The organism is Paraburkholderia sp. SIMBA_027 (assembly GCF_046535315.1).
In the GTDB taxonomy this organism is placed as follows: Bacteria; Pseudomonadota; Gammaproteobacteria; order Burkholderiales; family Burkholderiaceae; genus Paraburkholderia; species Paraburkholderia tropica.
In genome coordinates this window covers 1-57,671 of record NZ_JAWRWY010000024.1, presented here as the reverse complement: position 1 = coordinate 57,671, position 57,671 = coordinate 1, and the positions used below count along the sequence as shown (strand labels likewise).

Here is a 57,671-nt window from a genome sequence, read left to right as displayed (position 1 = left end):
GGTCTTTAGCTCACGTAGCGTCGGGACGTATTCGTCGAGCCATTGCTCTTTCATGTCATCTCCAATGCAATGGAGCGGATATCGTGAATCGAAGGTTGATCGCCAATCCGTGAATTGGATCGATGCGGCACGGAGACGGACAAAACGTCGATAACGCCACTCAAGAAATTGCATGTACAAAGGCCAGCATTCGATTGTGTCCTGCTGGTGTAAGCGATACCAGAAAGGAAATCCGCTGAGAACACGATTGTCAAAGTTCGCACGCAACCAAACGGCGCATGCCCGTATTACGCACGAGCGATGTGACAACCATTGGAATTCGCCAAAGAGGCGATGATCAGCCGAAGGACGGCGGTGCTCGTGGTCGGCCGGATGGGAATGCAACGTGCGGTGTAAAGCGCAGGGTCAGAGGCAACAGTGCTGAGCTTTGAGTGACTGCAATCAGATGCAGGGCGACCGCTGGAATAGACGGCATCGCGGGATGTGAGGCCAACAACCCGCAGTAGTCGCACGCGTCGAGCGACAGGCCTTCACCGGCGTGTCGAGCGGCAACGCCCGCGCTTGCGGAGCACAACTCGCCCACCGGTTGTCCCTCGCGATGCGCTACGACAAGCTGACTCACAATCGGCGCGAGAACGAGAAGACACATGGAGATCAAGCCAAGCCATGCAGTCGTAAAGGTTCGGGGGTGAGCATTCATATCAGTTGGCGCGCAGCAACAACGAGGAAAAATCGAGATTCATGACACAACCATTCGTCATTGCACGACGGCGTTCCTCAAGGCACATCGATCATGTTCCATGAGCGTGATGTATCTGGCGGAATGCGACAGGACCATGGCCTTTTTCCCGATGCTATTGAATGTACGTAGTACAGCGAATGATCGTGCACAGGCAAACCAGACCATGGCACACCACGCATGAATATCGTCGAATAGCGGGGAATTGAAGCGTGAGGGGACGCTTCAGGAGAGTGAAGGTGGCGCGCGCGGGTATCCCGCGAGGTACGCGATCCAGGAAAGCACCGCCCGCCGTGCTGGCGTCGCGAGAATAGCGGTGAGCTGCGGAAACTTGCTCGTCATCGCCATGACAAGCGGCGGCGGCGCCGACGTAGCCAGCAAATTGCAATAACCACAGGCCGACAGATCCCCAGCGTCGTGAGGCTGAGAAGCCGCCGCATGTCCGCTAGCCGAGCAGACTATTGGAGAGGGTGTTTGTCCGCGCTCGGCCGCACTGAACTGGCTAATGAGCGGCGCAAAGACGATCAGGCACATGGCTAGCAACGCTAACCAGGTACCAGATTGTTTTCGAACGCGGGCAAACTCAGTCATGCGCGCATAGTAGCTCACTTGCGTGAAATGACGATAGCAAATCTGCACCATAAAAGTAGATCCTCCGTACCCTGACGCGTTTCTGCGGCGAAATGTCTCGGCTTGGTCACTCACGCGCAGTCCCTGTCGTTGACAAAGGCTCGGTCACCAGTGTCGGCCCTGAATAGATAAAGCCCATACGATCCGCTCGACCTCTCCGGCCCCCGCAGTTTGCCTTCACATCTCGTAATGGACGGGCCGCCGCCTCACGCGAGGGGATGGAACAGGCTGACTTCGTCTGGGGCGATCAGCCCGAGCGGGAGGGTGCGCCGTGGACCAGTGCTCGTTGAGGCAACGGCTTGTTCAAGGCCGAACTGATTCATCGCTGCACCCGGAAAATGCGGGAGTCCGTTGAACTGGCAACGCTGGAGTGGCTGGCCTGGTTCAATCATCATCGATTGACGGAACCCCTCGGCTATATCCCGCCCGCCGAAGCTGAGGCAAACTACTATTGGCAACTTGAAACAGCTGCCGCTGAGTCCACAATAACTTATACAAACCAGCCTCCACGATTCCCGGGACGGTTCAATGCCAGCTTCACCGCCTCCTCACGAAACTCTCTCGTGTAGACCGCTTTGGGAATTCGATTCATTCATGCCTCCGTTTCACGATTTTACGAAACGTTGGCTTCCACTTTTTTCAGCCGACCTCAAACCTCTGACTTGCTTTCCGGCGACAACCCCGGCCTTCCCATCTGTGCCATTCGTCAACCCTCCCTCATTCGATATTGATAGGAAGGTGTTGCAACGATCTATTGAACCTACCATCCCCTTTTTTAGCTTCCCTTACTTTATGGGGTAACTGCTCCTTCTGGAACACACAGTGTCAAACACGGAAGATAGACACCGCTGCTCGGAGGCCTTCCGCCTGATCGGCCATGGACTGCGCCGCAGCTGTTGCCTGCTCGACCAAGGCCGCATTCTGCTGGGTTACCTCGTCCATCTGAGTCACAGCCACGTTGACCTGTTCGATTCCGGTGCTCTGCTCCGCGGACGCAGAGGCGATTTCACCCATGATGTCGGTGACGCGCTTTACTGAACGGACAATCTCGTCCATGGTTGTGCCAGCGCCAGCAACAAGCTGCGAACCGACCGCAACATGCGACACCGATGTCTCGATCAGCTCCTTGATCTCCTTGGCCGCTACCGCGCTGCGCTGCGCCAATGTGCGCACTTCCCCTGCGACGACAGCAAAGCCACGTCCCTGCTCTCCGGCACGTGCCGCTTCGACCGCCGCGTTAAGTGCCAGAATGTTTGTCTGGAAGGCGATGCCCTCGATGACTGAGATGATTTCGGCAACCTTACGGGAACTCGAAGTTATGTTTTCCATGGTGTCAACTACCTGCTTAACCACTTCGCCGCCAGACAAAGCGGTCTGCGAAGCCGTCACCGCAAGGGTGCTTCCCTGGCGGGCATTGTCGGTATTCTGTTTCACCGCCGAGGTCAGTTCTTCCATGCTGGCAGCCGTCTCTTCCAGCGACGCTGCTTGCTCTTCGGTGCGTTGAGAGAGATCAACATTGCCCTGTGCGACCTCGCCGGCGGCAACGGATATGGACTCGGCAGAGCTCTTGATCCCTTGAACGATAGACGTGAGCCTTGCGCGCATTACCTCTAAAGACGCCATGAGGCTGATTGAGTCACCGGGCGTAACAGGCAGATTTACCATCAGGTTCCCGTGGGCGATCTCCGCCGCCACAGACTGGGCAAGCGCTGGCTCACCGCCAAGCTCACGAAGGATGCTGCGGGTAATTAGAATTGCGGTCGCAGCTGCCAGAAACAGGGAGCAGGCTACGATTGCCGCGATCAGCACGCGAACGCTCGAGTATGTGGCAACAGCTTCCTTTTGAGCCTGTTGGTTGAGCTGGTCCTCGAAATCCGCCAGTTCTACCGCACGTGCCAGCCATACCCGTTGGGGTGGTCTAGCATTCTGCAACAGCTCTCTGGTAGCTCCAGCGGTATCATTCGACAAACCTAGCTGCGCTGCTTTGCGCAGTGGAGGCAGCGCAGCCGCCTCGTCTTGCCTTAGCTGCGCGATGAGACTCTTTTCCCGCTCAGTAGTGCTTGGTTCATTCTCAAACATCTGAGAGAGTCTCTGGTATGCGCTTGCGTAGATCTGTTCCTGTCTGCTGATGCGCTGAGCTTCCTTCGCTACATCCCGCGCATCCGTAAGCAGAGCCATGTTTCGAACGGCAATCGCACGATCCTGTATCGACGACCGCAGCTCGTTAGCCAGCCTCGCTTCGCTGTTATTCACCTGTGCGATCGCGTCCAGTTGTGCATTCAACTGCGAAAGCCCGTAAAAGGCGGACACAGCCACTGCCAACAGGAACGCTGCCAACAACCCGAACCCAGTCATCAGACGCGTGGATACTTTCATTTTTCTCATTGAGGTTTCCAGACAGTATCAGCAACACTTCCATTATGTTTACGGCCTCTTTGCACTAAAACTGAAGTGGCGGGTGCACTTGATGAGGTTTTGCCGCATTAACGCGGTCAAGTAGAATCCGTCGACCGCAACGCATGACATGCATGATGGCAAAGGGCTCATTTGGATCAGTAAGCGGAGATTGAAAGTAGTCGTACTCAATGTCATTGCCTTACTACAGCCAACGGCAGGGTAAAAATCCTGATTGCTTCGTCCAGCATATCGGCCTGTACCGAAAGACTCTGTGCGGTTGCGGCCCCCTGCTCGACCAGCGCTGCGTTTTGCTGGGTTGCACCATCAAGACTTAACACCGAGTCGTTGATGCTATCAATACCCTGCGATTGCTCCGTGCTCGCGAGGGTTACTTCGTTCATGATCGCCTGCATTCTCGTCATGACATCTAGAATTACCGTCATCTGATTCGCGGCGCGAGCAACACTTTCGCTTCCCTCGCGCGCTGCAAGCACATTCGATTCGACGATCGCCTTGATTTCCTTCGCTGCGGTGGCACAACGCTGCGCAAGCCCCCGAACCTCACCCGCAACGACTGCAAAACCCCGCCCGGATTCACCGGCACGGGCGGCCTCAACAGCAGCATTCAGCGCAAGAATATTCGTCTGGAACGCGATGCTATCAATCGTCGTCACAATTTCCGTAATCTCGCCTGATGAACGCGAAATGGCATGCATGGTCTGCTCCGTCTGCTGAATTGCATCGTAGCCACCCTGCGTGGTCGTCTGCGCATTTCCGACGATCTGGTTAGCGTGTTGCGCCGATTGCGTATTACTCTTCACGCCTGCGGTCAGTTGCTCGAGCGACGCAGCGGTCTCCTCCAGCGAGGCCGCCTGCAGTTCGGTACGGTTTGAAAGGTCCATGTTGCCGCTCGCAATTTCCCTGGTGGCGAGTTTCAAATGATCAATTTGCCTGCGCACATCGGAAACGATCGCCGTGAGGCTCACCTTAAGTTGGGTGAGTCCGCGTAGAACCTGACCGACCGCGCCGCTCCCCTGCTTAAGCATCGGTACATCAAGATCGCCAGCAGCCAGCCGTCCCGCAATCTGCGCAACCGCGTTCAGTTCCTGCTCTCGCCGGTGAACAAGACGCCAGTTGGCAATGCCACCCAAGCCCATGCCCGCCATTACGGCGACACAAAGTCCAGTTGTGATGCGCTCCCCAGAGCACAAACCGGTGAGTAACGGGACGCTCGTTCCAGCGATGCTATACAGCAACGATCGCTTGTCGTCACGCAGGAAACGCATTCCGTCGAGCAGCCCTACCAGGCCACGGCGGCGGATCTCCCCCTGGCGAAGAACGCGATCAGTTGCACGGCCAGCGCGCCAATCGGCGTAGAGTGCTTCGGCATGACGCACTTCATCGCGCGATGGCTTGCTCCGCACGCTGAGGTAGCCGACTGTGGCGCCTCGCTCAACAATCGGCGTGACGTTCGCCCGCACCCAATAGAAGTCGCCATTCTTCCGGCGGTTTTTTACCAGACCAGACCAGGAACGGCCTGCCTTGATCGTCGCCCACATATCGGCAAAAGCAGCAGGCGGCATGTCTGGATGACGAATCAGATTGTGTGGTTGTCCAACCAGTTCATCACGCGTGTACCCCGATACTTCGATAAATGCGGGATTGCAGTACTGAATAAGGCTGCTCAGGTCAGTCGCAGAAACAAGCATCTCCCCATCAGAAAACACATACTCAGAGTTCGTTATCGGGAGGTTAGAACGCATCGGGCAGCCCTCAATGTACTTATTTCTGGATTACAGTCGTTCCACTTTGTGTAGTTCACAAACAGATCTGGCACGGAGCAAAAAAGATGAATATCACGGGCCTGTTATCGGGTGGCTAGCCGGGAAATTAAGGTGCCAACTAACGAAGATCGCCAATCGTTGATAAATGTCAAACATACTGCAATTAATTATTCAACAAGAATCACTATTATTGACTATTATCATGATCTTGCGGCTCAGCTCATCGGTGCTGGTGTTCAACATGCGCACGGGATGTGCGACGAGCGCACGGGTAGAAATTGCGCAACACGACGAGGGTCGTAAACACATCTCTGGCATCAAAAGCAAGAAGCGGGACCATACAATTGGAAGGTGGCTTCTGTCTTGCGCTGCAGGCATTCCCGTGAAAAGCACGAGAGCAATCGTCAAGACTGGTGTACGCGGGGCAGGCGGCTTGATCAGGCGGCCAGCGCTTGAGGAGCCAGTGTGCTCTCGATCACCGGAGTGCCGTCCTTGAAGGGAATTCCCTTCAGGAGCGGTTCGATCTTGTCGACGCCGCGGATCTTCCTCCACGTCTGCTCGGCCGCTTCGATCAGCTTGAACGCCATCGCGAGGAAGGTCGAGCGCGACATACAGTTGCGCGTGCGGCTCGTGCGATGGCGCACCGTCGCGAACGTCGATTCAATCGGATTCGAGGTCCGCACGTGCTGCCAGTGTTCGGCCGGGAAGTCGTAGAACGCGAGCAGTGCGTCGCGGTCTTTCGTGAGCTTCTCGATGGCCTTTGGGTACTTTGCCGCGTACGTGTATCGACGAACTGGTTGAACGCGGCGATTGCGTCGGCTCTTGTCGCGGCATTCCAGATCTCGGCGAGCGCAATTTTGGCCTCGCCGTGCTGCGATTTGGGCATGACGTTGAGAATATTGCCGATCTTGTGGAACCAGCAGCGCTGGTGCCGTGTCTGCGGGAACACCTCTTCAAGCGCTGCCCACAGCCCCATCGCGCCATCGCCGACGGCAAGCAGCGGTGGCGCCTGCAGACCTCGTTTCTTCAGGTCGAGCAGCAGCTCTTTCCAGGATTCCTTCGATTCGCGATAACCGTCGTTGAGCGCCACGCGCTCCTTGTCGCCGTCCGGTTTCACGCCGATGATCACGAGCAGGCACTGCCCATCCGAATCCTCTGTGCGGGCTTGAGTATGAATGCCGTCGGCCCACCAGTAAACCCAGCGCGAGGCGGACAGGTCGCGCTTGTTCCACTTCTCGTACTCTTCTTACCAGACGGCCTTCAGGCGGCTCACGACGCTCGCTGACAGCCCTTTAGCCTGCTCGCCGAGCAGCTCGGACAGTGCGTCGCCCATGTCGCCGGTTGAGACGCCTCGTAGGTACAGCCACGGCTGCGAAGATGACACGCGCGGCGACTTGCGCACATAGGGCGGCACGATCGTCGAATTGAACTTGATGCCGGAGCCCGAACGATCGCGGACCTTCGGCACCTGAACAGGCACCGGGCCGACTGCCGTGACGATCTCGCGCTCTGGCAGGTAGCCGTTGCGCACGACCGCGCGCCGGCCATTGATCGTCTTCACATTCGAATACTGCTCGAGCATTGCCGCCAGTTCCGCCTCGATTGCCTGCTGGATGATCCGCCGCGCCCCTTGCTGGATCAGATCGTCCAAGCCGGGCGTACCCTTGATGTCTGCTTCTGCTGTTTGACTGCCGCTCGTATCCTGCGTATGTTTCGCCATGGTGGTGGAGTTCGATTGCGGAAGTGTTACCGTGAGAAGCAACATTCTCCGTCAATCGCCACCGCCTTCTCCTGCCTCATCCCGACGCCGCATACACCACTTTCAACGATAGCTCCTGAGCGCATCGTCACTGGATCGATCAGCCATCCGGCCCAATGCCGGCAATTCTCATCGGAGTCCAAACCAACTGGCGCCACCGACGCCTAATGACCCCGACAAAATGCTATCTGCAGTGAGTTTGACACAGACCTACTTGCAGCTTGCCAGAAATGCCTGGCCCGCAGCAGTAATCATGATGCCGGAGCCCATGTCCGATCGATAACCGGCAAAGCCCGCACTGATCAACTCTCGCGCGACCGACCAGCCAAGCGCCGGCGCATCTCTTCCCTCTCTTACTTCGGCGAGGCGTTGCAACGCCCAGATTGCCGATGGGGAGATGCCTCTTTCGTTTGACGTTTCCCTGTCGATCACGGCTTCTCCAAAGAATGGCTTGGACCGATTGCTCACGGCGAGTTCAGGCCGGGCCTAAGGCAATTGGACTCGCACGACGGCTTTCACGAGATCAACACCCCGCTTGCCGCGATGATCCGCCCGCAGCATGGCACCTTCGCTGACGCTAGCGGGACGCCAATCCTCCATACGACTAACTACACGTCCGCTCGCGATCTCCCCACGCCGGAGTCAGGACATGTAACCTCGCAGGCTCCGAAAAATGCCCGCAATTCCCTTTCCCAGGTATTGACCTGCAGATCGACGTAGACACCCGCAAGTCGCTTCATTTCCGGGTTGAGGTACACCGCTTCAAGCGAGCGAGGCCATATACCCTGCGCAAAACACTGGTCGTCCGCATCGAGCAATAGCCACGGATGCCCCCTGAACCGTGTGCTGGCAACGGAAACCGCGTCCAGCACATGCCGGGCCGACTCCCTCGGATAGACGAATGCCAGGTGAATGCCGACGGCAGCGAGCTGCTCGCCGACGTCATGAAACCGGTAGACCATCTGGAAACCGCGCTCTCCACCACGACCGACGCCCACTACGACCAGCCCCCGCCATCCGGCAATTTCCCGCAGACGCACACGACTCCGGTCAGGTCGCAACAGCATCCCATCTGGATCGAGCATAGCGGCATCCTCAACGAATCCCCCCACGGTCGCCGGAAGGTGACGACCCGCATCGAGACACAAGTGCAATATAATGTAAATAATATGATAATGCAATTTGCACATCATGATGGCCGCAATCCGCAGCGAGACGCCGCTGCCACGTTCATGGTGGACACGCGCCGCCCGGCGAATGCGACGACTGCCCCGTATGCTCTCGATTCTCAATAGAACACCGGCAAGGAGGAAGTATGGGATGTACGCGTAGACTCCGCCATGAGCAACGCAGGAACGAGGGAGACGCCTTTGGCTTCCCGGGGAAAACCGCCCCCAGGAATGGACCGGGCACGTACGTGGTTGCGTTGATCAAGCATCTGCGCACAAGGTTCGGCGAAGCCCCCTTGCGAGGATATACACGTCGCTGGTGGCGACCATGAGCGACTACAGCACCCATGCACTCAGCTTCATGTCAGGGCTCGCTTCGCAGGAAGACGGACTGGCATATGCTGCATTGTCCAGCCGGACACCGCAGCGTTTCACGCCCTTGTTGACCACCCGATAAGTCGAGCATGAACGACGACCAGACATCCCGCGACACCTTAGCCGAGTTCCTCTCGACACCCATGAATGGTACGCGACCATTCGTGCTGGAAACGCGAAACGCCGTGTCCCTGCATTTCGACCACTTTTCCACGCAGAGCTGCATGTCGCGACGTGCGCCAGACAGGCTCACGCTCGGCTATACGCGCACCATGATGGGATTCCTGCTACTGCAACCGGCTCCGAGACACATCTGTATGATCGGGCTGGGCGGGGGCTCGCTGGCGAAGTACTGCCACAAGCACCTCCCTGAAGTGAACATCATCGCGGTGGAGATCGATCCTGCAGTGATTGCGCTGCGCGATGTGTTCCGGATTCCGATAGACGACACCCGCTTCCGGGTCGTATGCGCCAATGGTGCGGACTACGTCCAGAACGACGACTACTCAGCCGATATCATTCTGGTTGACGCATATGTATCGGGTGGAATCGCCCCCCAGTGCACAGAAATGACGTTCCTCACGGCATGTCGCGAACGGTTGACGCCGACAGGCGTTCTCGCGATCAATTTCACCGATGACGACCCCGCACTTGACCTTTACGTCGAGCGTCTGAACTCCGTGTTCGGAACATCATACGCATTGGTACGGTGCGAGGACGACAGTAATTTTGTAGCCTTCGGCTGGAAAGACCAAGGCTCGATGCCATCCCCGCGCGTACTGCTGGATCGGGCTTTCAGGTACGCATGGGCAGATGATCTGAGACTGGCCGCGACAGCCAGACGCCTGATGGCCGGCCTGAGTCTTGACCCGAAGCAACTCGTCTGGCGAGAAAACGGGCACGCGCATTGGGAGCCGGGCGCCTGAGTTCATCGCCTGCCCGGTCAGTCTCAATCAGTCGTGCTACGGCCGACCCGTTTTCCGAGCGCGTTCTTCGTCTTGTAGGTGACGCCGTGAGTTTCGAGATATTCGCGGATCAACTGCCGGACAACCTGAGATGAGGTTAGATCTTGTGCGGCACACAGCTTTTCTAATGCGTTCTTCTTGTCGGGATCGATCAGGATGGTCAGGCGGGCGGTTTTCTTTTCCATTGCGGCAGGAAATGGCATGTATGGTAATCGGATTATAATATATCCTGGCTGAAAGCGATGTCCATGCTGGCAGGAGCGCATCCCTGCGCGCCACGATCAACGTGCGGCACCTCGCCACTGCACCCGCGCACCGCTTCCTCGTTCGGCAACAGCCAAGCCCGGCTTTCTAGCGCGGCATCCGGATGCGGTGCGTCGTGGTTTTGCCCGCCTCGCCGACAGCTGGTTTGTGGGCAGCGATATTGACGCGCAAGTCGACTGGCAGCGTGACAACGAGCCGCTGCCAGCGGGCTACGCGATCATGCGCGGTCTCGTGTAGCGACAGGCTTTGATGACTTCCAATAGTAAGCACCCGACCGAGGCCGTCTTGATGCTATGACGGTAGTCGGCAAATATGGCGTCCGCGAAATAGATAGCGGACAATTCTGACGATGTGATGATGGCTGCGCCGAAGCGGCCGAACTTCTCAAACGAGTTCAGGCGTGAGATTGTCGCGAAGACGCTGCAGCCTGGCGCTTCTGTCTCACGCATTGCGCGCGAACACGGCCTGAACGACAACATGGTGTTTAGAGAATGAAAGGGACTATTATCGATCTGCGCGTTGTTCGCAAGTGGATTCAATGTAACTTAGAATCTGTTTCGAAATTATTTAAACAATGGTTCGAGACGCGCCCAGAAAATTAAGGCGCAAGCCAAAGACACAAAGGCCTCGTGAACATGAGCACAGCGTTCGTAGCGAATTTTGAGTCTTCGAATCGAATGGAGCCAGGCAATCGAACGTTCTGCTGCGCAATGTGTTTTGCCCATCTGCTACCGTGCGGAGCGCCGATTTTTGCGAGCATCGGCGTGATGCCTCTATCGCGCAAGCGTTGATGATGGAGTTCGGAACTGTAGCCCCGGTCGCTTTGTACTATTTTCGGCTTGTACAGTGGGCGTCCCCGCTTGCCTCGGATGTGCTGGATGGCATCGACCAGCGCATCGAGCTGGGTAATGTCGTGACGAATCGCCTCGGTCAGGATGACAGCGAGCGGGATGCCTTGCGCGTCAACGATGCGGCTGTGCTTGCTGCCGAGCTTGCGACGGTTCGTGGGATTCGGACCGGTTCGCCCCCCCCAGGACGGGACCAGTCGTCGCCAGCAAGCCGTGCCTGAGCTGCCTCCCATTTCTTGCTGGAGCAGATCCATGCAATACCCGAGTGCAACACGAACACAATGCGTGCCAGCACCGCGCAGTCGGGTGTCGGTTTGCAGCCGGCATACTGGCTATTGCGTGGCGCTCGCGCAGGCAGACGCAGTTCGATGAGTGACCACAACTCGCCGTCGATTAGTTTTTAGGCATCGCGTCCTGTCAGGCAATACAAGGCGTGAAGTTAGCACCAACTCGGAAAAGTGAAAAGAGCAGAGATTTAATTTCGCAACAGCTTCTTAGTCCGAGCACGACTCAACTCGCCCACTGTGGCAGTAATGGTGTCGGCGGCTAATCACGTCAAATAAATGACAACAAACCCACTTCAGCCTAAATCATCCTGAGCATGTTTCCTCCCGTACAGACTCCCATTAACTTCGGTAAGCGAAAAGCATTCGTCGCATTCTCCGCTGCCGACGAAACGTATCTCGAACGACTGCACGCATCGCTCGACGATCTGGCTCCCGGATTCGTGGATTCGTTCTATGAGCACCTGCGGGCTTTTGTGGAAACACGGGACCTGCTTGTCGACGATGAGACGGTCAATCGTCTGAAGCAAAGCCAGCGTGCCTATTTCTCGACGCTAACCGCGGGCCAGTATGACGATGGCTATCTGGAACACCGTCTGCGCGTTGGACTTGCACACGCCAAGGTTGGCCTGTCGCCGGAATGGTATCTAGGGGCATACAGTCATTACCTCGTTGGACTGCTGCCCGAGATCGCCCGACGTATCGGACAAAATGAGCCGGTCTTTCTGCCAACGGTCCAGGCCCTCCTGAAAATCATCCTGCTTGATGTGGGGCTCGCTATCGACAGTTACATCATTCACCGGGACGAACTGATCGCGAGCCTGCGCGACTTCGAAACGGCCTTCGCATACCTGCCATTCGGCACCCTGGTCGTCTCCCGAGACCTGAGGGTGGTGTTCGCGAACCGGGCATGCAAGATGTTGTTCGATATCGAACCGGATCGCCTGCAAGGCGTGCCCCTCGACCAGGTCATGGATATCGAAGCGCTGCAAAAACTGGTGAATCGAGCGTTGTTCGAGCCGAAAGTGCGCGCGGAGACGGCGCTGCGCTTGTGCGACATCCCCCCTCAGCTAGCTATTCCCGTCGCCGTGACCGTCAGCAAACTACAGTCGGGCGTCAATGAGAGTGACGAGCGGATGCTGATTGTGGTGGAAGATCTGCGCAAACAAACCCGACTTGAGAGAGACCTGCTCAACGCTCAGGCGGTCGCCGGCATCGGAAACTGGCATATCAACTTTCTGAGCGGCAAGGTAACTCTGTCTCCAGAGGCTTACCGGATCTTTGAATGGCCGCAAGATGAACCATTCGACCACGCATCGTTCCTTAGATGTGTGCATCCGGAGGATCGAGCGAAGGTTGACGCGGCGTGGAACGCGGCGCTGACCGGGGAGCCATTGAAGATCGAGCATCGCGTCAATGTCGATTGGACGGTGAGGTGGGTGGAGACGCGAGGCAAGATCGATCGCGATTCCAGCGGCCAGCCTATTCGCGGCATCGGCACGGTCTATGACATCACCGAGCGCAAGCTGGCCGAGAACGATATCGAGCGACTGGCTTTTTACGACACTCTGACTGGCTTGCCAAACCGTTCCCAGGCCATGACCAGACTTCAGCACATGCTCGAATACGTGCGCGGGAAGCAGCAGCGCGCCGCAGTGCTGTTTATTGATCTCGACCGAATGAAGGAAATCAACGACACGCAGGGCCATGCCACCGGAGACGAGATTCTGCGCGAGGTCGGCGCAAGACTCGGCGCTGTGCTGGGCGATGGTGAAATTCTCGCCCGCCTCGGCGGGGACGAGTTCATCGCGATTCTCGGGCCGACCAGCCCTGCCGCTGCGACTGAAACCGCCGCGCGGCTGTTGCATGCGACCGAGCATCCGATTGAGGTCAACGGCATGTCATTCACGATCGGGATGAGCATCGGCATCGCCGTTTATCCGAAGGATGGCGACACGGCGGATGATCTGCTCAGGCACGCAGACACTGCCATGTACTGCGTAAAAGCACAAGGTGGAGGGGCGTCGCTCTTTTACGATGCACAAATGAGCGACAAGGTGGAACGCGCTGTGACGCTGGGCAGGCGGCTTGAGGCGGCGATCAAGGAGGGCCGGTTGCAGCTGTATTACCAGCCCAAAGTTTGCATGACGACCGGGCTCCTGTCGGGTGTCGAGGCGCTCGCGCGCTGGGTCGATGAGGAGTTGGGAGCGGTCAGTCCTGGCGAATTCATTCCGGTCGCGGAGGAGCGCGGCCTGATCCCCGCTTTGGGCGACTGGGTGCTCAGTGAAGCAAGCCGCCAGGTCTACCGGTGGCGGCAGGCTGGATTCGATTTCCGGCACCGCGTGGCCGTCAACATTTCGACACGTCAGCTCGACGACGAGGATTTCGTCAGGCGGGCAGTCGCTAAGGTCCGGGGCGCGGGTGTCGATCCCTCGTGCATCGAACTCGAGATTACCGAGACGGTCATGATGCGCGATCCAAAGAAAGCCCGCGAACTGGCCGACGCGCTGGTCGAGGCGGGATTCTCCCTGTCGATCGATGACTTCGGCACCGGCTACTCGTCACTCGCGCAACTGAAACACTTTCCGGTGGAGAAGCTCAAGATCGACCAATCATTTGTTCGCGACATGCCAAGCGACCCGGATAGCCTGACGATTGTCACCACCATCATCAGCATGGCCAAAGCGTTGCGCCTTCTTACCATCGCTGAAGGGGTGGAGACCGCCGCCCACGCGGAAGAGCTGCTTCGCCTTGGGTGCGACGAAGCGCAAGGCTATTACTTCGGGCGACCGATGAGCGCGCAGGACTTGACCGATCGCTGGATCAACCGTGCGACCTGACCTTGGTACTTCAGTGGTTGTCCTTGGCCGCCTCGCTCGCCGACGCGCAAATATGGCCGCGCGCGCCTTTTGTTTCGGCGGTGAATTCCCCCATCTCACTTTCGAGCCGGGTCAGATCGCGCAGGATCCGGCGCGAATTACTGAGTAGCGCTTCACCGGCGCTCGTCAGCGTCACGCCGCGGCGATGCCTCTCAAGCAGCGGCACGCCCAGCGCGAGTTCGAGATCAGCAAGGCGCTTGCTGACCGCCGACGGCGCCAGGTGCTCGCGTTCGGCGGCTTTCGCGATACTCGCCTCCTCCACGACGGCGATGAAGAGCCGTAGCGTCACGAGGTCGAGCCGCGAGAGAAGCTGGCTGCGAAATGGTGACGCATGGCCAGTCTCCTGGCCGCCGTTGTCAGGCTGGTTCCTAGGCATATTCTTCGCGACGTCCAGGTGATGAAGTGCATGCACGTGGCAGATGAGGGCCCTAGATTTTATGCGGCCAATATTCCGGCTTGTCGCAGTGAACAGGCTTCGCGCGTATTTCTTTCGATCGCGTTCCTTCTTCACTTAAGGGCCTTTCTGCCTTCCGTCGCGTCGGCAGTGGCCTACGTTTCGTCAAGTTCGGGGCGCGATGCTTTCGCCAGAAGGGGCAGACGTTGCGTCGGCCCCTCTACGCCGCGTGCTGGCCAAGCACTCAAATCTGATCTGATCACACTATAGAGGGTGCTGGAAGAGACCGGTCGGAGACGAGCGCCGTGGCTCAAGGGTAGTCGTGCAATGCCACGGACCGCTAGCCGCTTGCCATCATGGAAATCCGCGCGCTCAGAACGGCGTGGCAATTTGCGCCTGGATGACAAGGCTGTTGCGCGTGCGGTTGCGCACGGCGGTTTCGGTATAGGCGTTGAGCCACAACGCCCGGTTGCCGCTCATCTGCCAGAAAAAGCCCGGGCCGATGCCCAGCACCTGTTCGCGTCCGGCCACGGACGTGCCGTTGATCCGGTTGTCCGCAAGCTGGCGGAAAAAGTAGCCGTTGATGCCCACGTGCAATGCGGGCGTAAGCGCGTAGGACGTCGTGAAATTGATCCAGGCTGCCTGGCCGGCTTGCGTGTCGCTGACGGGCTGGTTGTCGAACGCGAGCGGGTAGCTAGCCGCGGGGTCGTGATTCTTGAAGTTGTACAGGTAATGCAGCCGCCAGCTGATTTCGACCTTGGGGAGCGGAAACAGCGAGGCCGCCCAGTACGGATTCAGGGAGAAATAACCGGAACTCTGGTTGAGGTCTGCGTTGCGCTTGTACTGCCCCGTCGGCGCGATCACGTCGAACTCGAAGCGCTGCACGAACAGAGGCTGCCCCGAAGAACCCATAATAGGCGCGTACTGAAGCTGTGGTCCGAACGTCACGTCTCCCAGCGCCGTGCCACCGCCTGACAAGCTCGCCCCAGGCTGATCGAAACTGCCATGCAGCCATGTGAGCGGCACGATCACATTGAAGCCCAATGTCCCACCCGCCAGTTGCCACGGAGATGCGTATGCCAGGTGATTGACCCACGTGAACGAATCGACACGCGGATGACGGAACGCGCTATTCGTGCTGCCGTCCGCATTCTTGATCGAATCCGCCGTCGCATAACGCACTTCGCTGAGATAAGACCAGCCGGGGGGGCCAGAAAATCCGTCGAAGAAACTGGTGGAACCGAGATTGAGACCCTGAGGCTCCGAAACCGTTGGCGCACGTCCCACAGCGGTCTGAGCGAATGCTGGAGCAGCACTCGCGAGGCAGGCGACCAGCAATACCCGCCGCCCGGCTGTTGCGATACGCTTAGTTATACCAATCATCATGTTTGTCTCCAAATCTGCTGGCCGACGCCGGCTGTTGTTGTAATGAACGGATCGGGGATACTGCGTTGTTGCCTACCGCAGCGGGCCGTTGCTCTGCGCCCGCCGCGGCATCTATCTGGTTCGCGCTACAGCGCGGGTTCGACCGGACGAATAACGTTGGCGGACACCGCCTGGCCCGGCGCGGAAAACTGCACCATTTCGGCGCCCAGGTATTCGAGGATGTCGAGGTCCGCCACGCCGTTGACGACGTGGAACGTGGTGGGCAACTGCTCGAATGTAGCGCGATGCCAGTTCACCGAGCCGCCCGCGGCTTTCCACTTCCTGAAGTTGGCGCCGCCGAACTTGATCGGCGACGTATCGCCGGCCGCGCCCGATTGGGGCTGCGAGGTCGTGGTATAAGCCACATCGCACCCGCCGCTACCGAAGCTGCCCGTGCGCGGCATGTACTTGTAGAAGAGCGCCGCCCCGCCCGGCCCCGGCAACTTCGGCTCCTCATGCACTTCAACCAGGCCGTGAAGCGCGATATCAAAGAACCTGAAGTCGAACCACGATGCCGATCCTCCGGCTGTGCCGCGCGCGTGATCGATTTCGAGCGCCGGGATATCCGCAAACAGCTTCGGGAATCCGAGTTCTTCGCGGCCCGTCATGATCGCGTCGGGAATGCCTTCCCAGAGCACGGGGCAGAACGCGCCGTCGATGGTTTCCATCCTGCCGTGGTAGGTCGCGGGAATCTCGATCATGGCGATCCCATACCCGCGGCCAGCCAGCCAGTACAGGTTGCTGAAGAACGCGAGCGACGCATGGACTTCGGGCTCGCCTCGCAGCTCAAAGCCGGGCGGCAGGATGCGCTCCAGCTGCTCGCGGTGAGTGCGGTATTTGACGGTCATCCACGTGGCGTTCATGGTTCCCGCTTCCTCGGGCGTCCACAGCGTGCCATCGGCTTTTTGACGCGGACCCGGCGCGGGTCCGAACACGGCAGGCATGCGATAGCGCACGCCCGGTTTGAATTCGACGGTCATGATCGAATGTTCCTGGTTGGGTTGAAGGGTTCAGAATGGGTAGTGGCGCGGCGTGTTCTGCACCGTGAGCCAGCGCAGTTCGGTGAATTCTTGTACGCCCGCGCGGCCGCCGAAGCGGCCCAGTCCGCTCGACTTGACGCCGCCGAACGGCATCTGCGGTTCGTCATGGACGGTGGGACCGTTGATGTGGCAGATGCCAGAGTCGATGCGCCGCGCGACGTCGAAGACGCGGCCCACGTCGCGGCCGAATACCGCGGCCGAAAGGGCGTACTCGTTGTCGTTGGCGCGGACAACCGCCTCTTCCACACCGGTCACGCGCACGATCGGCTTCACGGGGCCGAACGATTCCTCACGGTAGACGTTCATTGCAGGCGTTACGTGGTCGAGCAACGTGGCGGGCATGAGCGTGTTCGACGCCTTGCCGCCGCACAGCAGCGTTGCGCCTTTCGCGAGCGCGTCGTCGATCAGTGCGTTGCAGCGCTCCACCGTCGCCATGTCGACCACCGACCCCAGCACGACAGGCGCATCGCCACGCGGGTCGCCCATGGGAAGCGAGCGGACCTTGTTCGCAAGACGCTGCACGAAGTCGTCGGCAATCGCGGCATCCACAATGATGCGTTCGGTCGACATGCAGATTTGCCCCGAGTTGGCGAAGGCGCCGAAGGCAGCGGCGTTCACGGCGTCGTCGAGATCGGCGTCGTCCAGTACCACGAGCGGCGCCTTGCCGCCCAGTTCCAGCACGGCGGGCTTCAAGTACCGCGCGCAGGTGGATGCCACGATGCGCCCCACCCGCGTCGAGCCCGTGAAGTTCACGCGGCGCACGGCGGAGTGGGCGATCATCGTTTCCACCACAGCGGCGGCGTCCGTTGCCGCGTGGGTGACGAAGTTCACGACACCCGCCGGCAAACCAGCATCGCGGAAGCTCTCTGCAATCAGGCGGTGCGTGTAAGGACACAGCTCCGAGGCCTTGAGCACGACGGTATTGCCGCACGCCAGCGGCACGGCCACGGCGCGCACTCCCAGAATCACGGGCGCATTCCAGGGCGCCATGCCGAGCACGACGCCCGCGGGCTGACGGACGGCGAGCGCAAGGCAGCCGGGCACGTCGGACGGAATCGCCTCGCCGCTCACCTGGGTCGTGAGCGACGCGGCTTCGCGCAGCGTGGTCGCGGCGACCTGCACGTTGAATCCCGCCCACGCGGCCGTGGCGCCGGTTTCGGCGCACATGGCCTCGGCGAACTGTTGCGCTCTCGCCTCCAGCGCATCCGCTGCCGCGTTGAGTCGCGCCCGCCGTGCGCCTGGGCCGAGCGCAGACCACGCAGGAAACGCCGCGGCGGCAGCGTCGACTACTGCATGGGCGTCGCTCGCGGTAGCCGCCGCAGCATGCGAGACTGCCATGCCCGAAAGCGGATTGCGCCGCTCGAAGGTCGCGCCGGACGAGGCCGGCACGTCCTTTCCGCCTACGAGCAGGTTGACTTCATAAGCCATATGGATGGACCTCCTGTTTGCTGCGAAAGGTGCCCAGCGCCGTACTCATGCGGGTTCGGCCGCGACGGTGTTCTCGATGTGGCCAAGGCCCTCGATCTCCACCTTCACCACGTCGCCCGGCTGGAGGAATTTGCCGAGCGCAATGCCGACGTTCGCGCAGGTGCCGGTCGCGATCAGGTCGCCGGGCTCGAGCGTCATCACTTGCGAAAGCTCGTGAATCTGTTCCCAGATGTCGTAGATCATTCCGCCCGTGCTCGCGCTCTGGCGCAGTTCGCCGTTCACCCACAGCTTCATTTGCAGCGCGTGCGGGTCGGCAACGTCGTTGGCCGTGGTGATCCACGGGCCGATAGGCCCGTGCGTGTCGAACGACTTGCCGAGCGTGAACGTCGGACTCTTGAACTGCCAGTCGCGCGCGGTCACGTCGTTCGCGACGAAGTAGCCGCCCACCACGGACGGCGCGTCCTCCACGCTGACGTAGCGGCAGCGCTTGCCGATTACCACGCCCATTTCGGCCTCGTAGTCCATCTTGTCCGACACGCGCGGTTTCAGAATGGGATCGAACGGCCCCGTGATGCAGCTCACCTGCTTGTTGAACCACAGTTGATGGGGCGGCACGGTAATGCCGGCGCGCGCCGCTTCGTCGGCGTGGTCCTGATAGTTCATGCCGATGGCGAGGTATTTCTGCGCATCGGGAATGGGCGCTTCGAGCTTCACGCGCGCAAGCGGGACGCCGTCTTTCACGTCGCTAAGCGTCTCTTCGAGGCGGCTCAGCAAGGCGGGACCGGCGGCCAGCACGTCGCGGATCGAAGCGGGTGCCGAAGGATCAAGCGCCTTCAAGGCAACGACGCGATCGCCGTCAACGGCGCCGATGGTGGTCACACCGTCATAGGTGTAGCGAGCAAGTTTCATACAGAGCGCTCCTGCGCAAAAAATGGAAAGGGGTTCAGGCGAAGAATTCGGGCGTAAGCGGCGGCGCCCATTGGCGGAGTTCGTCCGGCGACATGGGCGCGTGCCCGGCCGGCGTGCTGTCGTTGACCAGATCGCCGTCGGTCCAGTGCTCGATCTTGTTGCCGAACGGGTCGCGCCAGTAGTCAAAGATCTGGCTGCCCTGCACGTGGCGGCCCACGCCCCACGAGTGCGCGTAGCCGCGCGCCTTCAGGTGCTCGCCGCCCAGCACGACGTCGTCGACGTCCAGTACTTCGAACGCAGCGTGATCGAAACGCGAGCGGCCGTCCTGCGCCGAGATCAGGGCAACCGTGTGGTGGTCGGTCCACTGCTCGCCCAGCCCGCAGTGCATGAAGGCGGCAATGGTGTTCTGCTCGCTGCCGGCCCAGTACGTGTCCGATTCGCGAAAGCCCAATACGTCGCGGTAGAAGGCCAGCATGGCGGGAAAGTCGCGCACCTGAAGCGCGACATGGCCCAGCCGCAGCACACCGCTGGGCTGCGGCTGCAGGCGTACTACCGTGCCCAGACGCTGGCGCGCGCCGCCGCAGTTCATCGCGACCGGGTCGCGCAGCGGCAACGGCGCGTGCCGCTCGGCGCCGTGCAGCACGTCCACAAGGAAGCCGTCCGGGTCACGAAAACGCACGCGGCGCCCGCCGCCCGGCTCCGGGTTGTCTTCCACCTGAACGCCCAGATGCGCGGCGAGACGCTCGAGGTCCGCCGCATCGGTCGCATGCAGGCCGAAACCCACGGTGGCGTTATAGGGGCCGAGTTCGCTCACATGCACGTGGTGCGCGGTGTCCGCGGCCCGCATGTACAACGCGTGCTCGCTGCGAGCCGCGCGGTGCAGGCCGAAGTCGAGCAGAAAGGTTTCCATGCGATCGAGGTCGGTGACCTGATACCGCACGAAGGCAATGTCTTGCACTGTCATCACGAAAGCGTCTCCTTGTGTTGTGCCAGTCGTTGCGCGAGTCGTCGCAGGCGAGCGTGACATCACGGCCTGCGGAATCCACAAATCCAACAATAAAATATTAACTTCAAAATAATCGATAAAACATAGGGAATTCCATAATCTTGACGAGCGTGGATGGCAGAAGCGAAAATTGCGGCAAGCTCCCCACATGTACGAACGCTTGCTCATGGACACGACCCTCACCTCTCCAGGCGCAAAAAGCCTGACGTCGCTCGCGGTGGAACGCCTGCGCGGCGACATCCTTGCCGGGCAACTTCGCCCTGCGGAACGGCTGCGTATCCAGGCGCTCAGTGAGCGGTACGGCATCGGCGCTTCGGCCATTCGAGAAGCTCTGTCGCGCCTGGTCACCGACAGCCTCGTGGAGTCGGAAGACCAGCGCGGCTTCTGCGTCATGCCTGTCTCGCGCGAAGACCTCACGGACCTCACGCAAACGCGTGTCGAAGTGGAAGGCAGCGCGTTGCGACTTGCGCTCAGGCACGGCGGCATAGACTGGGAGTCCGGCATGCTGTCGGCATTTCACCGGTTGCAGCGCACGCCTGAGCCCAGCTCGCCCGAGCTGCACGCGGCGTGGGCGGCCGTGCACCGGCAGTTCCACGAGGCGCTCATCGCGGGATGCGCATCACCTTGGATGCTGCGGCTGTGCCGGCTGCTGTACGACCAGTCGGAGCGCTATCGCAACCTGGCCGAGCAGTACACGACAGCTAAGAACCGCGACGCGGCGACGGAGCATCGCGAGTTGATGGAAGCCGCCATGGCACGCGACGCCGACCGCGCGGTCCAGCTGCTCGCCGGACACTTCTGGGAAACCACCGGCATCATCCTGAAGGCCGTGTTCAACGACGACGCAACCTCCCGCACAGCCAAACGCGGCCCCGGCCGCAAACCGCGCAGCGGTCGCGACGAAACATAACGGGCGCCGCGCATGAGCCCGCCCCGCTGACGCCGCGGGGCCAGCCCGCGCCCTTTCCAGATCACGATGCAGATGCTGCGCACGACGCGGCAGGGGCGGACTTTGCCGTAGCAAACTGCTCACGAACAAAAGGAGACAACGCAATGCAATCTCATACCCCGCCGGTCCGCGACCGGGCGTCCGAGTTCAAGGCGGTCAGCCTGCTGGCGCTGGGCCTCGGCATGGTCGGACTCGACCGCTTCATCATCAACCCGCTGTTCCCCGTGATGCAAAAGGAACTCGGGCTCGGCTACCAGGACCTCGGCCTGATTTCCGCCGCGCTAGCGCTGACGTGGGGCGTGGCGTCGATCGTCAGCGGACGCCTTGCGGACCGCGTGGGTCCGCGCCGCGTGTTGATCGCCGCGATGGCCATCTTCTCGCTGCTCGTGGCGACCACCGGCTTTGCAACGGGCCTCGGCAGCCTGCTCGTCATCCGCTCGGTCATGGGCCTCGCCGAAGGCGCCTACGTGCCCGCCAGCATCGTGGCAACCGTGAACGCTTCGAAGCCCTCGCGCGTGGGGCTCAACATCGGCCTGCAACAAATGGCCCAGCCGCTCGTCGGGCTGGGACTCGGCCCCATCGTGGCCGTCGGGCTGCTCAAGGTGCTGCCCAACTGGCATTACGTGTTCGCCGCGGTGGCGGTGCCCGGCCTGCTGCTCGCTGCCGTGATGGCGAAGGTGCTGCGCGACCCGGCCCGTGTCGCCGGCGCACCGCGCGACGAGGCACACGAGTGGCGCGCCGTCGCCCTGCACGGTGCGGTGCGCGTGAACACGGCGGCCATGCTCTGCTATCTCACCTGCGTGATTACGCTCTCCGCGTTCATGCCCAATTACCTCACCGACTACCTCCGGCTGAATCTGGACCAGATGGGCATGGTGCTGACGGGCCAGGGCTTGGGCAGCCTGGTCGGCATGGTGGTCATTCCCGCGCTGTCCGACCGGTTCGGGCGCAAGCCGATGTTGATCGCGGCGCTGCTCGCGGAACTCGTGGCGCTCTGGGTGCTGCGCACGATCGGCGCGGAGCCGGTCAAGCTGTTCGCGGCCTTGTTCGTCATCACGTTCATGAATTCGGGTGCCATCGCGATCACGGTGGGGCCGCTCACCAGCGCCGCGGTTCCCGCCCGCCTCGCCGCATCGGCGACGGGCCTCGTGGTGGGCGTCGGTGAAATTGTGGGCGGTGCGCTGGCGCCCGCCGCGGCGGGCGCACTGGCTCACGCCATGGGCATCGCCATGATTCCGGTCATTGCGCTCGTCGCAACCGCCGCGGGCGCCGCCATCGTGGCGCTCGGCGTGCGCGAGCCCGGCCCGTCCGCACACATCGAGGAGCATCCGGCCAACACGCTGCCCTGAAGCGGCAACGACGGCGAGATAACGACGAGACAACGGCAAGGCACCGCCCTCACCCCATTCACGACCTTCCATTGGAGACACGAAGTGACATCCGTATCGCAGCACCCTGACGACGGCGCGTCGGAAAACCTCGCCGATGTGGCGATCGTCGGCTACGGCCCGGTTGGCCAGGCGCTGGCCTTGAAGCTCGCGCGGGGCGGGCACCGCGTCGTCGTGATCGAACGCTGGCCGCAGCTGTACGGCCTGCCGCGCGCGGTCGGGCTCGATCACGAGGCGATGCGCATCCTGCAGTCTCTCGACATCATCGACGAATTCGAACCCAGCACGTGCCTGAGCCACGTCTACGAATGGCGCAACGGCAAAGGCGAACTGCTGGTCGCCTTCCCTGGCCTCGAGCAGATAGCGGTGTCCGGCTGGCCGCGGCAATTCGGGTTCAGCCAGCCCGCGCTCGAACGTCTGCTCGACGAGCGCATCGGCCGCGCTTACCCGGATCGCGTCACGGTGCATCGCAACCTCACTGTCGTGCTCGCCACCGAGCATCCCGACAAGGTGGTGCTCGAAACACGGCCCACCGGAGAGATCGACGGCGAGCCCCTCCACATCGCCGCGCGATACGTCGTGGGATGCGACGGCGCCGGCAGCTTCGTGCGGGGCGCAATGGGTGCCTCGCTCGTGGACCTGGGCTTCGTTGCGGACTGGCTCGTGGTCGACGTGCAGCCGCGCGACCCGTCGCAATGGAGCGCGGACGTGATCCAGTTGTGCGATCCGCAGGGCCCGACGACGATGGTGCCCGGCGGCCCCGGACGCCGCCGATTCGAATTCATGATGCTCGAGGGCGAACACAAGGACGAGCAGAACAACCCGCAGGCCGCCTGGGCCCGGCTGGAACGGTGGGGCTGGACGCCTGCCAATGCGATCCTGGAACGCCACGCCGTCTATACGTTCCGCGCCGCCGTGGCCGACCGGTGGCGGCGCGAGCGGCTGATGATCGCCGGTGACGCCGCCCACCTCACGCCGCCCTTCGCTGCGCAAGGGCTCTGCGCCGGCCTGCGCGACGTGATCGCGCTCGCGTGGCGGCTCGACGCCGTGTTGCGCGGCGAGGCCGAAGAAACGCTGCTCGAAAGCTACGGGCCGGAACGGCAGGCACATGCCACCGCGCTCATCGAGTTCGCCGTGATGCTCGGCAAGATCATCTGCGTGCTGGACCCGGCCAAAGCGGAAGAACGCGACCAGCAACTACGCGACGACGCCAGCCGCGGCGAACAGAAGTGGCCGGCGCCGCGCCTCGGTCGCTCGCCGCTCGTGCGCGAAGACGACCCGGGCGCCGGATGGCTCGGCGTGCAGGGACGCGTGCAGCTTGGCGACCGGAGCGGCCGACTCGACGACCTGATCGGCTCGGGCTTTGTGCTGATCGGGCACGGGCACGATCCGTCGAACGCACTCACCGCCGAGCAGCGTCGCTTTCTCGCGGGCATCGGCGCAACGGCGATCGGCATCGGCGGATCGTGCGCGGCACGCGACGTCGACGGAACCTACGCACGCTGGTTCGAGCAGCTGGGCACCTCCGCCGTGCTCGTGCGGCCGGACTTCTATGTGTTCGGCAGCGCAGACGCTCCAGTGCTCGTCGGCGACCTCATGACCGCCTGGAAGCGCAGCGTGTCGGCGTTCACTGCGGAGGCCGCATGAAGCCGGTCGCGACACCCCCGCATGCCGTGCTCGAGCGGCACGGCATGCGCGTCCGGCGGCTCGTTGCCGACGATCTTGCCGGCCTCGCCAATCTGCTGGACGACGAGCTGGTCTACGTGCACTCCACGGGTCTCGTACAGGGCAAAGCCGAGCTGATCGACTTCTTCATGCAGACACTGCACGTGCTGGACATCCGGACTCGCATCGCGCACTTCGCGGAGGGCGGCGACATGGCGTGCGTCGGCCTGTTTCAGCGCATGCACGGGCAACTGCAAACGGACCCGCCACGCGAGCTATACACGTACAGCTACGTGAGTGAGGTGTGGCGCCTATGCGGCGGCGACTGGCGGCTGCGGCATTTCCAGTCCACGGCGGTCAGCGAGGAAGCGTCTCAGCTTTGATTCGACGGAGCGCGGCCCGTTCGTCGTTGAGCCGCGCTTTTCCGCATGCCAGGCACGCACGGCATGCTCGCCACGTGCTCCACGACCGCGCGGTCGAACGCAAAGCCGGTGCGTTGCGCACCAGCGCTCCTGCACGAACACGGCCCTATTCGATCCGCGCGACCTCGTCGAAGGAAAGACGCGGCCCTCGCGGACGATACCCCGCCGGGTCCGCCACGCCCAGGTTGAAGAGGAAATTCGTCGTCCACGTCGTATCGCGGAAGAACACCTCGTCCACCCTGGCGCGGTCGAAGCCGCTCATCGGCCCCACCGCCAAACCCGCCAGCCGCGCGGCGATCATCAGATACGCGCCTTGCAGGCTCGCATTGCGCAACGCGGTATCGGCTGCCAGCCCGGCATTGGCCGCGTACATGCCGGCAACGCTGGGCACCGCAGGAAACTGCGTGGCGAGCTGCTCGTGGAATTGCCGGTCCATCGCGACGATGACCGTGACGGGTGCGGCCATGGTCTTCTCAACGTTGCCGGGAGTGAGCGCATCCTTGAGTCGCGCCTTCGCGGCGGCGCTGCGCACGAACACGAGCCGCATCGGCTGGCAGTTCATCGACGTCGGGCCGAACTTTGCCGCCTCGTACAGCGCCTTGAGCGCATCATCGTCGATAGCCTCGCCGGTGAACCGGTTGGCGGTTCGCGCGTGCAGGAAGGGTTGCTCGAAAACAGCGGGATCGATCTGGTAGGTCATGGGAATAGGTTTGGACGGTTAAAGATTGAAGAGACTGCTTGCGTTGGCGTACCGGAAGTCACGTGGCCACAGCGGGCCACGGACGATCACGGGTGACGGGGCGGCGCGATCTTGTTGATGCTGTTCCAGTGCTCGGCCAGCTTCCCGTCGCGCAGGCGAAACGCGTCAAACACGAAGTAGTCGTAGAACTCGCCGGGCTTTGCGGGCTCGGGCTGCGGCACGTAGCCCGCAATGACCACCACGTCGCCCTCGGCCACGAGCAGCGTGGGCGGCGGCGAAAGCTCGTCTTTCACAGGCAACGGGGGCGCATCGCCAAAGAGCCCGCGCAGATAGCGCTCGAGGCCATCCGGCCCGTCGGGAATGTGCCGGCAGTGCTGCTTGTAGTCGGCGGTGACGAAGTCTTTCGCCGCGGCGGGATTGCGCGCCTCCAGCACGTGGCGGAAGAAGTCGACGACGACCTGGCGGTTCTTCTGTTCGAGGGTGGGTTCAGCGGTGGTGCTCATGATGGGAGTGCCTCATCGGAAGGGTAAAAAGTTGAATGGCGTGCTTCACGGTCTGGAAAGACCCGTCATGCGGCCAAGGTCGACGACCAGAAACATGCCGACCATCCAGCCGCTGCGAATCGGCGTGGTAGACACCGAAGCCAGCACGGCGGTGTTGGGATGCAGGAAATACTGCGCAAAGCCCTGGACCAGCACGCCAGGTACAAGGCCGAACTGGCCGTGCACGTCGAACGTGAAGGTGTTGCGGGCCACTCCTTCGTTGACGACCGGCACGGCGCCGCCGGTGGACGCGTTCAGCATGCCGGTGAAGGCTGCCCGAGCCTGCTGCTCGTATAGCGCCCGCTCGCTGCTCAGGCGGATGTAACGCACAGTGGAGCCGACCATCGCCGCGGGGTTGTTGCGCAGAAAGCCACCGTACTCCCCGCCGCCATAAGCTTCGATCGGATAGCTCTGGCCCGGGCCTGGTGTGATGAACGCGCCGCCGTACAGGGCAACGTTGCGCGGCACCGGGCCGGAGGCTTCGTCCGCGCGCCACACCACTTTTCTCGCCTGTCCGTAGAAACCCCATGTGCCGCGCCCGTGCGTGAGCGGTGTTCCCGACGTATTGAGCGCCTGGCTGGACCCGTCCACGTTGTACAGCGCGTCCTGATACGGCGATGTGCGGTGATAGATACCGGCCTCGGCCTTCAGCGGATACCTTGTTTCGGAGAATTCCGTTTCGTGCAGCACGTTGACGATGCCGGTCCAGCCCGTCCTCGTTCTCGTGCTCCAGTCCCAGCCGGTAGTGTTCTGCCAGATGTCGGTGTTGTCTTCGATCACGCCCAGCCCGAGCCGCGTGTTGCGCGACAGCGCATAGGCCATGCGGGCGCCCCATACCGACTTCGTCACGCCGGGCGCATCGAGCGTGTTGGCCATCGTCGAGCTTACGCAGCCGCTGCACATCGTCGTTACCATGAAGTCGTCGTTCAGGTTCATGCGGCCATACTCGATATGAAGCCGCTTGTCGAACAGATCGTGCGACAGCGTGAATTTCACGAGGTCCGTGCTTTCGGTTTCCACCGGAAAGGGCGTGAAGGCGGAGCCGGTCTGAAACAGGTAGGTCTTCGTGTTGTGCGAAGGCCGGTTCAACGACTCCGTGAAGTTGAGCTGCGTGTCGGGAATGCCGATCAGCTTGTCGAGATCCACGTTGGCCTTCATGAACAGCGCGCCATAGTTCGCCGACTTGCCGGGCGAAATACCCGTGGACGGGTTGGCGAAGTAAGCGTTCGTGAAGAGCAAGCCGAGGCTCACGCCGCGCTCCTCGAGCACGTCGCCCGCGTGAGCGAGCGGCCCCAGCCTCGTCGCAGGCCCTTCACCGGGCTGCACGGAAGGAACGGGCAAGCCCACGCCGGGCGGGTTCTGGCTCGTCTCGGTTTGCGCCTGTAGCGACGAAGAAGACGCCGGCGCCGTCGTGGTGGCGCGGAGCGGCGCGCCGCCGGCGAGCGCCGCACTGGCGGCATTGGCCGCACTAGCCACACTGACTGCGCTAGCCGCCCCTGCGGCCTGCGCGACGCTCGCGTTCGCGGCGGCCGCGCTGGAATCCGACGATTGCGCGCAGGAGCCCTGGGCAGCGAGCAATAGCGAGCCCGCTGCAATCACATTGAATGCAGTTGTCATGTCGATGTCCCGATGCGGGTAGGTGTTTTAGTTGTTTCCCGTTTCGGCACCGACGAACGTGGGCCGGCGCGCTGTCTCGCGCGCCCTGGGCGGCGCGGCGAGCGAGACGGCCAGGGTCGCGACCACCGAGAGCGAAATGCACACGGCGAACACCGGCGAATAGCTGCCGGTACGGTCGAATACCGCGCCGGCGGCTCCAACCAGGAACGCACCCGACACCGTGCCGACGGCCATCATCAGACCCAGCAGTTGCGGAAACACGTTCGCGCCGAAGTAGTTGCCAAGCAGGGCCATCAGGCAGACCTGCGAGGCGCCGTAACCGAGCCCCACGGGCACGGCGAACATCCACAACCCCGCGTCGCCCTGCGGATGAACGGCAAGAATCAGCCCTGAGGTGAGCAGCGCGGTGGCCACTGCGCCGATACGCTGAATGGGAAAGCGGTCGCCCAGCACGCCGGCCAGCACATTGCCCGCGAGCGAAGCCGACACCATGATGGAAACGGCAAGCGCAGCACTGGCCGACGAATAGCCGCTGTCGCGCAGATGCACGACGCCGTGGGCCATCATGAGCATCCAGTCGAAGCCGACCACGCACATGTAAAGCATGATGAGCCAGTAGGACCGCTCGCCCAGCGCTTCACGCCATGTCGAAAACGCCGGCGCCGTGAGCCCGGACGCGGCAGGAAAAGGCGCAACGACAGCGCCTTCGCCGGCCGGTTCGTCGCGCCGGATGGCGAACGCCGCGATCAGGAACGCGAGGAGCGCGAAACCGAACATCACATACCAGCCCGCACGCCATTCGCCGCCGTCCAGAACAATGGCCTTCTCGAGGAAGGGAGCGGCGATCATGCCGCCCACGTCGATTGCCGAAAATACGATGGACACGGCAAGCGCGCGCCGGTCGGGGAACCATTTCGCCACGGCGGCCTGCGCCGGCAGCAGCCCCGAACAGGCCACGCCGCTGCCCACCAGCAGGCCGAAGACGAGCGGAAACTGCCAGGCGTTCGTCACCACCTGGGCCATGGTGAGCGTGCCGACCGCGAGCAACGCCGTTCCGGCGAGGATCACGCGCTTCACGCCCGCGCGCCGAACACCCATCGCGATGATCGGTCCGGGCGCGCCCATCATGAGAATGAAAACACCGAAGCCCATGCCGATGACGGTCCGGTCGAAGTGCAGCGCGTCCGCCATGTGCGCGTTCACCACGCTTGCGCCGATGCTGGGCAGCGCGGCCGCGAAGACGACGATGACCCAGAGTGCTGCGATCAAACGCCACCGGTAGGTGCCACGGCGCTGCGGCTGCATAACCGGTTGCGTAATGGTCTGCGCCCGATTGCCCGGCGAAGACGAACCATCCTGAAGGGAACTCACACATGTCTCCTACGTTGTCGTTTTTTACTGACTGTTTAGTGCAACGCCTCGTGAGCGAGGCATAAGAACGGCGTATCAGCCTGCTGCCTTGGGACCTGCCACGTCAGGCAAGCCGCCGGCAAACATGCCGAACGGAGGGCGTCCGAGCAGATGACGGCCGTAGATCTCGCCGAGCGGATCGACACGCACGGCGCCGTGCAGATTCGCCACGCGGATATCGCGCACGAAGCGTTGAATCGGATTGGTATCGCGCGCCGTGGACGACCCGAGACACAGCTGGATCATGCCGACCGCGTCGTCGCACATCTTTGCGCCATACGCCGTGTGCATGGTCATCTGCGATTCCGCTTCGGCGGTAATGGCCGTGCCTTCCAGCGCCGAGCGGTCCACCGTTTCGGCGTAGCGCTGAATGAGCGCCTGGGCCGCGCCGATCATGGCGTCGGCCTTGGCCGCTACGACCTGGGTGGACGGCATGTCCGCCACCGTGTCGTAAGGCAGATTGAACGGCTTGAGTTTCTGCGTCTGTTCCATAAAACATTCCAGCGCGCCCTTTGCCATGCCGTGAGCGATCGCCATGACCGTGAGGTGCGTGACGAGCATCAGGCCCCGTGCATCGACGCGATAAGCGATGCCGCGGTACTTGCCATTCAGCGCATCCATGCGCGGTCCCAGTTCGGCGAGGTCGAGATAGCGATGCGCCGGCACGAACACCTCCTCGCGCGCCGTGACGCTGTTGCTGCAGGTGCCGCGCATGCCCATGACGTGCCAGTCGTCGAGAATTTCGTACTGGCCGCGCTTGAGCAGGGCCATGCCGCGACGCACCGCGCCATCCGCTCCTGCCATTTCCACGCCCACCGTTACCCAGCCTGCGTGCTTGCAGCCGCTGCCGAAGTGCCACGTGCCCTTCACCATGTACCCGTCCTCCACAGCGCGGGCCTCGCCCACGCGCGTCGAGAAGACAGAAGCCCCCGCGGCGAGCGGCCCTTGCCACCTATCGCGTTCGGCGAACACCTCTTCCACGGCCTGTTCGGGAAAGGGCAGAAGATTGCGCGTGCCGCCAGCGACGAAAGCCATCCACCCAGCCGCGCCGTCGGCCCGGCCGATTTCCGACACGATGTCCACGACGTCGCGAATACCGAGCGCGTATCCGCCCAGTTCGACGGGCGTCGTCAGCTTGAACGCGCCGGCCAGCGTCAGCGCTTCGAGCGTCGGGGCCGGCACGGCGCCCGCGGCTTCGCCCGCGAGCGCGTGCTGCCGGATGAGCGGCACCAGTTCGGTCATCCGGTGGCGTAGCTCGCGCCCGGTCTCGGTCGTCAGATCGAAGCTTGTGTTCGGGAAAAACGGCGCAGTCATGTGATGAATATCCTTTGGAAAAAATTGGGCCGTCATGCGGCTGGTCTGGATGCCTGAATGTGCATCTCCACCCGTTGCATTTGAAGTCACAACACGTCTAAGCGCGACGTCTCAACGGCGACGCGTGCAATACGTCGTAATGACGAGGGGGCCGAACGTGGTGTTTTCCCGGCTGGGCTGCAGAGGATGGACTCTCTAGCATCGGAATCCGGACTCACGGATTGGCGGGAACATCGAGGTGGAAAGCAGCGGCGCGATCATTCGTTCTCACCCCGCCGAGGGGAACACGCCCGACGAACGGGAAGTTCGCGACGAGCTGGCGCGCGTGCTGAAGAGTCAATGCTTCGCGACGTCGGGGCGCATGCGCGCGCTGCTCGACTACCTTGTCAACGAGACGCTGCAAGGGCGCGGTGACCGCCTTAAGGAATACACAATCGGTATCGAGGTCTTCGACCGCGGCACGGATTTCGATCCGCGCATCGAAACGGTCGTGCGAACCGAGGCATGGCGTCTGCGCTCGCGCCTTTCCCTTTATTACCAGACCGAGGGGGCGCACAATCCTGTCCGTATCGAACTGGCGAAGCGCTCGTTCGCGACGGCGGCGCATCGCGTCGCGGCCTCCACACGTGCCCTCGCCTTCGCCGACCTGCCGCCACAGCACATTGCGCGGCTCGCCGTCCTCCCCTTTGCCGTAGCGGACGACACGCCCGACGTCCGCCACTTCGCCGCGAGCCTCGCCGACGAAACGAGCCACGCGCTCGCGCGTTTGCCGCGCATCGAAGTGCTCGCGCGCTCGTTGTGCCGCACCATGCCGGCCACCCCAGCTTCCATCGGCGAGACCGTGCAACGGCTTGACGTCGACTGGATCGTGGAGGGCAGCGTGCGCCGTTCAGGCTCCCGCACACGCGTGCTCCTGCAACTGGTGGAGAAGGCAAGCGGCTGCCAGGTCTGCGCTCACGCGATCGAACTGGACTGGAACGACGGGCTGCCCCGCGTGGAAGATACGGCGGCGGCGCTCGTCACCGAACTCGCGAAAAGCGAAAGAATCTGGCAGACGCCGCTGGCCGAAGCGTTCGTCGAGGACGTCTGCCCGGGTTCCGACCTGAGGCAGCTGCTTCGCTTCGGGACGGGCGGCTCGCCATCGGTGGTCGATGTCTTGCGCCGCGGCATCGGGTGGCTCGAAGGCCGCTTGCAGCGCGACCCGCACGAAGCCGCCATGCACGCGAGCATGGCCAACCTCCTCGCGACCTTCGTGTCGATCGTGCCGGGTTCGAGCGCAGACCTCATGCCGCGCCTGAAACGCTCGGCCATGGCCGCCACCACGACGCCGCGCAGCGGAACGCGCGGACTCGTCGCGCTGGGAATCGCTTCGCTCTTCGTCTGCGACTGGGCGGCGGCTCAAGATGCTCTGGATCGCGCCATCCGCCTCTCTCCCGACGATAGCGGCGCGCGCATGTGTCTCGGCCTGCTTCACCTTCAAACAGGCAAGCTGGGCGAAGCGCTCGACAACATGCGGGAAGCGCGCGATCTGCATCCGTTGTCGGCCACCGTAACGGGATCTCTCGCTGCGGTCTTGATGAATAGCCGTCGCTACGGCGAAGCAATGGAGCTTGCGCGCCGGGCCGTCGCACTGGACAGCGACTTTCAGCCTGCCCACGTGCTGCTCGCCGACGCCATGCTGTGGGATGGCCGTATCTCGCAGGCCTTGGGACGGTTCGAGGAAATCAGCCAGCTGGATGGCCGCAGCGCGTTCGGCCTCGGGAAAATGGGCTACGCGTATGGCAAGACGGGCAACGGGCCGAAGGCACGCGCGATTCTCGATGAACTCGACAGTCGGGACGACGATCCAGGCCGCGTGCTGATGGCCAAGGCGCAGATCCATCTCGGCCTTGGCCATCAGCACGCGGCCTTTGAGCATCTGGACGCGGCGCTGGGCGCACCGACCGCGCCGGAACTGCTGCTTCGCACCGCGCCGCAATTCGACCCGCTGCGGGCCGATCCGCGCTTCGCAAGGCTGCTCGCCCGGCTCGGCCTGACCGCCTGCCGGGCGGACAGTTAGACGGCGAGCGCGCCGCCTGTCTCGCGCAGCGGCAGGGCCGAGGCATCGGCGCTCGCAAGCCGCCTGTATTGCCCGCCGTGAAAGACGAGGGGCGCCGCGTCCTGCCGTTGCGTGAACGAGCGGACCTCGCCAAGAAAGATGGCATGGTCGCCACCGTCGTACTGAACGGCGCGTTCACATTGCAGCCAGCCCACACATCCCTCGATCAGCGGGGTATCGCCTATGCCATTTCGGGTTGGAACACCGGCGAAGCGGTCGATTCCCCGGCTTGCGAATCGGCCCGAAAGCGCCTCCTGCTCTTGCGCAAGAATGTGAATCGCCCAATAGCGCGCCGCGGCGAACGCCGCATACGACGACGAACTGCGCGCAAGGCTCCACAGCACGAGTGGCGGGTCGAGCGAAACGGAGCTGAAGCTGTTAGCGGTAATGCCAACCGCACGCCCATCGGGGCTCCGTGTGGTGATGATAGTAACGCCCGTTGCGAACTGCCCCAATACGCGGCGAATGGCGGCGGGTTCGATTGCGGCAAAAGGCTTTGTCATTGCTGAACGCTCCGTGTTGATCGGGCTTATCGTCAGCCGGATCTTCACGTCGCGGAAGTCACGAGACGTCTCTTGGGGGGCGAACAAGGTAAGCACAATTTCCTATCATAGGCGTCCAAGTTATTATGACTTGGTCAAATCGCCGAAAATTGGCATATATGCCGGGCGCGCACATCTGGGCTCAGAGTTCATCCCAGATTTGCGGAAATGATGCAGCAGGTCAGGCCAGGGAGGCTAAGACTTGGGTTGCCACAAATACCCCGCTTTTTCCAGCCGGGCAAGCCAGGCTCCCCGCTTGCCATGACTTGACATCAATTGCGCCAGACGACGCCGGAATACGGCATCCCGCCTGGCGTTTTCATACGCTTCGGCGAGATCCTGCAACTTCTGGAATGCCTGATCGTAGGCGCTGCCCGTTGTGCGTCGCAGTTGTGCATCGATGCTTGACCACGCCGTGTCTTCCTGCTCGAGAAGGGATGTGAGGTACCGTGTGCGTTCCTCACGACGACGGGCCTCCGCCGCCTGGCGTGCTTGCTGCTCCCTTTTTTCACGGATGGCACGATGAGAGGCGACCCTTGATTCGATTTCGGATATTCGACGGCGCCTAGGCAAATTCAATTGCTTTGCATTCCTACCCTTCTCCCATTTGAGAAAAGCGTTTCGAAGCGTTCTCTCCGCTTCACGGCTGCGTCCTTGTAGCAGCATGCGCAGTTTCGCCCGCGTTTCCTCAACCGGCAACTCACGTAACCAGGGATCAAGGCGACGGTCTTCGCTCCCACTGGATTCTGGGGCCAGTAATGACGGGCTGGCCTCGGCGGCGGCGGCGGCGGCGAGCCAATCCGCATCCAGCATCAGAAACTCGGCCAGTGCTACCTGTGCGGGCGTCAACGCCTGTAATCCCGCAGGCACCGGCGGTTCGGTTTCGTCATCGTGTAGCTCATCATTCCCGAGTCGGGCAAGCCACCCAAGATAAAGCGGGCGAGCATCGCCGCCGAGCAGCTCGTCGCGTACTGGCAGCAGGCGCGTCATCCACCCCGCACCATCCATCTCCTCCGAGAAGCGGGCGTGTTCGCCCGAGTCATCGTCGAACGACCAGTCGAGGATGCACCAGTCATCGACGTCCATGGCCTCGAATGCTTTCTCGAAACGGGAGCGCCTCTTTCGTCCCGCCTTGACGTAGTCGCCGATGGTCGCCGCGTCAAACGTCCCGTGCGGCAGGCGAAGAAGCAGGCGGCAGCTCCCCCAGTTGGAGGAGTAGACGTGGGCATCGAAATATTGCTGTACCCACTCGAGCGGGTCGCCCTTGAGATTTCCCCAGTGATATTCGTTGACGAAGCTTGAGGCGGTGATCGTGGCCCGCGTGGAGAAACTGCGCAACTCTGCCTGCTGGGTCGCCGTAAGCAGCTGGTCGACGCATGCAAGCTCGTAGTATTGGTATTCGCTCATGCCTGATTCCCGTAGCGAAGCGCATGGAAGAGAAGAAGGTGAATGTGCTGGTGCGCAACCCGCCGGAGCCATGAAACTCCGGGCCGACGCGAAAGCCGGAATGCTTCATGGCAAGCGCCGAAAGGCGTGCGCGTTGCCATTCTGACGTCCTTTCGGCACGCGATGCGGCGCTTTCAGCCAGCCGCGTCCGCGCCGCCCAGCCGCATCCGGTAGTCCACCAGGAGCTGCTGCTGCGCTTCGAGCTGCGCGGCCAGCTTAGTGAGGTCTGCGCGGAGCAAGTCGCGAGCCTCGCGTAGCTGGAGCAGCTCGGCTGCCCGCGCATCGGCTGCCGCCTGCGCCGCGTCGCGCTCGGCCTCCGCGCGCGCCCGATCGGTGAGCGCACGATTGAGGGTGGACTGCAGCGCCTCGCCATGCGCCTGCTGATCGCGTGCGAGCCGGGTCGTGGCCGTCGCTTCTGCGACGAGCCGCGCGTTGTCCCGGTTCAACTGTGTGATCTCGTTCTGCCGGACGATGGCCGTCTGGTTCGCCTGACGTAGCTCAGCCTGCACCTGCTGGACCTGCTGCTCATGTCGGTGCGCTTCCTGTTCGCGCTGCTCGCGCGCGGCCGTGCGGAAGTGCTCAAGGGCATCGCGCGCATGCATGAGCTTGGCCTCAAGCGACAGGCGGAAGCCTTCCTGCTCGGCAAGGCGCTCGGTCTGGTCGCCTACCTGCTGGGTGAGCCGCTCGACGTCCAGGTCGCGCTGATGCAGTGCCACGCGAGTCCCGGCGTGCGCCTCCTGCTCCGCACAAAGGGCAGCGGTCGCGCCAGAGAGTAGCTCCCGCGCCGTGGCCAGCTCGGCGCCGAGCCTTGCGATTTCGGACTGCGCCTGCTGGCGCTGCGCGGCCGCAGCGGCGGCCTGCTGTTCGACGAGGGCGTGTGCTTCTTCGTGCAGGCGGGCCGCGAGCCGGGCCGCCAGATCCTGGATCGCGTCCGAGAGCGACCCGGCGCGTGTGAGTGAGGCGCCCTCATCTTCCTCCAGTTCCTTCAGGTACCGGTGGATCGTGGTTTTCGAGCCCGTGTTGCCGAGCGCGATACGTATCGCGTCGATCGATGTGTGCTGCCCCTGCGCGAGCAACGCGTCGCGGGCGCGCTTTACGTCCATGCGTGTAAGACCGGTACGGGCCATCTGCTTCTTCGCTCGAATATCGTACTGTATTACGTACCATGTATATACGTGTCACTGCATGCGGCCAAGAGCGGCCTGATGTGGGCATTACTGGCCTGCGATAAAGGCGGATTATCCAGTGTGACGGTCCGAATCCGGCTTGTTCCGCCGCACAACCGGTACGAAATATGGAAATGGACGATCTCCGGGGGATTGCTGGTCAAATTGGGATGTCGCAACCCGGAGCGTGGACCACAAGCGTTTGATGTGTATAATTTAATTTTTTTATACACATTTACGAGGCGCGCCATGCGTACCAATATCGAGATCGACGACCGGTTGATGGCCGAAGCGCTTGCCGCAACGGGCATCCGGACCAAACGTGAAGCGGTCGAGCTCGGCCTGAAAACGATCATCCGGCTCAAGCAGCAGGAGCAGATTCGCCAGTTCCGCGGCAAATTACCGTGGGAAGGCGACCTGGATGCAATGAGGCGCGATCAGTGATACTCGTCGATTCAAGCGTGTGGATCGACTACTTCCGGGGGCTGGCTTCACCCCAAGCCAGCAGACTGGATGCCCTGCTAGGCCGGGAGGTGCTGGTCACCGGCGACCTGATCGTCGCCGAGGTGCTACAGGGATTTGCCGCCGAGTCGGCGTTCAATACTGCCCGGCAGCTGATGACGACGCGATTCGATGTCGTCTCGCTGGTGGGGCCGGATAACGCCATTCAGGCGGCCCGGAATTACCGTATCTTGCGAGCGCAGGGCGTAACGATCCGCAAAACCATCGATACGCTGATCGCGACGTGGTGCATTGAAAACGGTGCGCCGCTGCTCTTCAGCGACCGGGATTTCGATCCGTTCGTCGAGCACCTCGGTCTTCAGTCTGCAATGCGCGACGACTAACGTGCCGGTGACAGCAAACAGCAAGAAACGATAGGGAATACGAATTCACCACCGGTTTCAGGCCAACTGGAGCTGGATATCTTCTCCGGGCGTGCGGACCTGATAGCCCATTGCCCGGTAGCCGCGCTGGCGTTTCTCCCACATGCGCTGCAACACCGGATGGCCGCCATCCGCATAATCGATCACCCGTACGCCGGTCTTGCCCGCATGCTCGCGGTGCAGCCGGCCGGCGTACTGCTGCAGCGTGCCCCTCCACGCAACCGGCATGGCCAGCACCAGCGTGTCCAGCGCCGGATGGTCGAAGCCTTCACCTACGAGCCTGCCAGTCGCCAGCACCACGCGGGGCGTGTCACCGGCCAGCGCGTCAAGGGCAGCCAGCTGTGCCACCCGCGCTTTCCGGCCGAGGCGACCGTGCAGCACGAACAGCGGTTGTACCGTGTCTTGCAGCATCTGCTGCAGGCTTTCGAGATGGTCCGTCCGCTCGGTGAGAACCAGCACGTTCCGCCCCTGCCCGTACAGTTCACGTACAGCCGCCGCGATCATCTGCGTGCGCGGGGTGTCCTGCGCGAGCTGAGCGAACACCGCCTGGATTGGCGCGTCGGCCGCGACGTCCACTGCGGAGGTGAGCCTTTGCGGGAAGACCTCAAGCACCTGCGGCGCGCCAGCGGGCGATTTCGCCGCATGCCGGATCGGTCCACACAGCATGAACATCACCGGTTGCTGGCTGTCGCGCCGCACCGGCGTCGCCGTCAGGCCGAGCACGTAGCGTGCATTGACGCCCTTTAGCACGGCCTCGAAGGAATCCGCGGAGATGTGATGACATTCATCGACGATGACATGGCCGTAACGCCGCAACAGCTCGCCGCGAGCACCATCGGGTGCCACGGATTGCAGCATCGCGACATCGATCCGGCCCGTCGCCTTCGACTTGCCGCCGCCGATCGTGCCGATCTCGCGCGCGTCGAGTGCGAGAAACGACTGCAGGCGCTCGCGCCACTGGTCAAGCAGCTCCCGGCGGTGCACAAGCACGAGCGTGTTGACGCCTCGCTGCGCGATCATCGCGGCCGCCGTCACGGTCTTGCCGAACGCCGTCGGCGCATGCAGGATGCCGGTGTCGTGTCGCAGCAAGTCGGTGACGGCCGCTTGCTGGTCATCGCGCAACGTGCCGGCAAACGGAACTGCAAGCGGCTCGCCGGTGCAGCGCTCGTCGCGGACGTCGCAGGCGATGTCGTTATCGCGCAGTAGCGTCATGACGTCGTCAAGGCATCCGCGCGGCAATGCAATGTGGCGCGGGCAGTTCTCGGCGCGCCCAATGATGCGTGGCTTGTCCCATACGCTGAAGCCGCGCGCCTGGGCCCGGTAGAACTCCGGATTCTGGAAGGCGGCCAGCCGGATGAGCCGGTTGAGCAGTGCCTGCGGAAGCTGCGCCTTTTCAAGATAAAGCTGGTTCGCGAGCGTCAGTGTGAGCGACGCCGGCATCGTTCCGGCCAGCCGCTTCGGCTGCGCGGGTGCTGGCTTCCACGGTTCGGCCTGGTCCTCCTCGGAGATGAACGCGACGTCGAGCGGGTGCGCACCGCCCGTGGCGCGAAAGATCACCCCCTCGATGTCCCGGCCGTCCATGGTTTGCACGGACGCGAGATACGACCACTGGTCAGCGTACGGCTGAAAGCCGTCATCGACAAACACGCTCCAGCCATGTTCGCGTGGCTGCTTCTGCAGCGGCAGGGCGATGAGGTTACCGAAGCCGCCTTTGGGCAGCACATCCTGGTTCGGGAAGAGCCGGTCATAGGACGTCAGTTCGAGCTGACGGGTCCGGGTACAGGTGTGGCTGATGATGGCTGAGCCCATCCGTCGCGCGTCACGTGCAGCAACGGCCGACGAGAAGAAGATCCACGCGTGAGCGCCGTTGCCTGAACGCGAGATTTCGAGCGATACGGGCACGTCCATCTCGAGGCAGGATTGCCGGAATGCCTGCGCATCTTCACGCCAGCCTTCCTCGTCGAAGTCGACAGCGAGCAGGTAGCAGGTGCCGTCCGGCATTAGTGGATAGAGGCCCACTGTGCGATCGCCGGCCAGGTGCGTATAGACGACCTGGTCGTCCAGCGTCAGCAGTACACGATGCCCGCAGTCGGCACACCGGATGCGGGGCTTTTCGCAGATCCCGGCGCGCCATTCGTTGGCGCACGCCGGCGCGTAGCCGGATTTTCCGGAGTTGCGGCTTTCCCAGCGTAGCGGATAGACATCCGTGCGGCCGCGAAACAGCCGCCGGAAAAGTTGTACCTTCTGCTCAGGCGAAAGTACGGGGGCGCCCGTGCTTCGCACTGCTGGCGATGGCGTGCTCCGGGCCACCCGCACGGGCTTTGCCTGCGCCGGCAGCAGGGCGGTGAGCCGCGCGATTTCGGCCTGCAGGCGGGTGAGTTCCGCGAGCAGTTCCGCGCGCGTGGAATTTTCCCAGTCTGCCTGTAGCACATTGCCTTCGTTCATTGCTTCACCGGCCGAAACCCTGGCTTCCATCGAGCACGCCGGCTGGCGCACACGTTCGTTGTTGCATATCATCGTCTCCGATACAGATCACCTGATTTTACCCACGAGCCATGTCTGCCATCGATCGCTACGTCGAAGCCGCGACGCGCGAAAACACCAGGCGCAGTTACCAGTCGTCGCTCCGGCATTTCGAGGTTGAATGGGGCGGTTTTCTGCCCGCGAGCGCTGACATGATCGCGCGGTACCTTGCGGATCACGCAGAAACCCTGTCTATCAATACCCTGCGCTCGCGGCTTGCAGCGCTCGCGCAATGGCATCAGACGCAGGGTTTTCCGGATCCGACGAAGGCACCGCATGTACGCAAGGTTCTCAGAGGCATCGTTGCGCTGCATCCCGCAACCGAGAAGCGGGCGAAGCCCATGCAGCTCGCGCAGCTCGAAAAGCTCACAGCCTGGCTCGATGAGCAGATCGCCAGGGTAGCAGACGAGCGCGAGCGCCTCGCGTGCATTCGCAACCGGGCCCTGGTGCGGCTGGGCTTCTGGCGCGGCTTTCGCTCCGACGAACTCAGTCGGCTGCGGATCGAGCACGTAGCCGTTGAGGCGGGCCGCGGCATGACACTGTACCTGCCGCGCACGAAAGGCGACCGCGCGCAGCTGGGCACGACCTTCAAGGCCCCGGCGCTTTCACGCCTGTGTCCGGTGACGGCTTACGAGGCGTGGATTGCGGCGGCCGGCCTGACGGAGGGGCCCGTGTTCCGGGGCATTGACCGCTGGGGAAACATCAGCGACGAGGGACTGCATGCGGGCAGCTTCGTGCCGCTGTTGCGTGCGCTTTTCCAGGCGGCAGGCCTGGCCGCGCCGGACAGCTACAGCAGCCATTCGCTACGGCGGGGCTTCGCAACGTGGGCCAACTCGAACGGCTGGGATCTGAAAATGCTGATGCAGTACGTTGGCTGGAAAGACGTGCGTTCGGCGATGCGCTACATCGACGCCGCCGATCCGTTCGCGCAACACCGCATCGAATCGGCACTTGCAACGCCAGGCACGGCCGTGCAGGAACGACCCGTCATCGCATTGCTTGCAGCATAGTTGCTGGATCGGGGCGTCACTCCACGCTCCTCTGACGGATACGTACCGGGGGAGATTCGCTTTCAGCTCAATCGCGATCCGGGCCTGCCATATCTTCATGACGGAGCGCTTCGAGCGGGCGCAGTGCATCACGGATCGATAAAAGCCCGGCGACAAAGTGATCGATCTGGTCGAGCACACCCTCGATCTGTTCGACAATCGACGCGTCCCGGGTTGTTGCCGCGAAGCTCGCACCGTTGACGAGCGCATGCGCCATACCGTGCAGGCGCAGCAGATCGTCCCGCAGGCCTTCCGGATCGTTAAGGCCCGTGCGCTGGGAAGTCTGCTTCTGTTACGGCTCGCGTTACGCGGACGCGGCAATCGGCCGCTGATTCGGCGGCGTATCGACCAGCCCTTCCGTTTCCAGGTGACGCAGCACTTCACGCGCCACCGTGCGGCTCACGCCGAGTTCTTCGCACAGGGTGCACTCCACCAGCCGGTCGCCCGAATAGTGGAGCGAGTCGAAGATCGCGCTGCGCACTTTCTTCGAGCGCAAGTTCACGCAGCGTGGCGGTGCGCCGCTTGACTTTCAGGGAAGGTGGGATCACGCCTTGCCGTAACCGTTCAAGCCTGCGCGAAGAAACGCGTGTCGCGCGTATCCCAGTCGATCCACGCCTGCGTGCCGATCACGAGGCCGCTGTCGCGATGCTCGCCCACCGCCATCCGCACGGACATATCCTGTTCCCACGGCGTAGTCACGGAGTAGTGCATCGCGTCGCCGAGATACGTGATGTCGCGCACGGTGACGGGGAGGCCGACGCTGCTCGCCGCCCTCTCGGCTGCGCGAATGCGGATCTGCTCGGGGCGCACCATCAGCGTGCCGTCCTTGCCGACGGCTAGCCCCATGTCGCCCGCCGCCGAGACCGCATGGCCGCTCGGAAACACCGCGCTCGACTGCGCCGCGTCGCGCGCCGTGACCCTGACCGGCAGAAAGTTGGAATTGCCGATGAAGTTCGCCACGAACCGCGAAGCCGGATTCGCGTAAAGCTCTTCACCAGTGCCGCATTGTTCGATGCAGCCTTTGTTGAACACCGCGATACGGTCGGACAGACGCAGCGCTTCCTCCTGGTCGTGCGTCACGTAGAGAATCGTCACACCGGTTTCCTGGTGGATGCGGCGCAGTTCCAGTTGAATCTCTTCACGCAGTTTCTTGTCGAGCGCGGAGAGCGGTTCGTCCATCAGCAGCACTGGCGGGTCGTAAGCGAGCGCACGCGCAATCGCCACCCGCTGCTGCTGGCCGCCCGAGAGTTGCGCGGGCATGCGGTCGCGAAACTCGCCGAGATGCACGAGTTCCAGCATCTGATCCACCTTCTTGCGGATTTCCGCTTCGGGGCGGCGGCGCACGCGCAGCGGAAATCCCACGTTCTGTCCGACCGTCAAATGTGGAAACAGCGTGTAGCGCTGAAACACCATGCCGATGTTGCGCCTGTTTGGCGCGACGGAAAGCAGCGGCTTGGCGTCCAGCAGCACGCGGCCTTCGGTCGGCTCCTGGAAGCCCGCAACGATGTAGAGCGTCGTGCTCTTGCCCGAGCCCGACGGCCCGAGAAACGTCATGAACTCGCCCTTTCGCACATCGAGCGAAATCTGGTCGATGGCGACGACATCGTCGTAAGTCTTGCGCAGACGCTGGATTTGCAGGAATGCGGTGGTCATGGCATCACCTCTGTTAAGGCGTAGTTCGAGTGTCCGTGTATTCGTGTGCTAGCGGACGCGGCGCAACGTGGCGCCCGCCAGCATCAGAATGGTCGTAAGTGCAACGAGCAACGAGGATGCTGCGGCAACCACCGGTGTCAGGTCCTGGCGCAGCGTTGCCCAGATTCGCACCGGTAGCGTCTGCAGCGACGGGCTAGACATGAAGATCGATACCACGACCTCGTCCCACGACGCGAGGAACGCGAAAATCGCGGCGGCGAACAGGCCGAGACGGATCGCGGGCACCGTCACGCGCAGTTTCACTTCGAGCGGCGACGCGCCGCAGATCAGCGCGGCGTCTTCGAGCGCGGTGTCGAAGCTCGCCAGCGAATTACTGATCGAAATGATCGAGAACGGCAGCGCAACGATCAGGTGGCCGATTACGAAACCCGTCATCGTGCCGTTCATGCCGATTCGCAGGAAGAACGCATACAGCGCGACGGCCAGTACCACCACCGGCAGCACCATCGGCGTCAGAAAGAACGCCTTGACGACGTTGCGGCCGCGAAATCTGCCGCGCACCAGCGCAAGCGATGCCAGAAAGCCGATCAGCACGGACAGCACCGTCACGATAACCGCGAGCTTCGCACTGGTGAGCAGCGAGTCGAGCCAGCCGGGATCGGTGAATAGCTGCCGATACCATTCGAGCGTCCAGCCCGGCGGCGGAAAGATCAGCCATTGTGAATCGCCGAACGACAGCGCGACGATGAACACGATCGGCAGCAGCAGAAACAGTGCGACAGCGGCGCCCATCGCCAGAAGCGCATAGCGCAACGCGCCAAGACGGTCGAAATCGAGCAACATCTCATCTGCCTCCGAGACCGTCGCTCGCATTGCGCGTCATCCGCAATTGCAGCGCGTAAAGCGACAGAGTCACCGCGAGCAGCACCAGCGCGGCAGCGCCGGCAAGACCCCAGTTCAGCAGCTCCTGCACAAGTTGCGCGATCAGTTCGGCGAGCATCATGTATTGCGCGCCGCCGAGTAGCGAGGGCGTGACGAAGTAGCCGAGCGCCATCACGAACACCATCAGTGCGCCCGAGGCGATGCCGGGCATGGCGAGCGGCACGAGAATCTGCCAGAACGCCTGCCAGCGGCTCGCACCGCAGACGGCGGCGGCACGCAGCGTGGACGGGTCGATGCTGCGCAGCGTTGCATGGAGCGGCATGATCAGGAAGGGCAGCATGATGTACGTCATGCCGATCGTCACGCCGACCAGGTTGTTGACCAGCGCGAGCGGCTCGTGAATGATGCCGAGCGCCATCAGCATGCGGTTGATGGGTCCGGTGGATTGCAGCAGCACCATCCAAGCGAACGTGCGCGCGAGCAGGTTGGTCCACATGGATAGCAACATCACCGAGAACAGCAGCGAACTCAGCTTGCGCGGCGCAATGGCGAGCAGCCACGCGGTGGGAAAACCAATCGCCACCGTCACTACGGTGACGACGGTCGCGACGAGAAACGTGTTGCCGAACACGCGCAGATACGTGGACGAGCCGAGCAGTTGCTCGTAGTTATGCAGACCCGGCGTCGGCTCGAGCACGCTGCGCAGCAGCAGCGAGAGCACCGGCAGCATGAAGAAAATCACAAGGAGCACGAGCCCCGGTATCAGCAGACGGATGTTGCGCCAGTCGCGCCGCCGACGCGCGGACGGCGCAGGCGGATGCGTGACGCTACTCAATACGTTGGGCATGGGTGCCTCCTGCATGTTCCAGTTCTGGCGTGCGCGGCGTGCGGTGTCTTCACAGGCGCCGAGCGCGCATGCCGTGTTGCCTTACTTCGATTGCCACGCATACCAGCGCTTCGCAATCGCATCGCGATTGTCGGCCCAGTACTTCATGTCGAGGTTGATCTGCGAGGCCTTGTACTGATCCGGCATGGTCCTCGCGACAGCCCGCGGCATCATTGCGGCCGACTTCACGTTGATCGGCGCGTAGCCGGTGTCCTGCGCGAACTTTGCCTGAGCCTCGGGACTCGTCGCCGCGGCGAGGAACTTCATCGCCTCAGCCTTGTGCTTCGCGCCCTTCGGCACCACCAGCATGTCGGCGGCCGTCAGGTTCTGATTCCACGAAATGCCGACCGGCATGCCTGTCTGTTCGAGCGCATGGAGACGCCCGTTCCAGAACATACCGATGGGTGCTTCGCCCGACGCCAGCAACTGCTGCGACTGCGCGCCGCCGCTCCACCAGACGATGTCGCTCTTGATCGTGTCGAGCTTTTTGAACGCGCGGTCGAGGTCGAGTGGATAGAGCTTGTTCGCCGGCACGCCGTCCGCGAGCAACGCGATTTCGAGCACGCCCGGCGCGGACCACTTGTAGAACGTGCGCTTGCCCGGGTACTTTTTCGTGTCGAACAGGTCGGCCCACGTTTGCGGCTGCGCGCCCTTGAAGCTCGACTTGTTGTAGCCGAGCACGAACGAGTAGTAGAAACTGCCCACCGCGCCGGGGCTGGTGAAGCGCGGGTCGAGTTCGTCTTTCTTCACCACCGCGTAGTCGATCGGCTCAACGAGGCCAGCTTTCTGCGCGGCGTATGCGAAGTCGCCCTCCACGTCCACCACGTCCCAGCTGACGTTGCCGCTATCGACCATCGCCTTCAGCTTGCCGTAGTCGGTCGGGCCGTCCATCAGCACGTTGATGCCGCTCGCCTGCGTGAACGGCTGCGCCCAGTCCTTCTGCTGCGACGATTGCGTGGTGCCGCCCCAGCTCGTGAACACGATCGGGTCCGCGGCGAGGGCCGGTCCTGCCGCAAGCGTTATCGCGCAAAGAACGGCAAGCGGTGCAAACAGCGGGATGCTTCTGCTGCTCATGTCTTTCTCCGGGAAGAAGGTGATTGTGGTTACGTGTGGTGGTTTCGTTGTGTTTTCGTTCAGCCAGCCGACTGCTTCGCATTGACGATTCGGCTCGTTCGGCTGGTGCGCGGCAACCATTCGGATAACGGATCAATTCGCAGTGCAGCGCGAATCGATTCCCCTTAAGTTATGGTATGCCATACTATGACGTACAATAAAACGATCAAAAATAAATGTGCCGCCGAGGATTTGCCGCTGGTCGGACCGGCATAGCCAGCGTTGGCAACAGCGTCCCAGGGCGCCGCAGAGGCACGGCCGCGTCAGCCTCGCACACAGGGGGAGGCACTGTAGCGGGCCGATGCGGCCCGCTACGAGGGTCGATGCATCGGTCGACCCATCACCCGTGATAAGCCGACTCCCCATGCGAGCTGACATCGAGCCCTTCGCGCTCGCCGTCCTGATCGACGCGCAGGCCGATCACGAGATCGACGAGCTTGAACGCAATCACCGACACCACCGCCGACCACACCAGCGACGTGCCCACGCCCCAGCATTGCGCGATCAGCTGGCCGGCCATGTCGTATTCGCCGACCTTGCCGGCGACGTAGTCGTAGACACCGGTGCCCCCCAGCTTCGGCGACGCGAACACGCCCGTCAGCAGTGCGCCAGCAATGCCGCCGACGCAGTGCACGCCGAACACGTCGAGCGAATCGTCGACGCCGAGCAGCCGCTTGAGGCCATTCACGCCCCAGTAGCACAGGCCGCCCGCGATGAAGCCCATCACGATCGCGCCCATCGGGCCGACGAAGCCGCAGGCCGGCGTAATCACGACGAGCCCCGCAATCGCGCCGGACACCGCGCCGAGCATCGACGGCTTGCGCTTGAAGGTCCATTCGATGACAGTCCACGACACGGTCGCCGCGCAGGTCGCGAGCAGCGTCGTCACGAAGGCCAGCGCGGCCGCGCCATTCGCTTCGAGATTCGAGCCGACGTTGAAGCCGAACCAGCCGACCCACAACAGCGAGCCGCCAATCATTGTCATCGTCAGGCTGTGCGGCGCCATGTGCTCGCGGCCGTAGCCGACGCGCTTGCCGATCATGATCGCCCCGACCAGCGCCGCGATGCCTGCGTTGATGTGCACGACCGTGCCGCCCGCAAAGTCGAGCGCTCCCTTCTGGAACAGGAAGCCCGCAGTCGCATTGGCCTTGTCGGCAGCTGCCGCGCTCGTGTACGCGTCGGGGCCCGGCCAGTACCAGACCATGTGCGCGATCGGCAGATACGAGAACGTGAACCACAGCACCATGAAGGCCAGCACCGCGGAAAATTTCGCGCGCTCCGCGATTCCGCCGACGATCAGCGCGGGCGTGATCGCCGCGAAGGTCAGCTGGAACGACACGTAGATGTATTCGGGAATCACCACGCCCTTGCTGAAGGTGGGCGCGGTGCTGTCGGGCGTCACGCCGTTGAGGAACAGCTTGCTGAAGCCGCCGAAGAACGCATTGCCTTCGGTGAACGCGATGCTGTAGCCGTACACGGCCCACAGCACGCCGAGCAGACAGAAGACCACGAGCGTCTGCATCAGCACCGACAGCATGTTCTTCGCGCGCACCATGCCGCCGTAAAAGAGACCGAGACCCGGCGCCGCCATCATCACGACGAGCAGCGTTGCGACGATCATCCATGCGGTGTCGCCCTTGTTCGGCGCCGGCGCGGCCGCGCCCTGCGCGAGCGCCGGAATCGAAAACGCCAGTACGCCAGCCACTGCGAGGAGTGAGCCCAGTTTTTTCATTACACGAGCCTGTCGAAATGCGCCGGATGCGACGCGTGCTGCGCACGGCCATCACAAGACGCGGTTGAGATGAAAGCTGGATACGGCGCTGGCGGGGAGCCCGCTCGCGCGTGGAAAGCCGCGCGCAACGGCCTCCTCGCCAGCGCGCGCCGATTTGCTACTGACTGCCTGCTACCGGTGCTTCAACGCAGATTCATCCCCGGAATCCACGGCGTGCCCGCGAGCGGCACCCGCGCCATCGCAGCCGCTTCGACGGTCAGCGCGACCAGGTCTTCCGGCTCCAGGTGATGCACGTTCTGCTTGCCGCACGCACGCGCGATGGTGGTCAGTTCCATCGTCAGCGTCTTCAGATAGTTCTTCACGCGACGCGCGCCCTCGTCCGGTTCGAGCCGCTTTTCGAGGATCACGTCCTGCGTCGTCACGCCGACCGGGCACTTGCCCGTATGGCAGTGATGGCAGAAACCCGGCGCGGTGTTCAGCGCCGCGTAGTCCGCCACCGCCGGATGCAGCGCGCCGTTCTGGAAGTAGCTCTCGCTGTTGCAGCCGAGCGCCATCAGCACGCCCTGGCCGATCGCCACCGCGTCCGCGCCGAGCGCGAGGGCCTTCGCGACATCAGCGCCGGTGCGGATGCCGCCCGACACGATCAGCTGCACCTTCCCCTTCATACCGAGGTCTTCGAGCGCGTCCACTGCCTGGCGCACGGCCGCGAGCGTCGGAATGCCCACGTTGTCGATGAAGCAGCTTTGCGTGGCAGCAGTGCCGCCCTGCATACCGTCAATCACTACCACGTCCGCGCCCGCATGCACCGCGAGCTTCACGTCGTTGAAGGTGCGAGTCGCCGCGACCTTTACGTAGATCGGCTTTTCCCAGTCGGTGATCTCGCGCAATTCCTGGATCTTGATCGCGAGGTCGTCCGGGCCGGTCCAGTCGGGGTGACGGCTCGCCGAGCGCTGGTCGACGCCGGCCGGCAGCGTGCGCATCGACGCGACGCGCGGGTTGACTTTCTGGCCGAGCAGCATGCCGCCGCCGCCCGGCTTCGCGCCCTGGCCGATCACCACTTCGATCGCATCGGCGCGGCGCACGTCGTCGGGATTGAAGCCGTAGCGCGAAGGCAGGCACTGGTAAACCAGCGTCTTCGACGAGCGGCGTTCTTCCTGTGTCATGCCGCCGTCGCCGGTGGTGGTCGAGGTGCCGGCGGCGGTCGCCGCGCGGCCGAGCGCTTCCTTGACGTTCGCGGACAGCGCGCCGAAGCTCATGCCAGCAATCGTGACCGGCGTGTCGAGCACGATCGGCTTCTTCGCGAAGCGCGTGCCGAGCACGGTCTGCGAGTTGCATTTCTCGCGATAGCCTTCGAGCGGATAACGCGACAGCGACGCGCCGAGGAACAGCAGATCGTCGAAATGCGGCACGCTCTTCTTCGAGCCGAGCCCGCGAATTTCGTAGAGGCCGCGCTGCGCAGCCGTGTGAATGTAGTCGATGGTCTTGCGGTCGAAGGTGCTGGACTCTTCCTGTTGCAGACGCGTGAATTGAACCGGTTTGATTTCCATGGGGACCTTCTCGATCGTGTATTCAGCGAGATTCAGCGGGGTTTCAATATTCCTGGTCCGCGTCTGCGTTCCAGTGGTAGAGCGTGCGGGCCGACGCGATGCGGCGGAAGTGCGCCGCGTCGTGATCGAGGCCGGCCGCGTCGAGCAGCTCGCGCACAGCACTGAGATCGGCGTCGGTCATCGGCTCGAATTGCGCATCCGCACCGAGCGATTTCACGTGGCCCTTCACGTACAGCACGGCCTCATACAGCGAATCGCCGAGGGCATCGCCCGCGTCGCCGCAGATCACCATGCGGCCCGCCTGCGCCATGAACGCCGAGAAGCTGCCCACCGAGCCACCCACCACGATATCGCCGCCCTTCAGCGAAATGCCGCAGCGCAGACCTGCGTCGCCGTCGATCACCAGCAGCCCGCCATGCGCGGACGCGCCCGCACCGTTCGATGCGAAGCCGCGCACGTGCACCTTGCCGCTCATCATGTTCTCGCCGACGCCGGTGCCGGCACTGCCTTCGATGACGATCTCCGCGTGCTGGTTCATGCCGCCCGCGTAATAACCTGCGTGGCCGTCGATCGTGATGCGCACGTCGGCGTTCACGCCGACCGCGATGTTGTGCGCGCCGTTCGGCGAGCTTACGTTGACATGCTGTCCCTTCAGGCTCTCCGCATCGCCGTGCAGGTACTGGTTCAGTTCACGCACGCCCTGGTTTTCCAGATCGAAAATCACGCTTTCCATACGTACATCTCCTCGGGTGCGGGTTCGAAAACATTCGCGTTGCGAATGTCGGGCAGATGCGCGAGCGAGCGGAACTCGGACGCGATCGCCACGTAGTCGTCGTTCTCGGCTACGACAGCCGGCTTGCACGCGAACGGATCGCGAATCAGCGCAAGCTCGCTCGACGTGCCCATCAGGAACGTGTAAAAACCGTCCAGCTCCTCGAAGCCGCGCTGCAGCGCCTGCGGCAGCGTGTCGCCTTCCCGCAGCCGCCATTCGAGGAATCGGCAGGCAGCTTCGGTGTCGTTATCGGTGTCGAAATGGATGCCGAGCGGCTCCAGCTTGCGGCGCACGCCATACGGGTTCGACAGCGAACCGTTGTGCACGAGGCAGAAATCCTCGCCCGCGGTGAACGGATGCGCCCGGTCCGGCGTCACAGCCGATTCCGTCGCCATCCGCGTATGGCCGACCAGGTGCGAGCCCTTCAACTTCGTGAAGTCGTAGCGCTGCGCGACTTCCGCCGGCGAACCGACGTCCTTGTACAGATCGATCGAACGGCCGGTGGACAGCAGATACAGCTTCGGATACTGCTCGCTGAGCCACGTCTTGACCGCTTCCGGATCGCCTTGCAGCGTCAGCACCGCGTGATTCGCCTTGGCGTCGATGCGCGCGTTCACGTCCATCGCGCGATTCAGACCGTCGAGCAGCTTCTGCCACGGGAACTGCGCGCCTTCATCGGTAAAGCCCGCATAGACACTCAGCTTGCGCTGGCTCGCGCCCACTTCCTTGCCGAACACGGCAAGACCCGCCGAATCGGGACCGCGTTCGGTCATGCCGATCAGCATCGGCACCATCAATTCGCCGAGCTTCTCGCGTAGCGCTGGTGTCTTGACCAGCAAGCCTACGATTCCGCACATAAAATTCTCCTTAGAAAAATTCGAGGTAGCTCTTGAGTTCCCAATCGGACACATGGCGCATGTATTCGAGCCACTCCATCCGCTTGAGCTTGATGAATTCCTGCGCGACGGGGCCGAGCGCGTCGCAGATCAGCGTGTCCGCTTCGAGCGCGTCAAGCGCCTGTTCGAGGTTCTGCGGCAGCACCGTGATGCCGTGTTCGGCGAGCCTCTCGGGCGACCACTGGTAGAGGTTTTCGTTGGCCGGTGCGCCCGGATCGAGCTCGCTGTCTATGCCGTCGAGACCCGCCGCGATCACCGCTGCCGTCGCCAGATACGGGTTGCACGAGCCGTCCGGCAGACGCAGTTCGATGCGCTCGCCGGGCATACGCACCATCGTCGAACGGTTGTTGTCGCCGTAGCTGACATAGGCGGGCGCCCACGTCGCACCGGTCAGCGAGCGGCCGACCACGAGCCGCTTGTACGAGTTCACCGTCGGATTGCACAGCGCGGTCAGCGCTGGCGCGTGCTTCAGCAGACCGGCCGTGAACTGGTAGCCGAGCTTCGACAGGCCCATGCCGAGCGGATCCGCGGGATCGGCGAACAGGTTGTGCTTGCCGTCGCCGATCGACACGTGCATGTGCATGCCATTGCCGGGCCGGTTTGCGAACGGCTTCGCCATGAACGAGCAGATCATGCCGAGATCGTTGGCGATCTCGGAGGCGGCCATCTTGAAGAACACGTAGTGATCGCACGAGGTCAGGCAATCGCTGTACGTGTAGTTGATTTCGAACTGGCCGTTCGCATCCTCGTGATCGATCTGATAGACATCGATGCCGACCGAGCGCATCGCGTCGGTCAAACGCTCGAGAAACACGCGGGTGCGTGACAGCCCCTTGTAGTCGTAGCACGGCTTCGCCAGCGTGTCGCTCGGATCGCACGGTTCAAGCGTGCCCGAGGCCGAGCGGCGCAGCAGCGAGAACTCCGGTTCCAGCCCCGTGAAGAGCGTCCAGCCGCGCTCGGCCACGCGCGCGGCCTGGCGTTTGAGTGTGACGCGCGAATCGAAGGCCCATGGCTCTCCCTCAACGTGACCATCGCAGACAATGCGCGCCAGACCCGGCTGCCATGGCACCGTCGTGAGCGTCGATAGGTCGCCCACCGCCATGAAGTCGGGGCCGTTCGGCTCAATGCCGACGCCCCAGATCGCGAAGCCGGCAAACCCGGCACCCGCCTTGAGCACCGTCTTCAGATGCGAGACCGGCACCGATTTGGCCTTCGCTACACCGTGAATATCGACGAACTGCGCCAATACGTATTTCACGCCCTGCTGGCCGAGCCAGCCCTGTGCTTCCTCTGCTGAGCCGAAGCACGGCACGGTGCCCAGTTCGTCGACCGGTAGCTTTGCATCATTGAGATTCATCGTCACTCCTTGCAACTGATCCGCGGTTAATGGAGCGGTGCGCCAGCTTCCGGTCGGGTCGCCGGCATGCCTGGCCGTCGTGGGGAATACCGGCCGTTCTGCATACCTGCGCGCACACGCGCATAATTCTTTCCATAAATTCCTGCTAATAAACTTCAATTCCCTCGATTAAACCTCCGCCACGCAAGTGGGCACCCTGCCTGCTACGCTGCTGGTTTTCCACCGAGGCCCATCCATGCACACCGGAGACGACAGCAAGCCCCACCTCGAGCGCTATCTTGGCTCGACCATCCGCGAACTACGCCAGCGCCACGGACTGACCATCGCGCAGGTTGCTGAGCAGGCGGCCATCAGCCGGGGCATGCTCTCGAAAATCGAGAACGCGCAGACCTCGACCGGGCTTGACGTGCTGCATCGCATCGCGCAGGCGCTTGGGGTGTCGCTATCCACACTGTTCCGCAACTTCGATGTGCCTGAAGGCGATGCGCAGTTCGTCAAGAAAGGCACCGGCATGGAAGTGGTGCGCAAAGGCACCCAGCGCGGCCACACCTACCATCTGCTCGCCTACGACCATGGTCCGCGCAAGTCCTTCGAACCGTTCCTGATCACCTTCGACGACGAAGCGGAACGCTTTCCGACCTTTGAGCACCCGGGCACCGAATTCATCCACATCCTCAAGGGCGTGATCGAGTACCGGCACGGCCAGCAAACCTACATCCTGCATCCCGGCGACACCCTCACCTTCAAGGCCGATATTCCTCACGGTCCCGAGCGGCTCATCAAGACGCCGATCCAGATGCTGTCGGTCTTCATCTATCCGTCGGGCAGCGGCGATTGAGGCGTCGGCAAGAACTGAATCCGGTCTTGCCACTTCTTATGCAACGTCCATGCCATATTTAACAACATGAACTAAAGATTCCTACCACTAAACACCGGGCGCGCACGCCGGTCCTGTCCCTGCTTCGTTCTCACGGTGACCTGCCGATTCGCGCAGGGCGCGCTGCATGATGTCGGTGCGTGGTTTTCCTGCCCGTCGTGCGCGTTCGCACTGAAAGCGCACGCGGGCTTAAGCTCCAGTATCAGAAACGCTTATGCAAGCGCGCACCGCGCCGAGCGCCCCGGATACCATGCGCAACAACGTGGGCTGCACCGCGTCGGCGCGCTGCGGCAGGTAGTCGAACGGCGCGCTCTCATCCATATAGGTGGACTGGCACATCTCGAGCTGCACTGCATGGATGCCGCGCTGCGGCGCGCCGAAGCTGCGCGTAATGTAACCGCCCTTGAAGCGACCGTTGGCGACCCACGTATAGTTGCTCGCGCGCATTGCGTCGACCACCGCCTGCTGCACTGTCGGCGCACAGGTGCGCCCTTCCAGGGTGCCAAGATTGAGGTCCGGCAATTTGTCGTCGAACAGCCGCGGCAGAACACTCGCAATCGAATGCGCTTCCCACAGCAACACGTTCGCGTGGTGCGCGCGCAGCCGCGCGAGTTCAGTCGTCAGCGCGTCGTGATATGGCTGCCAGTAGCGCGCGACACGCGACGCGCGCTCCGCAGCGTCGGGCGCGCGGCCCGGCTGATAGACCGCTTCGCCGCGAAACGTTTCGGCCGGGCACAGACCGGTGGTGGTCTGCCCCGGATAAAGGCTCTCGTCGTTCGGCGGCCGGTTCAGGTCGATCACATAGCGCGACACCTGCGCGCTGATGACCGTCGCGCCGAGCTCGCGGGCGAACGCATAGAGGCGGTCGAGATGCCAGTCGGTGTCGGCGACGGTCAGCGCCGCGGAGGTATAGCGCTCGCGCAGCGACGGCGGAATCGCCGAACCGAGGTGCGGGATCGACACGACGAGCGGCGCATCACCTCGTTGCAGCGAGAATATTTCGGACATCTTCTTGCTCCTTTGGTACACAAAAAAAGATGAGGAGGCGGCTAGTTCAGCGCGTCTTGCGGCAGTTGCGGCAGCGCCCGTGCGAGCGCCGGCCTGATCGATGCATCCAGTACACGGCGCGTCAGCGCGACGATCTCCTGAGCGAAGCCGTCCCACTCGCCCTGGCGATGCAGCAGGAAGAAATCGCGCCGCCCGAGCCGCCCCGGCGGCAGCGGCAGCACGGCGATCTCCGGCAGATAGTGGCGCGCCTGCCACAGGCACAGCGGCGTGGAAATCGCGAAGCCGAGCCGCGCAGCTACGAGGCTCAGCAGCGGATCGGTCGCATCGAATTCGTAGCGGCGCGGGCTGTCGATGCCCAGATGCCGTGCATAGCGCTCGACCTGCTGGCCGATCACCGACCGCGGCGTATAGCGGATCATCGGCATGTCCTGCGCGGGCGCGCGCCAGTCCGCGCCGCGATGCTCGTTGAGCCAGTTGCGCGACACGACCGCGACGAACGCTTCCGAAAACAGTGGCACCTCGACGATGCGCGCGTCGTTCAGCGTCGTCTGCGTGCAAACGGCCAGATCCAGTTCGCGGTCGTGCAGCTGCCTGCTGAGACCGGGCGTCAATCCCGACCACAGCGCAATCTGCCGGGTCGAGCCCGACACCGCGCGAATCAGCTCGGGCCCAACGGTGGCGGCGAATGAATCGACGCAGCCGAGCCGCACCGGCAAGGTGCCCGCATGCGACGCATCGCCGATTCGTGTGCTGACCATCTGCGCATGTTCGAGCAGCGAGCCGGCCAGTTCGAGCAGCGCGCGGCCCGCCATGTTCGGACGCGGCGGCCGACTCTCGCGGTCGAACAGCACCACGCCCTGGTCGCGCTCCAGCGCGGCCACGGCCTGGCTGACCGCGCTCTGGCTGACGCCGAGCTGCTTCGCCGCGCCGGTCATCGAGCCGGTTTCGCAGACGGCGAGAAAGGCCTGTAGAGCATTCAGGTCGATAGGCGCCTGGGTACGTCTCATGAGGTACTCCACGAAGGTCTGTACGAATGACGCCGCCGCGTCTTCCGCATCATGCCCCCATGAACGGCGGGCACTCCGAAGATGAGCGATTGCGCTGAACAGCCATAAGTTTGCCTAATACAAAAAAAGACCCCCCGCAGCCGCCGCAGAATCTGCTCCATCGTCTACCCAGGGGGGGCCATGAGCCACTATGACTATGTCGTGATCGGCGCCGGTGTGATCGGCACATCCGTCGCTCACCATCTCGCCGCGCTCGGCGCGAAAAGCGTACTCGTTCTCGATCAGGGCACGATCGGCGCCGGCACGACGTCACAATCGTCCGGGCTGCTGCGCACCCACTACTCGGTGCGCCAGAACGTCGAACTGGCCCGCTCGTCGTGGTGGGCCTTCAACAACTTCGCCGACTACCTCGGCGACGAAGAAGCGTCGTGCGGTCTCGTCAAATGCGGCTACATGATCTGCGCGCCCGAAGGCGACAAACTCGACCCGCTCGCCGCATCGCTGCGCGCACAGCAGGAGATGGGCATCGAGGTGCAGTTGCTCGACCGCCAGGCCGCGCAGGCGCGCCTGCCGATTGCCCGTTTCGACGACGCCGCGCTAATCGGCTTCGAGCCCGAAGCGGGCTTCGCCGACGCCTACCTCGTCGCCACCAGCTTCGCGCGCTCGGCGCGCCGGCGTGGCGTGAAGGTCATGGAAGGCGTGCGCGTCACCGGCCTAGCCCGCGAAGGCCGTCGCGTAGTCGGCGTCGAAACGAGCGCCGGCAATTTCGGCTGCGACCATCTGATCAGCACGCAAAATATCTGGACGCCGGAACTTGCCGGCTGGATCGGCGTGGACCTGCCGGTCAAGCCCGAGCGCCATACGGTGCTCGCGCTCGAATGCGACGCCGCGCCTTACACCTTCGCGATGCCTGCATTCAAGGATCTCGGCACGGCCGGCATGCTGTATTTCCGCAGCTACGGCGGCAGCCAGATGCTGGTGTCCGAAGGCGTGGTCGGCGACGCGCTGAACGCGCCCGAGACGGAGCAGGGCGAGATCTCGCTCGACTACGTGGCCGAAGTCGGCGCGCAGGTCGCCGAGCACTTCCCCGCTTACGAGACGGCTGGCCTCGCGTCGTCGTGGACCGGCGTCTACGACGTCACGCCCGACTGGAACCCGGTGCTCGGCAGCGCTGCGGACATCGCGGGACTGACGGTCGGGTTCGGCTTCTCGGGCCACGGCTTCAAGCTGTCGCCTGGCATCGGCAAGCTGCTCGCGCAACACGCGCTCGGCCTCGCGACCGACGTGTCGCTCGAACCGTATGCGCTCGAACGCTTCGCGCGCGGCGCGCTGCTGACCGGCAAGTACGGCCTCGGCGCGGTGTCGTGAGCGCGCGCCCAACGCCCTCACGCGAACTGGAACCTGAAGGACCCTGAAGGAAACTATCGATGACTATCCGCATACTCGTCCCCGTCAAGCGCGTGGTCGATCCGAACGTTCGCGTGCGCGTGAACGCCGCCGGTTCGATCGACACGACCGGGCTCAAGATGTCGCTCAATCCGTTCGACGAATGCGCGCTCGAACGCGCGCTGCAACTGAAGGAAGCGGGCGTCGCGTCGCAGGTCACCGCGCTGACCTGCGGCCTGCCCGCGCATCAGGACGTGCTGCGCACCGCGCTCGCGATGGGTGCCGACGACGCCGTGCTGATCGACACCGGGGCGGCGACCGCCACGCTCGATTCGCCGGCGGTCGCGCGGCTCGTCGCCGCCCATATGAACGAGGTTGGATACGGCCTCGTGCTGTGCGGCAAGCAGGCGATCGACGGCGACGTCGGTGGCGTCGCCGCGATGCTCGCCGCGCTGCTCGGCTGGCCGCAGGCGCTTAACGCCAGCGCGCTCGACGCCGCCGACGACGGCTGGATCGTGAGCTGCGGCGACGATGCCGGCACCTCGACGTGGCAGCTCGACGGCCCCGCCGTTGTCAGTGCCGACCTGCGTCTCGCGGAGCCGCGCCGCGTGACCTTGCCAAGCATCGTCAAGGCGAAGCAGAAGCCTCTCGTCACGCTCGAAGCGGCCGCGCTCGGCGGCGTTGCCGAGCCGCACACCCGCGTGCTGACGCTCAACAATCCGCCGGTCCGCAAAGCCGGCATCAAGGTGAACGACGTCGAGGCGCTGCTCAACGCGCTCGCCGGTCAACGCGTATTCGAAACCGTAGGAGCCTGACGATGAGAACCCTGGTCCTGTGCGATGGTGAAGTCGGGCCACTTTCCGACGTGACGCTGCGCGTGCTGGGCGCGGCGCAACAACTGGGACAGCCGGTCGATCTGCTGGTGTTCGACGTCGCGCTCGCGACGACGGCCGTGAGCGCGACCGGCGTCGAGCGCGTGCTGGTCGCGTCGGCCGGTGCAAGCGACGCGCTCGCGCCCGAAACGATCGCCGCCCAGCTGCTTGCGCTCGCGAACGATTATTCGAATGTACTCGCCGCGCATCGCGCGGCCGGCCGCGCCGCGTTGCCGCGCGCGGCTGTGCTCGCGGAAGGCAGCTTCATCGCCGACGTGACCGCGATTGGCGAGCGCACGCAGTTCGTCCGCGGCCTTTATGCGGGCAGCGTGCTCGCCACGGTGAACAGCGCGAGCACGCGTACCTTTGCGAGCGTGCGGCCATCGTCGTTCGCACCCGTCGCCGCGCTGGGCGGCCATGCCGAAGTCGTCGCGCTGCCGCCAATCGCGCCGTTTGCCGGCACGCGCCTCGTCGAACGCCGCGCCGCCGCGCAGAGCGGCCTGGATCTCGGCAACGCACGCGTAGTGCTCGCGGGCGGACGCGGACTCGCGTCAGAGGACAACATGGCACGCCTCGGCCGTCTCGCCGACGATCTGCACGCCGCGCTCGGCGCGTCGCGCGCCGCCGTCGATGCCGGCTATGCGCCGAACGCCGCGCAGGTCGGACAGACCGGCCGCAGCGTCGCGCCAGACGTGTACGTCGCGTTCGGCATCTCGGGCGCGATCCAGCATCTGGCCGGCATGAAGGACTCGAAATTCATCGTCGCGGTCAACAAGGACCCGGACGCGCCGATTTTCTCTGTCGCGGACGTGGGCCTGGTCGGCGATCTGTTCGACGTTGTCGGCGCGCTCGAAGCGCGCCTGCTGCAGATGGCGCCGCGCGCATGAACACCATGAGGCCCTCCCCTTCCGCCGACGCGAACGTGGGCACCAACGCGAGCGCGCCGCGCACCGTCGCTAGCAGCGCGGTGCGGTTCATCGACTGCACGCGGCTTGCGCCCGAGCCGTGGGCAAACGGCGACGGCACGACGTTGACTGTCGCGCGCGGCGATGGCCAGCAGGCGGACCAGCGCGCGGCCGCGCCGTGGCGCGTCAGCATCGCGACGCTCGAGGGTCCGGCGAAGTTCTCGCAATTTCCCGGCTATGACCGCACGCTGCTGCCGATCGACGCCGCCGCGTTCGACCTGCATTCGCAGGACGGCCAGTTGCCGGTTCACACCGGCCAACCAGTGCACTTCTCCGGCGATCTGCACGTGTGGGCCAAGCTGCACGCGCAGCCGCTCAAGGTACTCAACGTGATGACGAAGCGCAGCGCGTGCCGCGCGCGTGTGAGCGTCGTATCGCATTCGCTGCGCGTGACGCCCGCCGCGACGCATCTGTTGTTGAGCCTCGCGGGACAGTGGCAGGTGGAAAGCGCCCTGCTGCACGGTGTGACGCTGGCCCCGCTGAATGCGCTGTGGCTCGGAGGCCGGCCTGAGGAACTCGCGCTGCGCACTTCCGACCCCGGCGCGCAGCTCGTGTCGATCGCCATAGAGACGCTCGCGAGCAACACCGAAGGGCTCCTCCCATGACAACACAACAGCCGACGCTCATCGAGCAATACGGCCCACGCGAGTCGATGGAATACGACGTCGTGGTCGTCGGCGGCGGCCCGGCCGGGCTGTCCGCGGCCAT

Annotated in this window: 51 protein-coding genes and 4 pseudogenes (1 of these 55 running past the window's edge); 17 read left to right on the top strand and 38 right to left on the bottom strand. The window is 63.2% G+C overall.

The genetic code is table 11. The features are described 5' to 3' along the window. The 3 genes from traD to SB764_RS33640 all read right to left on the bottom strand — a co-directional run. Positions 1-54, bottom strand: the start of a protein-coding gene (traD, locus tag SB764_RS33650) for a conjugal transfer protein TraD (protein ID WP_410866046.1). 426 nt of this gene lie to the left of the window's left edge; 54 of the gene's 480 nt are visible here — the first part of the coding sequence; its start codon is at positions 52-54; its stop codon lies beyond the left edge, outside the window. Positions 55-337: 283 nt separating this feature from the next. Further along, positions 338-700, bottom strand: coding sequence for a DUF2946 domain-containing protein (locus tag SB764_RS33645; protein WP_410866045.1), 363 nt, complete (start codon positions 698-700; stop codon positions 338-340). Between the two features lie 264 nt (positions 701-964). After that, entirely contained in the window at positions 965-1,381 is a 417-nt protein-coding gene (locus SB764_RS33640; RefSeq protein ID WP_410866044.1) for a DUF2946 domain-containing protein, read from the bottom strand. Between the two features lie 281 nt (positions 1,382-1,662). Between SB764_RS33640 and SB764_RS33635 the strand changes: the two are divergent. Continuing rightward, positions 1,663-1,842, top strand: a pseudogene (locus tag SB764_RS33635) (IS3 family transposase); the annotation flags it as partial. A 352-nt stretch (positions 1,843-2,194) separates the two neighbouring features. On the opposite strand, the gene SB764_RS33630 reads toward SB764_RS33635, so the two are convergent. The 5 genes and pseudogenes from SB764_RS33630 to SB764_RS33610 all read right to left on the bottom strand — a co-directional run bounded on the left by SB764_RS33630 (position 2,195) and on the right by SB764_RS33610 (position 8,394). Next, positions 2,195-3,754, bottom strand: coding sequence for a methyl-accepting chemotaxis protein (locus tag SB764_RS33630; protein WP_410866043.1), 1,560 nt, complete (start codon positions 3,752-3,754; stop codon positions 2,195-2,197). Between the two features lie 203 nt (positions 3,755-3,957). Next, positions 3,958-5,529 carry a methyl-accepting chemotaxis protein gene (locus tag SB764_RS33625; RefSeq protein WP_410866042.1) on the bottom strand — a complete coding sequence of 524 codons (1,572 nt, stop codon included), beginning with the start codon at positions 5,527-5,529 and terminating at the stop codon, positions 3,958-3,960. Positions 5,530-5,987: 458 nt separating this feature from the next. After that, a pseudogene (locus SB764_RS33620) lies at positions 5,988-7,270 on the bottom strand (IS256 family transposase). A gap of 249 nt (positions 7,271-7,519) precedes the next feature. Next, complete coding sequence (locus tag SB764_RS33615; RefSeq protein WP_410866071.1) at positions 7,520-7,741, bottom strand: hypothetical protein; 222 nt, start codon at positions 7,739-7,741, stop codon at positions 7,520-7,522. A 176-nt stretch (positions 7,742-7,917) separates the two neighbouring features. Further along, positions 7,918-8,394 carry a hypothetical protein gene (locus SB764_RS33610; RefSeq protein ID WP_074987906.1) on the bottom strand — a complete coding sequence of 159 codons (477 nt, stop codon included), beginning with the start codon at positions 8,392-8,394 and terminating at the stop codon, positions 7,918-7,920. 548 nt (positions 8,395-8,942) lie between these two features. Here SB764_RS33610 and SB764_RS33605 point away from each other — a divergent pair. After that, complete coding sequence (locus tag SB764_RS33605) at positions 8,943-9,779, top strand: spermidine synthase (RefSeq protein ID WP_410866041.1); 837 nt, start codon at positions 8,943-8,945, stop codon at positions 9,777-9,779. 23 nt (positions 9,780-9,802) lie between these two features. On the opposite strand, the gene SB764_RS33600 is transcribed toward SB764_RS33605, so the two are convergent. Beyond that, positions 9,803-10,003 (bottom strand): ribbon-helix-helix protein, CopG family, encoded by a 201-nt coding sequence (locus SB764_RS33600; protein WP_410866070.1) that lies wholly within the window; start codon positions 10,001-10,003, stop codon positions 9,803-9,805. Positions 10,004-10,436: 433 nt separating this feature from the next. On the opposite strand from SB764_RS33600, the gene SB764_RS33595 reads away from it, so the two are divergent. Further along, positions 10,437-10,577, top strand: a complete 141-nt coding sequence (locus tag SB764_RS33595) for a transposase (RefSeq protein ID WP_410866040.1) — start codon at positions 10,437-10,439, stop codon at positions 10,575-10,577. Between the two features lie 68 nt (positions 10,578-10,645). On the opposite strand, the pseudogene SB764_RS33590 reads toward SB764_RS33595, so the two are convergent. Further along, positions 10,646-11,324 (bottom strand): annotated as a pseudogene (locus SB764_RS33590) (transposase). A 207-nt stretch (positions 11,325-11,531) separates the two neighbouring features. Here SB764_RS33590 and SB764_RS33585 point away from each other — a divergent pair. After that, on the top strand, positions 11,532-14,054 hold the full coding sequence (locus SB764_RS33585; protein ID WP_410866039.1) for an EAL domain-containing protein: 2,523 nt from the start codon (positions 11,532-11,534) through the stop codon (positions 14,052-14,054). A 10-nt stretch (positions 14,055-14,064) separates the two neighbouring features. Here the strand turns inward: SB764_RS33585 and SB764_RS33580 are convergent, their stop codons facing one another. From SB764_RS33580 to SB764_RS33555, 6 genes are all read right to left on the bottom strand, one after another. Next, positions 14,065-14,604 carry a LysR family transcriptional regulator gene (locus SB764_RS33580; RefSeq protein WP_410866038.1) on the bottom strand — a complete coding sequence of 180 codons (540 nt, stop codon included), beginning with the start codon at positions 14,602-14,604 and terminating at the stop codon, positions 14,065-14,067. A 255-nt stretch (positions 14,605-14,859) separates the two neighbouring features. Next, positions 14,860-15,873, bottom strand: coding sequence for a transporter (locus SB764_RS33575; protein ID WP_410866037.1), 1,014 nt, complete (start codon positions 15,871-15,873; stop codon positions 14,860-14,862). A 125-nt stretch (positions 15,874-15,998) separates the two neighbouring features. Then, on the bottom strand, positions 15,999-16,892 hold the full coding sequence (locus SB764_RS33570) for an acetoacetate decarboxylase family protein (RefSeq protein ID WP_410866036.1): 894 nt from the start codon (positions 16,890-16,892) through the stop codon (positions 15,999-16,001). 30 nt (positions 16,893-16,922) lie between these two features. Continuing rightward, positions 16,923-18,380, bottom strand: coding sequence for an aldehyde dehydrogenase (locus SB764_RS33565; protein ID WP_410866035.1), 1,458 nt, complete (start codon positions 18,378-18,380; stop codon positions 16,923-16,925). Positions 18,381-18,425: 45 nt separating this feature from the next. Then, positions 18,426-19,289: a fumarylacetoacetate hydrolase family protein gene (locus SB764_RS33560; protein WP_410866034.1), complete on the bottom strand. Its 864-nt coding sequence runs from the start codon at positions 19,287-19,289 to the stop codon at positions 18,426-18,428. A gap of 34 nt (positions 19,290-19,323) precedes the next feature. After that, positions 19,324-20,253, bottom strand: a complete 930-nt coding sequence (locus SB764_RS33555) for a VOC family protein (protein ID WP_410866069.1) — start codon at positions 20,251-20,253, stop codon at positions 19,324-19,326. Between the two features lie 208 nt (positions 20,254-20,461). Between SB764_RS33555 and SB764_RS33550 the strand changes: the two genes are divergently transcribed. From SB764_RS33550 to SB764_RS33535, 4 genes are all read left to right on the top strand, one after another. Next, positions 20,462-21,205 (top strand): GntR family transcriptional regulator, encoded by a 744-nt coding sequence (locus SB764_RS33550; RefSeq protein ID WP_410866033.1) that lies wholly within the window; start codon positions 20,462-20,464, stop codon positions 21,203-21,205. Between the two features lie 143 nt (positions 21,206-21,348). After that, a complete protein-coding gene (locus SB764_RS33545) occupies positions 21,349-22,593 on the top strand; it encodes an MFS transporter (protein ID WP_410866032.1) in 1,245 nt (414 codons plus the stop codon). A gap of 84 nt (positions 22,594-22,677) precedes the next feature. Next, a complete protein-coding gene (locus SB764_RS33540; protein WP_410866031.1) occupies positions 22,678-24,279 on the top strand; it encodes a bifunctional 3-(3-hydroxy-phenyl)propionate/3-hydroxycinnamic acid hydroxylase in 1,602 nt (533 codons plus the stop codon). Next, positions 24,276-24,680, top strand: a complete 405-nt coding sequence (locus SB764_RS33535; protein ID WP_410866030.1) for a nuclear transport factor 2 family protein — start codon at positions 24,276-24,278, stop codon at positions 24,678-24,680. The genes SB764_RS33540 and SB764_RS33535 overlap by 4 nt, the downstream gene beginning before the upstream one ends. Before the next feature lie 145 nt (positions 24,681-24,825). Here SB764_RS33535 and SB764_RS33530 read toward each other — a convergent pair whose 3' ends face one another. The 5 genes from SB764_RS33530 to SB764_RS33510 form a co-directional block, all read right to left on the bottom strand. Further along, positions 24,826-25,419, bottom strand: a complete 594-nt coding sequence (locus tag SB764_RS33530) for a malonic semialdehyde reductase (protein ID WP_410866029.1) — start codon at positions 25,417-25,419, stop codon at positions 24,826-24,828. Between the two features lie 86 nt (positions 25,420-25,505). Then, positions 25,506-25,922, bottom strand: a complete 417-nt coding sequence (locus SB764_RS33525; RefSeq protein ID WP_410866028.1) for a nuclear transport factor 2 family protein — start codon at positions 25,920-25,922, stop codon at positions 25,506-25,508. Between the two features lie 45 nt (positions 25,923-25,967). Continuing rightward, positions 25,968-27,578, bottom strand: a complete 1,611-nt coding sequence (locus SB764_RS33520) for a carbohydrate porin (protein WP_410866027.1) — start codon at positions 27,576-27,578, stop codon at positions 25,968-25,970. A gap of 27 nt (positions 27,579-27,605) precedes the next feature. Then, positions 27,606-28,949, bottom strand: coding sequence for an MFS transporter (locus SB764_RS33515; RefSeq protein ID WP_410866026.1), 1,344 nt, complete (start codon positions 28,947-28,949; stop codon positions 27,606-27,608). Between the two features lie 75 nt (positions 28,950-29,024). Further along, positions 29,025-30,302, bottom strand: coding sequence for an oxidoreductase (locus SB764_RS33510; protein ID WP_410866025.1), 1,278 nt, complete (start codon positions 30,300-30,302; stop codon positions 29,025-29,027). A 238-nt stretch (positions 30,303-30,540) separates the two neighbouring features. Here SB764_RS33510 and SB764_RS33505 point away from each other — a divergent pair, with 238 nt between their 5' ends. Beyond that, a complete protein-coding gene (locus tag SB764_RS33505; protein WP_410866024.1) occupies positions 30,541-32,361 on the top strand; it encodes a tetratricopeptide repeat protein in 1,821 nt (606 codons plus the stop codon). Here SB764_RS33505 and SB764_RS33500 read toward each other — a convergent pair. From SB764_RS33500 to SB764_RS33490, 3 genes are all read right to left on the bottom strand, one after another. After that, a complete protein-coding gene (locus SB764_RS33500; RefSeq protein WP_410866068.1) occupies positions 32,358-32,903 on the bottom strand; it encodes a flavin reductase family protein in 546 nt (181 codons plus the stop codon). The two genes, SB764_RS33505 and SB764_RS33500, sit on opposite strands and share 4 nt — an antisense overlap. 234 nt (positions 32,904-33,137) lie before the next feature. Next, positions 33,138-34,349 carry a hypothetical protein gene (locus tag SB764_RS33495; protein WP_410866023.1) on the bottom strand — a complete coding sequence of 404 codons (1,212 nt, stop codon included), beginning with the start codon at positions 34,347-34,349 and terminating at the stop codon, positions 33,138-33,140. Between the two features lie 173 nt (positions 34,350-34,522). Beyond that, the gene (locus SB764_RS33490) at positions 34,523-35,515 is read right to left on the bottom strand and encodes a DNA-binding protein (RefSeq protein WP_410866022.1); all 993 of its coding nucleotides are present in this window, start codon (positions 35,513-35,515) and stop codon (positions 34,523-34,525) included. Between the two features lie 78 nt (positions 35,516-35,593). Between SB764_RS33490 and SB764_RS33485 the strand changes: the two genes are divergently transcribed. Together SB764_RS33485 and SB764_RS33480 are read left to right on the top strand one after the other, a co-directional pair. Then, complete coding sequence (locus SB764_RS33485) at positions 35,594-35,998, top strand: type II toxin-antitoxin system VapB family antitoxin (RefSeq protein ID WP_410866021.1); 405 nt, start codon at positions 35,594-35,596, stop codon at positions 35,996-35,998. Then, positions 35,959-36,399: a PIN domain nuclease gene (locus SB764_RS33480; protein WP_410866020.1), complete on the top strand. Its 441-nt coding sequence runs from the start codon at positions 35,959-35,961 to the stop codon at positions 36,397-36,399. The genes SB764_RS33485 and SB764_RS33480 overlap by 40 nt, the downstream gene beginning before the upstream one ends. A 57-nt stretch (positions 36,400-36,456) precedes the next feature. Here the strand turns inward: SB764_RS33480 and SB764_RS33475 are convergent, their stop codons facing one another. After that, entirely contained in the window at positions 36,457-38,913 is a 2,457-nt protein-coding gene (locus SB764_RS33475; protein ID WP_410866019.1) for a TOTE conflict system archaeo-eukaryotic primase domain-containing protein, read from the bottom strand. A gap of 80 nt (positions 38,914-38,993) precedes the next feature. Here SB764_RS33475 and SB764_RS33470 point away from each other — a divergent pair, with 80 nt between their 5' ends. Further along, a complete protein-coding gene (locus SB764_RS33470; RefSeq protein ID WP_410866018.1) occupies positions 38,994-39,971 on the top strand; it encodes a site-specific integrase in 978 nt (325 codons plus the stop codon). Between the two features lie 67 nt (positions 39,972-40,038). On the opposite strand, the gene SB764_RS33465 is transcribed toward SB764_RS33470, so the two are convergent. The 11 genes and pseudogenes from SB764_RS33465 to glnT all read right to left on the bottom strand — a co-directional run bounded on the left by SB764_RS33465 (position 40,039) and on the right by glnT (position 50,848). Then, entirely contained in the window at positions 40,039-40,227 is a 189-nt protein-coding gene (locus tag SB764_RS33465; RefSeq protein WP_410866017.1) for a hypothetical protein, read from the bottom strand. A gap of 96 nt (positions 40,228-40,323) precedes the next feature. Beyond that, positions 40,324-40,609: pseudogene (locus SB764_RS33460) on the bottom strand (GntR family transcriptional regulator); the annotation flags it as partial. Further along, positions 40,575-41,663, bottom strand: a complete 1,089-nt coding sequence (locus SB764_RS33455; protein WP_410866016.1) for an ABC transporter ATP-binding protein — start codon at positions 41,661-41,663, stop codon at positions 40,575-40,577. The pseudogene SB764_RS33460 and the gene SB764_RS33455, both read right to left, overlap by 35 nt. A 48-nt stretch (positions 41,664-41,711) precedes the next feature. Further along, on the bottom strand, positions 41,712-42,506 hold the full coding sequence (locus SB764_RS33450; RefSeq protein WP_410866015.1) for an ABC transporter permease: 795 nt from the start codon (positions 42,504-42,506) through the stop codon (positions 41,712-41,714). Position 42,507: 1 nt separating this feature from the next. Further along, positions 42,508-43,392 carry an ABC transporter permease gene (locus tag SB764_RS33445; RefSeq protein ID WP_336754320.1) on the bottom strand — a complete coding sequence of 295 codons (885 nt, stop codon included), beginning with the start codon at positions 43,390-43,392 and terminating at the stop codon, positions 42,508-42,510. An 81-nt stretch (positions 43,393-43,473) separates the two neighbouring features. Then, positions 43,474-44,505, bottom strand: a complete 1,032-nt coding sequence (locus tag SB764_RS33440) for an ABC transporter substrate-binding protein (RefSeq protein WP_410866014.1) — start codon at positions 44,503-44,505, stop codon at positions 43,474-43,476. 379 nt (positions 44,506-44,884) lie between these two features. Beyond that, positions 44,885-46,276 carry an ammonium transporter gene (locus SB764_RS33435; RefSeq protein WP_336754322.1) on the bottom strand — a complete coding sequence of 464 codons (1,392 nt, stop codon included), beginning with the start codon at positions 46,274-46,276 and terminating at the stop codon, positions 44,885-44,887. Between the two features lie 182 nt (positions 46,277-46,458). Next, positions 46,459-47,823, bottom strand: a complete 1,365-nt coding sequence (locus SB764_RS33430; protein WP_336754323.1) for an FMN-binding glutamate synthase family protein — start codon at positions 47,821-47,823, stop codon at positions 46,459-46,461. A gap of 43 nt (positions 47,824-47,866) precedes the next feature. Beyond that, positions 47,867-48,556, bottom strand: coding sequence for a protein glxC (locus SB764_RS33425; RefSeq protein WP_336754324.1), 690 nt, complete (start codon positions 48,554-48,556; stop codon positions 47,867-47,869). Continuing rightward, positions 48,544-49,452, bottom strand: coding sequence for a class II glutamine amidotransferase (locus SB764_RS33420; protein WP_410866013.1), 909 nt, complete (start codon positions 49,450-49,452; stop codon positions 48,544-48,546). Before SB764_RS33420 ends, SB764_RS33425 begins: the two co-directional genes overlap by 13 nt. 10 nt (positions 49,453-49,462) lie before the next feature. Continuing rightward, a complete protein-coding gene (gene glnT / locus SB764_RS33415) occupies positions 49,463-50,848 on the bottom strand; it encodes a type III glutamate--ammonia ligase (RefSeq protein WP_410866012.1) in 1,386 nt (461 codons plus the stop codon). Between the two features lie 235 nt (positions 50,849-51,083). Between glnT and SB764_RS33410 the strand changes: the two genes are divergently transcribed. Continuing rightward, positions 51,084-51,686, top strand: coding sequence for an XRE family transcriptional regulator (locus tag SB764_RS33410; RefSeq protein WP_336754327.1), 603 nt, complete (start codon positions 51,084-51,086; stop codon positions 51,684-51,686). Between the two features lie 228 nt (positions 51,687-51,914). Here the strand turns inward: SB764_RS33410 and hutG are convergent, their stop codons facing one another. Both hutG and SB764_RS33400 read right to left on the bottom strand, forming a co-directional pair. Then, positions 51,915-52,733, bottom strand: a complete 819-nt coding sequence (hutG, locus tag SB764_RS33405; protein WP_410866011.1) for an N-formylglutamate deformylase — start codon at positions 52,731-52,733, stop codon at positions 51,915-51,917. 41 nt (positions 52,734-52,774) lie between these two features. Next, positions 52,775-53,740, bottom strand: a complete 966-nt coding sequence (locus tag SB764_RS33400) for a LysR family transcriptional regulator (RefSeq protein ID WP_410866010.1) — start codon at positions 53,738-53,740, stop codon at positions 52,775-52,777. A 180-nt stretch (positions 53,741-53,920) separates the two neighbouring features. Here SB764_RS33400 and SB764_RS33395 point away from each other — a divergent pair, with 180 nt between their 5' ends. From SB764_RS33395 to SB764_RS33380, 4 genes are all read left to right on the top strand, one after another. Then, positions 53,921-55,108 carry an NAD(P)/FAD-dependent oxidoreductase gene (locus SB764_RS33395; protein WP_410866009.1) on the top strand — a complete coding sequence of 396 codons (1,188 nt, stop codon included), beginning with the start codon at positions 53,921-53,923 and terminating at the stop codon, positions 55,106-55,108. A gap of 65 nt (positions 55,109-55,173) precedes the next feature. Then, entirely contained in the window at positions 55,174-55,941 is a 768-nt protein-coding gene (locus SB764_RS33390; RefSeq protein WP_410866067.1) for an electron transfer flavoprotein subunit beta/FixA family protein, read from the top strand. Between the two features lie 2 nt (positions 55,942-55,943). Continuing rightward, entirely contained in the window at positions 55,944-56,885 is a 942-nt protein-coding gene (locus SB764_RS33385) for an electron transfer flavoprotein subunit alpha/FixB family protein (RefSeq protein WP_410866008.1), read from the top strand. After that, positions 56,882-57,568 carry a HutD family protein gene (locus SB764_RS33380; RefSeq protein WP_336754332.1) on the top strand — a complete coding sequence of 229 codons (687 nt, stop codon included), beginning with the start codon at positions 56,882-56,884 and terminating at the stop codon, positions 57,566-57,568. The genes SB764_RS33385 and SB764_RS33380 overlap by 4 nt, the downstream gene beginning before the upstream one ends. Positions 57,569-57,671: the final 103 nt, after the last annotated feature.

Coding starts and splice junctions, on each gene's coding strand:
- SB764_RS33510 (WP_410866025.1), bottom strand. CDS start 30,302: ATGACTGCGCCGTTTTTCCCGAACACAAGCTTCGATCTGACGACCGAG.
- SB764_RS33450 (WP_410866015.1), bottom strand. CDS start 42,506: ATGTTGCTCGATTTCGACCGTCTTGGCGCGTTGCGCTATGCGCTTCTG.
- SB764_RS33555 (WP_410866069.1), bottom strand. CDS start 20,253: ATGACAGTGCAAGACATTGCCTTCGTGCGGTATCAGGTCACCGACCTC.
- SB764_RS33500 (WP_410866068.1), bottom strand. CDS start 32,903: ATGACAAAGCCTTTTGCCGCAATCGAACCCGCCGCCATTCGCCGCGTA.
- SB764_RS33395 (WP_410866009.1), top strand. CDS start 53,921: ATGAGCCACTATGACTATGTCGTGATCGGCGCCGGTGTGATCGGCACA.
- SB764_RS33600 (WP_410866070.1), bottom strand. CDS start 10,003: ATGGAAAAGAAAACCGCCCGCCTGACCATCCTGATCGATCCCGACAAG.
- SB764_RS33550 (WP_410866033.1), top strand. CDS start 20,462: ATGGACACGACCCTCACCTCTCCAGGCGCAAAAAGCCTGACGTCGCTC.
- SB764_RS33565 (WP_410866035.1), bottom strand. CDS start 18,380: ATGGCTTATGAAGTCAACCTGCTCGTAGGCGGAAAGGACGTGCCGGCC.
- SB764_RS33385 (WP_410866008.1), top strand. CDS start 55,944: ATGAGAACCCTGGTCCTGTGCGATGGTGAAGTCGGGCCACTTTCCGAC.
- SB764_RS33535 (WP_410866030.1), top strand. CDS start 24,276: ATGAAGCCGGTCGCGACACCCCCGCATGCCGTGCTCGAGCGGCACGGC.
- glnT (WP_410866012.1), bottom strand. CDS start 50,848: ATGAATCTCAATGATGCAAAGCTACCGGTCGACGAACTGGGCACCGTG.
- SB764_RS33495 (WP_410866023.1), bottom strand. CDS start 34,349: ATGAGCGAATACCAATACTACGAGCTTGCATGCGTCGACCAGCTGCTT.
- SB764_RS33595 (WP_410866040.1), top strand. CDS start 10,437: ATGATGGCTGCGCCGAAGCGGCCGAACTTCTCAAACGAGTTCAGGCGT.
- SB764_RS33585 (WP_410866039.1), top strand. CDS start 11,532: ATGTTTCCTCCCGTACAGACTCCCATTAACTTCGGTAAGCGAAAAGCA.
- SB764_RS33470 (WP_410866018.1), top strand. CDS start 38,994: ATGTCTGCCATCGATCGCTACGTCGAAGCCGCGACGCGCGAAAACACC.
- SB764_RS33400 (WP_410866010.1), bottom strand. CDS start 53,740: ATGAGACGTACCCAGGCGCCTATCGACCTGAATGCTCTACAGGCCTTT.
- SB764_RS33430 (WP_336754323.1), bottom strand. CDS start 47,823: ATGGAAATCAAACCGGTTCAATTCACGCGTCTGCAACAGGAAGAGTCC.
- SB764_RS33420 (WP_410866013.1), bottom strand. CDS start 49,452: ATGTGCGGAATCGTAGGCTTGCTGGTCAAGACACCAGCGCTACGCGAG.
- SB764_RS33520 (WP_410866027.1), bottom strand. CDS start 27,578: ATGACAACTGCATTCAATGTGATTGCAGCGGGCTCGCTATTGCTCGCT.
- SB764_RS33525 (WP_410866028.1), bottom strand. CDS start 25,922: ATGAGCACCACCGCTGAACCCACCCTCGAACAGAAGAACCGCCAGGTC.
- SB764_RS33445 (WP_336754320.1), bottom strand. CDS start 43,392: ATGCCCAACGTATTGAGTAGCGTCACGCATCCGCCTGCGCCGTCCGCG.
- SB764_RS33560 (WP_410866034.1), bottom strand. CDS start 19,289: ATGAAACTTGCTCGCTACACCTATGACGGTGTGACCACCATCGGCGCC.
- SB764_RS33575 (WP_410866037.1), bottom strand. CDS start 15,873: ATGATGATTGGTATAACTAAGCGTATCGCAACAGCCGGGCGGCGGGTA.
- SB764_RS33490 (WP_410866022.1), bottom strand. CDS start 35,515: ATGGCCCGTACCGGTCTTACACGCATGGACGTAAAGCGCGCCCGCGAC.
- SB764_RS33425 (WP_336754324.1), bottom strand. CDS start 48,556: ATGGAAAGCGTGATTTTCGATCTGGAAAACCAGGGCGTGCGTGAACTG.
- SB764_RS33530 (WP_410866029.1), bottom strand. CDS start 25,419: ATGACCTACCAGATCGATCCCGCTGTTTTCGAGCAACCCTTCCTGCAC.
- SB764_RS33610 (WP_074987906.1), bottom strand. CDS start 8,394: ATGCTCGATCCAGATGGGATGCTGTTGCGACCTGACCGGAGTCGTGTG.
- SB764_RS33545 (WP_410866032.1), top strand. CDS start 21,349: ATGCAATCTCATACCCCGCCGGTCCGCGACCGGGCGTCCGAGTTCAAG.
- SB764_RS33475 (WP_410866019.1), bottom strand. CDS start 38,913: ATGGAAGCCAGGGTTTCGGCCGGTGAAGCAATGAACGAAGGCAATGTG.
- SB764_RS33380 (WP_336754332.1), top strand. CDS start 56,882: ATGAACACCATGAGGCCCTCCCCTTCCGCCGACGCGAACGTGGGCACC.
- SB764_RS33630 (WP_410866043.1), bottom strand. CDS start 3,754: ATGAGAAAAATGAAAGTATCCACGCGTCTGATGACTGGGTTCGGGTTG.
- SB764_RS33570 (WP_410866036.1), bottom strand. CDS start 16,892: ATGACCGTCGAATTCAAACCGGGCGTGCGCTATCGCATGCCTGCCGTG.
- SB764_RS33605 (WP_410866041.1), top strand. CDS start 8,943: ATGAACGACGACCAGACATCCCGCGACACCTTAGCCGAGTTCCTCTCG.
- SB764_RS33640 (WP_410866044.1), bottom strand. CDS start 1,381: ATGGTGCAGATTTGCTATCGTCATTTCACGCAAGTGAGCTACTATGCG.
- SB764_RS33645 (WP_410866045.1), bottom strand. CDS start 700: ATGAATGCTCACCCCCGAACCTTTACGACTGCATGGCTTGGCTTGATC.
- hutG (WP_410866011.1), bottom strand. CDS start 52,733: ATGTCCGAAATATTCTCGCTGCAACGAGGTGATGCGCCGCTCGTCGTG.
- SB764_RS33435 (WP_336754322.1), bottom strand. CDS start 46,276: ATGAAAAAACTGGGCTCACTCCTCGCAGTGGCTGGCGTACTGGCGTTT.
- SB764_RS33465 (WP_410866017.1), bottom strand. CDS start 40,227: ATGGCGCATGCGCTCGTCAACGGTGCGAGCTTCGCGGCAACAACCCGG.
- SB764_RS33625 (WP_410866042.1), bottom strand. CDS start 5,529: ATGCGTTCTAACCTCCCGATAACGAACTCTGAGTATGTGTTTTCTGAT.
- SB764_RS33485 (WP_410866021.1), top strand. CDS start 35,594: ATGTGGGCATTACTGGCCTGCGATAAAGGCGGATTATCCAGTGTGACG.
- SB764_RS33455 (WP_410866016.1), bottom strand. CDS start 41,663: ATGACCACCGCATTCCTGCAAATCCAGCGTCTGCGCAAGACTTACGAC.
- SB764_RS33440 (WP_410866014.1), bottom strand. CDS start 44,505: ATGAGCAGCAGAAGCATCCCGCTGTTTGCACCGCTTGCCGTTCTTTGC.
- SB764_RS33410 (WP_336754327.1), top strand. CDS start 51,084: ATGCACACCGGAGACGACAGCAAGCCCCACCTCGAGCGCTATCTTGGC.